The organism is Pseudomonadota bacterium, assembly GCA_039028155.1.
Lineage (GTDB): Bacteria > Pseudomonadota > Alphaproteobacteria > SP197 > SP197 > JANQGO01.
This window is the reverse complement of sequence record JBCCIS010000034.1, coordinates 1-56197: the sequence shown is the minus strand read 5'-3', so window position 1 is coordinate 56197 and position 56197 is coordinate 1. Positions and strand designations below refer to the sequence as shown.

Genomic DNA, 56197 nt, shown 5'->3' with positions numbered 1-56197 from the left:
TATGGCTTGTGGGTCGCCGACATCCGTGACGGCGAACGGTTCCGCACCGTTTTCACGGACAACGCGCCATCCATCATCGACGCGACCAACAAACCGCTGGCCTTCGCGAGCTGCATCCCGAACGGCATCGTGCATGAGACGACGCGGCGCCTGCGTCTTGCCGGCATGCCGCTTATCGACGGTCTTGGACCGGCGATCAGCGCCATCGCCCACGGGTTTGCGTGGCGCAGCGGACAAGAGCGTCGCTTTCTGCCGCCACCCGATGCGCCAGACGCCGACGTCATCGAGGCCTGGCGGCAGCGCCTGACCTCCGGCCAGCCGCTCGATGAGGCCGACGGTCTCGATCTGCTGTCGGCCTTCGCCATACCGGTGATCGATCATCGGATTGTCGAGACGGTTGACGAAGCCGTCGCCACCGCTTCGGCCTTTGGTTACCCGGTGGTCATGAAAACGGCCATGGCCGGCATCGCACACAAGTCGGATGTCGGCGGCGTGGCACTTCATCTAAGCGACGAAGCTGCCGTACAAACGGCCTGGGACGATCTTACCGCGCGCCTGGGCCCGCGCTGCCTGATCGCACCGATGGCGCCCGGCGGGGTCGAGATGGTGCTCGGCCTGATCCGCGATGCCCAGTTCGGGCCCCTGGTGATGATCGGGACAGGCGGTATCTTCGTTGAGGTGCTGCGCGATCGCCTGCTCGCCGTACCACCCTTCGGCGTCGATGTCGCGCGCGGGTTGATCGACCGCTTGCAGGCGAGGTCAATGCTTGACGGTCTGCGCGGCCGGCCAGCCGCCGATATCGACAGTCTGGCCGATGCGCTCGCCCGATTCTCCGTCCTGGCCGCCTCGCTCGGCGACCTGATCGCCGAGGCCGACGTCAATCCCATTCTGGCCGGGCCCGATGGCGTCATTGCCGTCGACGCCCTGGTGATCGCCGACCTACCATCGGACCATCAAGACAAGGAGGAAGCACCGTGACCGACGAAGTCCTCTACGAGGTGAACGACAAGATCGCCCGCATCACCATCAACCGGGCGAACAAGATGAACTCCATCAATCCGCCGTTCATGGCCGAGCTGTCGGCCGCCATCCGCAAGGCCGATGACGACGACAATGTCTCGGTCGTCATCCTGACCGGGGCCGGCGATCACTTCGGCGCTGGCTATGACCTCAAGTACGAATGGGGCAACGAGTACGGCCGTGGCCCCATGGGTACCCGCAAGATGCTGACCGACTGTGCGGCGTTCGAGTTCTCACCCTGGGATTGCTCGAAGCCTGTGATCGCCATGGTGCGCGGCTACTGCCTGGCCGGCAGCTGCGAACTCGCCATGATGTGCTGCATTACTTTCGCCGCCCAGTCCGCCCAGTTCGGCGAACCGGAGATCCGGTTTTCGACGGCGCCGCCGGCGGTCATCATGCCCTGGCTGGTCGGCCTGAAGAAGGCGCGCGAACTGCTCTATACCGGCGACATGATCAGCGCCGAGGAGGCCGAACGCTGCGGCATGGTCAATCGGGTGTTTCCCGATGACGAGCTCGAGGCCGAGACCCTCCGTTATGCCAAGCGCGCCACGGCCATTTCCCTTGAAGGCCTACAGACCACCAAGGCATCGATCAACCGCGGCGCCGAGATCGCCGGCCTGCGCCAGGCGATCGCCTATGGCGTCGAAGTCGGTGGCATCTTGGATGCCTCGGAAACCGAGCAGTACAAACAGTTCGAGGCGGTGCGCTCCAAGGAAGGTCTGTCGGCCGCCATCCGTTGGCGCGAAACCCAGTTCGAATAGGCAGACAAGGCATGAACCCGGGTGCCACCGGGGTGTCGCATGCAGCTTGCCTGCGCGACTCCCTGGCGGCATAGTCCGGCTGTGCAAACCCGAGCCGAAACCCATCCGACAGATCTGAACGAGGCCGTGCGCCGGTACCAAGCCGGCGAACGCGGCGCCGCGATCGAGTTATGCCGCGATCTCGTGGCGCGGCAGCCGGGCGATCTACGGGCACGCTATACGCTCGCCGTCATGCTGCTGGAGAGTGGCCGACTTCGCGATGGCATCGTTGAGCTCGACCAGTTGTTGAACCAACGCCCGGACGATGCCGACGCACTCCACAGCCGCGGCATGGCGCACGACCGGCTCGGCAACTCCGAGGCTGCCATCGCCGATCTTGAGAAGGCCATCGCGCTGGCGCCCGGCAAGGTTGAGGCATGGTTGGTCCTGGCCGGCGTCCACCGGCGCGCCGGTGACATCGACAAGGCGATCATCGTGCTGCGGGACGCCCAAAAGGCGTCACCGGAACACGCCGGATTGACCAACAATCTGGCATCCCTGCTCGCCGAAACCGGCGCGCTGGACGAAAGCCGAGGGCTGCTTGAGGCCTTGCTTGCCCGCGACCCCGCGTCGACCGCCGGCCACTACAATCTGGGCAACACGCTGAAGGCCATGGGCGACGCGGAGGCTGCCGTCGGGCACCTTCGCCAGGCGGCAGAACTTGATCCCGGCTTCTATAGCGCGTGGCACAACCTGGGTAACACGCTGCTGGACCTGGGCCGCGTCGATGAGGCGGCCGGCGCCTACGATCATGCGACCGGCATCAAACGCCGGCCCGGCGGACCCACGGTTCCGGCAAACAACTTCAATCAGACCAGCCGCACCAAGCTGGAGCACGACATCGAGCAGCTCGACTATCTTCTGGAGCGCGGCGTGCTCGACGCGGCCCATCAACAGACTGCCGCAGCCTACCGCGCGGCGCTGAGTTCGTTGGAGACACCCGACGCCGACAGTCACATGGTCGACCTGCCGGCGGCCGCAGCGGCGATGTTGAAACCGACCTACAACCGCATGATCCACAAGGACGCCGGTGCCGCGCTTGATGGCCCAGCGGTCAACCCCGAGCTGGACATCGCGGCAATCGAGGCCGACTACAAGAAGAATGCGCCCGGCATAACCTTCTTCGACGATTTTCTGACGGCCGACGCCGTCCGGGGCCTCAGGCGCTTCTGTCTGGAATCAACGATCTGGTACGAGTTCCGCTACGCCAACGGTTATCTCGGCGCGTTTATGGAAGACGGCTTTTGCTGTCCGCTGCTGCTGCAGGTCGCTGAAGAGATGCGCACGGCCCTGCCCGCCATCTTCAAGCACCATAGCTTGCGGAAATTGTGGGCGTTTAAGTACGACAGCCGGCTGAGCGGTATTCCTATGCATGCCGATTTCGCCGCGGTGAACGTGAATTTCTGGATTGCACCCGATGAGGCCAATCTTGATCCCGATGGCGGCGGGTTGGAGGTATGGGATGTCGAAGCGCCGCTCGACTGGGACTTCGCGGCCTACAACCGCGACGGGCCGCGCATGCGGAACTTCTTGGCCGAGAACAACGCCAAGTCGATCAATGTGCCGCACCGGCAGAACCGGGTCGTGATGTTCAACTCCGACCTGTTTCACGAGACCGGCCGTTTGACCTTCAAGCCGGGTTACGAAAACAGGCGCATCAACATCACCATGCTCTACGGCAAACGCGGCGACTCGGCTTAAGCCATGAGTATCGTCGATTCCATGCTGAAGGCCTCGATGCAGAATCTGCGCGCCGGTCGGCGCGACGAGGCCGCCAAACTGTGCCGCGACATCTGCCGCATGGAGCCGGAACACGCGCGCGCCCACAGCCTGCTGGGTATGATCGAGTTTCAGAATGGCGAGACCGACCGCGCGCTCGGACTCTTGGCGCGCGCGCAGCAGCTGAACCCCAATCTCCCCGACGTGCCGCGTGCGCTGGCCGAGATTTATCTGGGCATGGACGACCTGGATAAGGCGCTGGAGGCACAGAAACAGGCGATCAGTTTCAATCCCCGCGACCCGAGCGGACATCTGCAGGCGGCGGTGATCCTGCAGCGGCTAGGACGACCCGACGAAGCCGAGGTCGAGGCGCGCGACGCACTTGCGCATAATCCCAACATGATCGGCGCCCACCAACTGCTCGGCACCATCACCTATCTCGACGGACGTCTTACCGAGGCGGTTGACGCCATGGGCAAGGCGCGCGCCAGCGAAACGCCCGTGCCAGATCCCAACCACACCTTGGCGCTTGGATTGCTGGCCACAGGTGAAGCCGACAAGATCGAAGCGTTAAGTCCCGCGTTCACGGCGAACCAGACATTCGGTGAAACAGTCGTCCGGGCGATCAGCGCATGGATCGACAACCAACCCGACCGGTGCAGCGACCTCTTGGCCCAAGCCCGCCCTCTTATTCCCAGCCTGCCGACCGACGCGCCCAACCGCTCGGTCTTTGTGACCTATCTCAACATCCTCGATGAGTTGGTGTCGTGGCGGGCAAGCCATGAAGCGCACTACAACGGCGCCGCTGAACGAACTCTCTTTGTCGTTGGCGACAGCCACACACTGACCCCGGCCAATGTGGTCCTGCCGGTCGACGGCGTGCCGACAAGACTGCAGACGCGTTTGGTGTTCGGCTGCAAGGCTTGGCATCTGATACGCGAGGCGCCGAGCCCCTACCGTGGCGGCTTCGATCTGGCGATGACGCGCATACCCGAAGGGGAAACAGTCGTCGCGGTCTTTGGCGAGCTCGATTGCCGATTGAAAGAAGGCATCGTTCGCGTGCTGCGAAAGGACCCCGGTCTCGATCGCGACACCCTGATCGACGACCTGGTCGAACGTTATGTCGACCGTCTGCTCGCGAAAGGAGCCGAGCGCGGCCAAACCGTTTGGTTCCAAAGCCCGCCTATGAGCAACATCAACATGAGCCTGGTCGAGGACGAGGTTCGCGATCTCTTCCTTCACGTCATCAAGCGCTTCAACGATCGGCTTCGCGACGTGACCCGCGAAAGAGGCGCGCGCCTGATCGACGTGAACGCCGTGACAACAGCGGACGACGGACAAGCGGTCCGTGGCCACTACATCGACACCAACCACATTCGCCCGACAGCACTGATCGAAGCTTACAACAGCTAGGTCTCTTCCCCGTTTACGCGGAACCTGCGCCAGCCCTTACCTCCTCGCGCACCGGGCTTGACCCGGGGCCCATGAACACGGACAGCGGCCGGTATGCCGGTTCACGTGTTCTTGGATGCTGGATCTGCGCTACGCTTGTCCGGCATGGGAGGACTAGAGTGGGGCGAGACCGGTACCACGTAACGCGGGTCTGCTCTCGGGTGGCGTGGTCTGCCGGGGCTTACAGCGTTCGCTCGTAGACGCGCGGAAAGGCCGGCGCATCGAGCGGTTCGCCAGGCTTGAGGCCGCGATCGGAGAAGTCCGGCTCCATCTCGCCCGGGCGTTCGATATAGACGGCGTCGTCGCCGACCCACGTGGTCGAAACGACACGTCGGCTTCGTCCGGCTTGGCTATTGCCCGGCGCGCCATGCATGCACATGCCGTGAAACACCAAGAGGTCGCCCGGCTCCATGGCGGGCGCCAGAATGGCATCGGCGTGATCGCGGTCGATATCCGGCGGCTCGGCGTAACCGTCGGCGCCGTTCCGACCATAATCGCCGAGATCCTTGAAACGCAGAGGCTTGAACGCCTTGCCCCAACGATGAGATCCCCGCACGCAGCGCAGCACGACATCTTCCGGCACCGGGTCGACTGGCGCCCAGACAATACAGATCTGCCTGCCGTCGACCGCGTAGTAAGGCTGGTCCTGATGCCAGGCGCTCGGTTTGGCCGTACCCGGCTCCTTCACCCAAACGGCGTCATAGAGAAAGTTCGAGCGCTTCGAGCAAAGCAGCGTCGCCGCGATCTCGCCAACCGGCGAGTGTAGGGCGTAATCCATCAGGTCGGGCACGCGGGCGGACGCGCCGTAATCGCTGAAGAAAAGGCCGGGATCATCGCCATCGGACTGACGGCGCGTATAGCGCCCCGCCGACGCCATGGCACCGGCAATGCCCTGTTCCAAGACACCCACCCAATGCTGCGGCAGAACGCCCTTTAAACAGACAACGCCATCGTCGTCGAACTGCGTGACTTCGTCCGTCGTTACGGCGCGGGCCGGTGCGTCAGGCATGGCGATGTCCCCTCGCTATTTGACCACCAGATCATGCGGCATGGTCGAGACCGGCTCAAATCGATCCGCATGCACAATACCGGTTTCGCCAAGCGACATGGTAAGCCGGTTAGCGCTGTCGACCAAGATCATGTGCATGAAGATGACCATGCCTGGTTCAATCACCGTCGGGTTGGCCGGATAGATCATCGGTTCTTCCATCCACGATGGCGAATAGTTTGCCGAGAGCGAATAGCCGCAGGCGTTAAGGCGGCAGTCTTCCAGCCCGTGCGCGTCAACGACGCGCGCGTGGGCGTCGTAGATTTCACCGAACAGGGCGCCAGGCTTGGCAACGTCCTGGCAGGCAGCAAGCGCCTCGACACAGGCCGCGCGCATGGCCTGATGCCGTGCACTGACGTTGCCGGTCAGGACCGTGCGCATGATACAGGCGTGGTAGTGGCGATAGGCCGCGCCGAACTCCAGCTGCACCTGATCGTTCGCGCCGACCTTCGCGCGTCCGGTGAAGTAACGCACCAGAAGCGCGCCCTCGCCCGAACCGATGATGCCGCGACTGGCCGAATAGTCACCGCCGCCCTCGAAGATCGCGTTGTTCATGACGGCATAGAGGTGGCCCTCGTCGACGCCCGGCTCGATCGCGTCGTTCAAGGCGCCGAGTGCCGCATCCGCCAGGGTGCCGGCCTTTCGCACATAGGTAAGCTCGCTCTCGCTCTTGACGATGCGCTGAGATTGGACGAGGTCGGTGGCGTCTTCCCAGGAACAGAACCCCTGAAGCGCGCCCTCGACCATGACCCAGCGTTGGCCGGTCAGACACCAGGCGTGCAGCTCAACACCGACCTTGCCACCGGCGATACCTTTCTCCTCCAACACCGCCTTGACGTCATCGGCCGGGTTGGCACCGCCGCGGTCGACCCAGATGCGGACATCCGGGATCACCGAAGTATAGGCTGCCTGCTCGCGGTCGGCGGAGCGCGTCACCAGCGTCATCGACCCGTCGGCGAACAGCATGAAACACTGGAACAGAGAGTAGCCGGCGGTGTCGTATCCGGTCAGGTAGTACATGCTCTCCTGCTTGAACAGCAGCAGCGCGTCGAAGCCGCGTTGATTCATCGCCGCAACGGTCTTCGCGCGGCGTGCCGCCAGTTCGTCTTCGGAAAAGTGCAGGTAAGGCATGCTGGTACTCCGGCCAGTGGTGACAGGCGCCATGATGGCAAGCCCGGCCCGGTGCCGCCAGCCATTGTCGCGGCCGAGCGGGTCGGCTATGACAACGCCCGCCCCGCCAACCACCACCCGCCAGCGGAGAAGCCATGACCGACGACCTCTTGACCTACGACTCCGTCGTCCGCCCTGAATGGATCGACGAGTTCGGTCATCTCAACATGGCCTACTACGTGCTGATCTGCGACAGCGCGACCTTCAACTTCTGGGACATCGTCAACGGCGACAGGAAGCTGGAGGACCGCGGCGGCAGCGAGTACGCGGTGGTTGAGGCCCACGTGAACTATCTGGACGAGGTGCGCGAAGGTGATCCTCTGCGCATCACGACCCAGCTCTTGGCCGCCGACGCCAAGCGTTTTCGCCTGTTCCACACGATGTATCACGCGGAAAGAGATTACATCGCGGCGACCAACGAAGTCATGGCGCTGGGTTTCAATCTCAACGAGCGCGGCCTTGAGATCTTCAAGGACGACGTCCAGGAAAGACTCCAGGAGATCCTGGACCGCCACGGCAATCTGGAGCGGCACGACAACGCGGGCCGCGCGATCGGCCAGCCTCGAAAACGTTGAGGTGCTTGGACGACGCGCTCGCTCAGGCCCAGGGCTTGTAGCCGACGACCTGTATCGCGGCCGCCGCGCTGACGATGAAGTCCTTGCCGGGGGCCTGAGCCGCCGCAAGAACCGCATCGATCTCAGCGTCTGTCGCCACGCCCAATGCAACCAGGTTCGGTCTCATCTCGTTCGACAACGCGAGCCGAAGCATGGCAACGACTTCCTCTTGATCCTGCATTGGCCAAAACCCGTTGACGTGCAGGTTCTCAAAGCCGGCCGTGATCATGTCCGAGGGAAGCTGTTCAAGACCATAGTTGGGGTGTCCGCCGCCGTGTTCGATCAAAGCGGTAAACCACGCTTCTAGTTTCTCGATCCAGTCGGACTTGCCGTGCTTGACGTAGCTCTGGGCGACCTCCTCGCCCAGGAACATACCTTTCGGTTTCAGCGCACCGAGAATACTGGCGACGATGCTTGCTGCGTCCGGCGAATAGGACAGGACGTAGCGCGAATGCGCGAAGTCGAAGCGATCAAGCCCGTAGTCGAAGTCCTGGGCGTGGGCGCAGATGAACGTGATATTGCTGATGCCGGCATCGCGCGCTTCTTTTTCGGCGATCTTGACGATGTCACTTGCTTGATCGAAGGCCGTGACGTGGCCGTCCGGCACCACGTTCTGGGCGAAGTAGCGCGCGGTATCACCAATGCCGCAGCCGACTTCCAGAATGTGCATGTCCGGTGTCAGCGGCAGATCGGCGAGACGACTTGCGGTCCCCGGCATGTTGATCTCGTTGAACATTCGGTAGCGCCGAAACGCATCCTTGTGCACACCGAGGTAGTAGTGGTCGGAGTCGTCGTCGGCCGTCATCGCTCGCCCCCGTGGCGTGCTCGCCCCATCAACCTCTAACTAGAGCAGACCCGCGTTTGTCCATGTGCCGCGCAGCTGGTCGCGGCGGGCAGTGCACTGGTCCTCAATAACGAGGAACTCCACTGAGTTGGCGAGCACGTTGAAGTTATAGATGCCCTTGACGCCTGGACACATCTGACTGCCAAAGGCGTTCTCGAAGGTCACCGACTGGCCGGAGACCGTGTAGTCGCCCTCGTACGACGTCTGGTTCTGCAGGTCCAGAGTGTAGGTCCCCATGGTGCTGTCGAATTTCAGCGTCATGCCGCCAAGGCCGCTGTTCCACGTGCCTGATAGAGAGTCCTGGGCGACGACCGGCGCCGTCACCAACAGCACGGCTACCACGATTCCCACTGCTTTCATGGTCGATTCTCCCGACGCTGCGGACGTTGCGTGTATCTTGGCGCATAGGCGGCAATCGCGCTAGGTTCGGCGCAACCCAGGAGAAGCCATGCCTAGCGACGGTTCGCCGGAAATTCACTTCAGCGTCTGCCCGCACGATTGCCCGAGCACCTGCGCCCTGGAGGTCGAGAAGATCGACGACCACACCATCGGCCGTGTCCATGGCGCGCGTGACAACACCTATACGGCGGGCGTCGTCTGCGCCAAGGTCGCGCGGTATGCCGAGCGTATCCATCACCCCGACCGGCTGCTGCAACCGCTGCGCCGGACCGGCGCCAAGGGCAGCGGCGACTATGCCGAAATCTCCTGGGACGATGCGCTTGACGAGATAGCCGAGCGCTTCACGAAGGCTGAGCAGGCATCCGGCACCGAATCGGTGTGGCCCTACTACTACGCCGGCACCATGGGGATGGTGATGCGCGACGGCATCAATCGTCTGCGCCACGTCAAGAAGTACTCCGGCCAGCACAACACGATCTGCACGACTCTTGCCTGGTCCGGTTTCATCGCAGCGACCGGCCGGCTCGCCGGACCCGACCCGCGTGAAATGGCGAAGAGCGACCTGGTGGTGATCTGGGGCACTAACCCGGTGAATACCCAGGTCAACGTGATGACCCACGTGACCCAGGCCCGCAAACAGCGGGGCGCCAAGATTGTTGTCGTCGATACCTACGAAAACGCAACGGCGCAGCAGGCCGATCTTTTTGTTTGCGTCAAGCCGGGCACCGATGCGGCGCTGGCCTGTGCGGTCATGCATGTGCTGTTCCGCGACGGCCATGCCGACCGCGACTATATGGCGCGCTACACCGACGAACCGGACGCGCTGGAAGACCACCTTCAGACGCGCACGCCCGCATGGGCCGAAACGATCTGCGGCGTCCCCGCCGGCACGATCGAAGATTTCGCCACGTTAGTTGGCACAACCAAGCGCACGTATCTGCGACTGGGCTACGGTTTCTGTCGCGGGCGCAATGGTTCGGTCGCCATGCATGCGGCCACCTGCATCGCCAGTGTCACCGGTGCCTGGCAGTACGAGGGTGGCGGCGCGTTCCACAACAACGGCGCGATCTACCACTGGGACCGCACCATGATCGAAGGGCTCGATGCGCGCGACCCGGCGATCCGCGTGCTCGACCAGTCACGCATCGGTCCGATCCTGACCGGCGACACGGCGGCGCTGAAAGACGGCCCACCGGTCAACGCCATGCTGATTCAGAACACCAATCCGATGATGGTGGCGCCCGACCTTGCCAAGGTCCATGCCGGCTTCGCGCGCGACGATTTGTTTGTCGCCGTCCACGAACAGTTCCTGACAGAGACCGCCAAGATGGCCGATATCGTCCTGCCGGCGACCATGTTTCTGGAACACGATGACCTCTACCAGGGCGGCGGCCACCAGCACATCATGTTCGGTCCCAGGGTCGTCGAGGCACCGGGCACCTGCCGCTCCAACCACCAGGTGATCCAAGCACTGGCAGAACGGCTTGGCGTCGCTGACGCCCACCCGGGCCTGACGATGACGCCAGAAGAGCTGATCGACCACACCTTGACCGTCTCCGGCTGGGCGGACCTGGCAACCCTGAAGGAAGCGCACTGGATCGACGTCCAGCCCGACTTCGACACCGCCCACTACATCGATGGTTTTGGCCACGCCGATGGGCGCTTTCATTTTCGCGCCCACTGGTCGCATGCCCAAAACGCCTTCGGGCCTCAAGGCACGCCCGCCTTCATGCCTGGCCTGCCGGATCACTGGGAGGTCATCGATAGCGCGACGGAGGATCGTCCGTTTCGGCTGGTCACCGCGCCGGCGCGCAACTTCCTGAATTCCAGCTTTACCGAGACACCGACATCCATCGCCCGCGAAGACCGACCGACCGTGAAGATCCATCCCGATGACGCTCAGCCGCTGGGTATCGATGATCGCGCGCGCGTGCGCATCGGCAACGACAAGGGCAGTGTCGTCCTGCATGCCGAGCTCTTCGGAGGGCTCAGGCGCGGCACACTCATTGTCGAAAGCATATGGCCCAATCACGCCTTCGAGGAAGGCATTGGCATCAATCTGCTGATCTCATCGGATCCCGGCGCCCCGATTGGCGGTGGCTTGTTCCACGACACCTCGGTGTGGCTGAAGACAGCCTGAGGCCTCAGCGCCAGGCGAAGACCGGCTGTTCCAGGTGGGCGACGCGGGTGTCGCGCCCGCACAGGCCGACCTCGCGGAACTGGTAGATGAAGGCGGCGGTCGGCGCGTGGATCTTCGTGCCGGCGATCGGCATGCGAATGACCGGGCGATCGCTCTCCGGGATGGTGACGAACTCCGGCGAATCCGGGCGGAAGAGGTCGCGAAAGGCGATCCGGTAGATCGTCTCGACCTCGTCGGGGTTGGGTGTCATCGATGCTGCCTTGCCCGCCCACACCACGACCGGCGTGATCAGATAACCGGACCGGGTGGGATAATCGTCGAGCATCCCGAGGACCGAGTCGGCGGTCAGTTCGAGTTCAACCTCCTCCGACAGCTCCCGTAGCGCCGCGACGACAGGGGTCTCGCCGGGATCCAATCGGCCGCCGGGCAGCGCCCATTGGCCTTTGTGACGTTTAAGCCGGCTTGAACGCCTGGTCAGAACGAAGGCGCCCTCGTCGCGTTCGCCCTCGACCACCACGAAAGCGACAGCCGCGCGCTTCAGCGCGTCGTCGTCGTGCTGCATGCGCTCGAGCCTCTCGAGGTTGGCCGTGATCATGGTTTTGAGCGACGGGCCGAAATGAAGGTCGGGGTTTTCGGTCATGGCCATCCTGACCTAGAGCAGATCTTGCCCTGATGGAACCGTTTCACGGTTCCACTTCGCCATGATCCGGTCGAGACGCCAGCGCGGCGAGGGCAAGGCGGCGGTCGTTCACGGATCGTCCGATCGGCGCTACAGTCGCCCGTCAAAATCAGGAGGATCAGATGGAGTACCGCACCATGGGCCGCTCGGGCCTGCATGTCTCGTTGGCCGGGATCGGCTGCAACACGCTGGGCTGGTGGATCGAAGAGCCCGAAGCCAAGAAGGTGGTCCATGCCGCTCTCGATTCCGGCGTTACGCTGTTCGATACCGCCGACATGTACGACGACGGCCGGTCCGAGACGTTCCTGGGCAAGGCGCTGGGCAGGAAGCGTCATGATGCGGTGATCGTGACCAAGTGCGGCATGAAACGCGGCGACGATCAGCGCAACATACCGCGGGGTGCCCGCGGCTACATCATCAAGTCGTGCGAGGCCAGCCTTAAGCGCCTGGGCACCGACCACATCGACGTCTATCTGCACCACGAGCCTGATCCCCACACGCCGATCGAGGAGACGCTCGATACGTTTGGCACCCTGATCGACCAGGGCAAGATCCGTTATGCCGGATGCTCAAACTACGCCGGCTGGCAGGTCGCCCACGCCCACTGGCTGGCGCGCGAGGCGCGCTCGCATCATTTCATCGTCGCGCAGAACGAATGGAACCTTCTGGAGCGCGAGATCGAGACCGAGGTGGTGCCCGCATGCGATCACTACGGCATGGGCATCATGCCCTATTTCCCTCTGGCGATGGGTTTGTTGTCGGGCAAGTACAAGCGCGGCAAAAAGGCCGCGAAGAGCAACCGTCTGGGCGGTGATGATGCGCGCTATGCCGCCATGCTGTCGGACACCAACTTTGATCGCATCGACAAGCTGACGGCATTCGCCGCCGATCACGGCCACTCATTGCTGGAGCTCGCCATCGGTTGGCTGGCCAGTCAATCGGTTGTCTCGACGGTGATTTGCGGTGCGACCAAGCCGGCCCAGGTCAAGGCGAACGCCGCCGCCGTGACAGCCTGGCGGTTGACGCCCGACGAGATGGCGGACGTCGACGGCTTGTTGGCTGGCTGAGCGCTCTTGTCAGGCAAGGGCCGGCGATGCACGCTGGCCCACAATCCACGTTCGACGATGGTAAACTATGCAGCAGTCTTTTCTCGTTATCGACGACTTCTTCGGCAACCCGGAACAGGCGCGTCAAACCGCCTTGTCCATGACCTATCCGGAGCCGCCGCCTGAAGTTCACTACCCCGGCCGCAACTCCAAGGAATCGATGGCATGGCCGGGTCATGAGGATATGTTCAGCCGCATCCTGGGCCATCAGGTGGTGCCAAAGTCGCAGGCCCATGGCAGGGCCCGCGTAACCCTGGCCGAGGACAAGCGCCATGGCAATGTACACGTGGACCCCGGATGCTGCTGGGCTGCCATCATCTATCTGACCCTTAACGAGCATGCATCGGGCGGTACGGACTTCTTCATCAACCGGCGCTACGGTACCGACCGCGCGCCGCTGACCGATCAGGAAGCCCAGGAAATCTATGGCAAGCCAACACCGCGCGATGCGTTGATCGACATTCTGAGCCTTGAAAACTCGAGCGACCCCGACGCGTGGGCGTTGAACTTCTCGCTGCCGATGAAGTTCAATCGCTGCATCTTGTTTCGGCCCTGGTTCTGGCATTCCAGCGGCGACGGTTTTGGCGACAGCCTCGAGAACGGCAGGCTGGTCCAGCTTCTCTTCTTTGCGCCCGGTCCTAACGCGCCCAATGTCCCCCAGGTACCGCCAATCTAGAGCGTTTTCCGTTCACACGGCATCACCAGCCCGCTCCCCTCCCGGCCACCCATGGCAGGATCCTAGGGGTGGCCGGGAGGGGGAGCGGGCCGGCACCGATTTCGTGAAAACGGAAAATGCTCTAGAGGACGGGCCAGAAGCCGCCATATGTGCCATCGCCGCGCGCAATGGGTTATGCTGGCGCCATGTTGATACGGAGCTTAGTCGCGCTGGCAGCGCGCCGTGTGGCGAACGACCCCAAGGTCAGAGCCAAGGCGCGCGAACTCGCGGAGACGCATGCCAAGCCGGTGGTCGAGGAAAAGATCGCCGAGGTGCGCGAAGTCGCGCGAGACGCCGAGCCCGGCACCCATCCGGCACGTGTCGCCGGCCGTGCGTTCAAGAAACTTCTCGACGGCTGACGGGAATAAAACGGCGGCAAAAACGTCCTCTCTCCGCCGTCACGATTGAGCCAAATTGTCGCAACACTGTCTGACCCGAGCGCGCCTTAACTTGTAGAAGGCTCGATGGTGCCCAGCGACCGTTCCCGTCGACATCATGGCAGCACCGTCGGGTGACAGGTTGCTCATGCTCTCAAGAATTCGAACGATGCGTGGTCGTGCAGCAGCACCGTTGGCCGCGATCGCGTTTGTCTTTCTGACAGTCCCGTCGGCGGCGCCGGCGCTTGCCTATGTCGGGCCAGGCGCCGGCCTCACGGCGATCGGCACGGTGCTAGCCCTGGTCGCCGCCTTGCTCTTGGCGATCGTCGGCTTCGTCTGGTACCCGATCCGCCGCCTGCGCCGCCGCCGTCACGAAAATCAGCCGCCCAGGCTGGAGAACGATACGCGCGAAACGCCATGACCTATCTGGTTCTGGCGCTTGCGCTCGCCCTCTTTGTCGCCGTGCTCAAACTCGGCCGCGTGGTCGAACGATCATTCACCGTGGTGACCACCATGCGCGAAGCGACCGGTGTCATGACGTCGACCTCGCTTAGCGACGATGAGAAGGAGGCGCGGATCCAGCGCGACGCGCTTGCCATGCTGCGTGCTTTTGCCATCCTGTTGTTCTGGTCGGTTGGCGCGGTCGCACTATCGATCCTGTTTGTCGCGACCGGTGGCGCGCTGAACTTCTATGACACGGCCAGCATCATCGCGGCGGCGGAAAGCTGGGAAGTCATTGTGGTCGCCGGCATCGCCATGACAGCGCTGTTCGTGGTGCGCTGACCATGAGGCAGGACATTCCCTATGACCGCTTCGACCGCGCGCTCTACAGCCTGGCGTTCGCCAATGTCGACCTGCAGGTCGCGCTAAATGGCGTGGAATGCCGCCTGTTCCGCGACCGCTTGGAACAAACGCCCTGCGAACGGCCGGTCTTCGTGGCGGCGCTGCCGCGTGCGGGCACCACGTTGCTGCTGGATGTGCTCAACATGCTGCCGGAATTCGCCGCCGCGACCTACCGCCACATGCCGTTCGCGCTTTGCCCGCTGCTGTGGCCCAAGATCGCCGCGCCTTTTCTGAGGCGCAGCGAGAACAAGGAACGCGCCCATGGTGACGGCATGGAAGTCGGCTTCGACAGCCCCGAGGCGTTCGAGGAGATCATCTGGCAGGCCTTCTGGCGTCATCACTATCAGGCCGATCGTATCGAGCCATGGTCGGACGCCGACAGGCAGCCGGTGTTCGAGGCGTTCTTGCAGGACTACATGCGCAAGATCATCGCGGCAGGCGGCCGACCGGCGTCGCGTTATCTTTCGAAGAACAACGCCAACATCGCGCGCCTCGATCTCTTGTCGACGCTGTTCCCCGATGGCACGATCATTGTGCCGGTGCGCCATCCCTGGTCCCAGGCGGCGTCGCTTTTGCGTCAGCACCGCCATTTCTGCCGCATCCATCATGACGACCCGTTCGCCCGGCGCTACATGAATTGGCTTGGCCATTTCGAGTTCGGCACAGGTCTGCGCCCAATCGGTTTCCTGACGTGGCAGAACGAACCCCACATCACGCCGGACCAGCCGGCCTTTTGGTTAAGCTGTTGGGCGGCCTGTTATGAAGCGGTACTGGCGGCGGCACCGGAACGACTCGTCCTGGTCAACTATGACGGTCTATGCGCATCACCCTTGGAACATTTAGAGAGCCTGGCTGATGCACTGGCGATCGACGAGCCCGCGGCCCTGATCGCCAAGGCCTACCGGTTCCGCGACGCGACGCCAGCAACTGAACCCGACATTGCCGGACCGCTCAAGGCGCGGTGCAATGACATCTATCAGGCGCTTCTGGCCCGCTGCCTGGCGCCCGGCCGGCCGATGAGCATCGCGGCGGTGGGCATGCGCTGATGACAGGCGATCGCCTTTTACGATCGGCCTTCGTCGTCTCGTTCGGTGTCTTGTGCATCACGTTCGGCGTCTTTGCCGTCATCTACCGCGTCTTTCCCGCGCCGCAAATCATCGAGGCGCGCGCGACGGTGATGGATCTGGCCGAACACTGGCGCAACGATCTGGCACTGGAGCCGACCCGCCACCTGGTGCCCGCCGCCGATCCCCAGCGCGTCGCCTTTTATGTCGAGCAACCGGCCAGCGTCCCGGCTGGCTCCGTCATCATTGGCGGCTTAGCGCCCGACCGCGGACTGCTGCAAGGCGCCACGCTCTATGACGAACAAGGAAACGAGCTTCATCACTGGGCAATCGACTATGAAGCGCTCGATCCCGAAGGCGAAAAGCAGGAAAACGTCATGCTGCACGGCATGCTGGCGTTTCCCGATGGCTCGATCGCCGTCGCCTTCGACAACGGCAACGTCATCGCGCGGATCGATGCCTGCGGCGAACCGCTCTGGGTGACCCCCGGCCGCTACCATCACGTGGTCGCGAACGGCGATGACGACGTTATCTGGTCCTGGGTCAACGACATCCTGATGAAGTTGGATGCCGATACCGGCAAGGTACTGACGAGCATCCACCTCAAACGCGATATCATCGGCGCGCAGAACCAGTACGGCGTCTTTTCCATTCGCACCAAAGAAGACCCCGATCAGATCATCTATCAGGGCAGTGCGTTTCATTCGAACGACGTCGAACCCTTGACCGAAGCGCTCGCGCCTGCGTTTCCCATGTTCGATGCCGGCGACCTTCTGATCAGTCTGCGCGAACTCAACCTGGTCGCCGTGATCGATCCGGAGACCGGTCTTCTCAAATGGTGGAAGCACGGCCCCTGGTTCCGTCAGCATGACCCGGACTTTTTACCCGACGGCCGGATTTCCGTGTTCGACAACCAGATGGGGCTCGGCTCGTCGCGCATCATCGCCATCGATCCGGCGACCGATGCGTGGGACGTCAGCTTCGAGGGTGGCAGCGACATCTCGTTTTATACATGGCAACGCGGCACCCATCAGGTGCTCGACAACGGCGCGATCCTGATGACCGAGCCGGAGCGGGGCCGCGTCCTGCTGGCCGATGCCGATGGCGATCAGATCTGGCGGCGCGAGATGATCTTCGACGACACCCAGAACCATATCGTCACAGCGGCCGCCCACTATTCACCCGGCTTTTTCGAGCCCGGCGCTTTCGACTGCCCGCATCGAGCGGATCATGACTAGGTGGAACCGTCAGGCGGTCCCACCTTGCCATGTGAATCCGCTCTCTATCTATGAGTAGAGCAGATTCACCTGCTCTAGCCCCTAGGTCCTTACCGGACGGGTGACGCCGGCAGCCGATTTCGGGCAGGATGCGCACCCCTCGGTCGCCCGGAGTCGCAATTGAACCTTTATGCCGGCATGCGCGCACGCGAAACCCCGGTTGGCGTCGCGCTGATCGGCGCCGGCAAGTTCGGCGCCATGTTCCTGAATCGCGCCCGCCATACACCCGGCCTACGGTTGATCGGCATTGCCGATCTAAACGTGGACCAGGCCGGGCGGACGATGGCTCAGGCCGGCTGGGATGATGCGAAGACACCCGTCACCGACGACGCGGAAGACCTGATCGCGCGCGACGGTGTCGAGATCGTCATCGAGGCGACAGGCCACCCGGCTGCTGGCCTGCGCCATGCTGCGACCGCCATCCGCGAGGGCCGCCATCTCATCATGGTGAATGTCGAGGCAGACGTTCTGGCCGGGCCCCTGCTTGCCCGCGACGCACGGGCAGCCGGTCTGGTCTATTCGCTCGCCTATGGCGACCAGCCGGCGCTTATCGCCGAACTCGTCGACTGGGGCCGCGCGGCCGGTTTCAAGATCGTCTGTGCCGGCAAGGGCACCAAGTATCTGCCCGCCTTTCACCAATCGACGCCGGAGACCGTCTGGTCGCACTACGGCGTGACGCCGGAGGAAGCGAAGGCCGGCGGCATGAACCCGAAGATGTTCAACTCGTTCCTGGACGGCACCAAGTCAGGAATCGAGATGGCGGCCGTCGCGAACGCCACCGGCCTGACGCCACCCGACGACGGCCTCGGTTTCCCGCCGGTCGGTTGCCATGAACTCTCGGAGGTTCTGAAGCCGCAATCCGACGGCGGCCAACTGCCGGCGCCGGGCATGGTCGAGGTCGTCAGCAGCCTGGCGCGCGACGGTTCCCCGGTCGCCGATGACCTGCGCTGGGGCGTCTACGTCACGATGACGGTGGGCGACGACTACGCCGCCCGTTGTTTCCGCGAGTACGGCATGGCGACAGACGCCAGCGGACGCTACACCGCGATGTGGAAGCCTTATCATCTGATCGGCCTGGAACTCGGCATCTCCGTCGCCAGTATCGCGGTGCGCGGCGAGCCAACCGGCTCGCCTCAGGCCTTTCGTGGCGATGCTGTCGCCGTCGCCAAGCGTGATCTCAAGGTCGGCGAGCTGCTCGACGGTGAGGGTGGCGCGACGGTATGGGGCAAGCTGGTGCCCGCGCAACGATCGCTCGGTGAGAGCCTGCTGCCCATCGGTCTGGCCCAGGATATCGCGCTTCGCCATGACGTTGGTGCCGGCCAGGCGCTGCGCTGGGCCGACGTCGTCATTGATGATAACGATCCGGCGGTACGAACCCGCCGCGCAATGGAAAACACCATCGGCCCCCAAGGCCAACGGGAGACCGCAGCATGAGAACCGAAGAACCGCGCACGATCCGCCTGGAGGACTACCGCCCGCCGGCCTACCGGATCACCGACGTCAGCCTTGAGTTCGACCTCGATCCCTCGAAGACGCGGATCCGCGCAACAATGTCGGTTGTCGACAACGGCCAGGGCGGCGGTCCGTTCAAGCTCGACGGCGACAACCTGCCACTTCTCTCGATTGCCTTAGATGGCCAGCCGCTCGACGATGACGCTTACAGTCACGACGACAACGGCCTCACTCTGCATGAGGTGCCGGATACCTTCACACTTGTCACCGAAACCGAAATCGCGCCGGACGCGAACACGGCGCTGGAAGGCCTTTATGTCTCCAGCGGGATGTTCTGCACCCAGTGCGAGGCCGAGGGGTTCCGGCGCATCACGTTCTTCCAGGACCGGCCGGACGTGCTGGCGACCTACCGCGTCACAATGACCGCCGATAAGACGCAGTACCCGGTGCTGCTTTCGAATGGGAACCCGGTCTCGTCGGAAGATTTCGATGACGGCCACCATCGCGCGGTGTGGCACGATCCCTTCCCCAAACCGTCCTATCTGTTCGCCCTGGTCGCCGGCGACCTCGGCTGCCTGGAAGACAGCTTCACCACGGCGTCGGGCCGCGAGGTCGCCCTGCGTATCTGGTCGGAACACGGCAACGAGCCGCGCTGCACCTATGCGATGGATTCGCTCAAACGTTCCATGCGCTGGGACGAGGAACGTTTCGGGCTGGAGTACGACCTCGACATCTTCAACATCGTCGCGGTCGGCGACTTCAACATGGGGGCGATGGAGAACAAGAGCCTCAACATCTTCAATTCGAAGCTGGTGCTGGCGAGCCCGGAGACCGCGACCGATGCCGACTATGCCTTTATCGAATCGGTCATCGCGCACGAGTACTTTCACAATTGGACCGGCAACCGCGTGACCTGCCGCGACTGGTTCCAGCTGTCGTTGAAGGAAGGCCTGACCGTGTTTCGCGATCAGGAGTTTTCCTCCGACATGCGGAGCCGCCCGGTTAAACGCATCGAAGACGTGCGCGCCCTGCGCGCCGCGCAGTTCCCCGAAGACGCCAGCCCGCTTGCCCATCCGATACGCCCGGCAAGCTATATCGAGATCAACAACTTCTATACGCCGACCGTCTACGAGAAGGGCGCTGAAGTCATCCGCATGATCGAGCGCATCGTCGGACGAGACGGGTTCCGACGCGGCCTCGACCTCTACTTCGAACGTCATGACGGCGAGGCCGCGACCTGCGACGACTTTGTCGCCGCCATGGCGGACGCCAACGATGTCGACTTCACCCACTTCAAACTCTGGTACTCCCAGGCTGGCACGCCGGAACTCTCGGTCGTCGGCCATTGGGACGAAGCGGCAAAACGCTATTCCGTCGGCATCAGTCAGGTGACGCCGCCGACACCCGGCCAACCCGACAAGAAGCCGCTCTTTATGCCGATCGATGTCGCCTTGATCGGCCCCGACGGCGCGCCGCTTGAGATGACCTATGATGGCGCCTCAGGCAAAAGCCATGTCGTCCACCTGCAGGAAGCCGAGCAGACCTTCGTGTTCGAGGGGGTTGCCGAAAATCCTGTGCTCTCCATCAACCGCGCGTTCTCCGCGCCGGTCCGGATCAGGAGCGATGCCGGCGACACGGCTGATGCGTTTTTGATGGCCCATGACAGCGATCCCTTCAACCGTTGGGAGTCCGGCCAGCAATACGGCACGCGGCTCCTATTGCGCGGTGTTGCCGAGATCCAGAACGGGCGGGACATGGCGATAGACGGCGCGTTCATCGGCGCGATCAAAAGCATCATTGACGATGGGGCGCTGGACCCTGCCTTCGCCGCCCAGGCCATTCTGCTACCCGGCGAAGGCTATCTCGCCGATCAGATGGAGGTGGTCGATGTCGAAGCCATCCACACCGCGCGCGAAACACTGCGCGAGGCCATCGCCGGCGAACTGGACGGTCTGCTGCAGGACACTTACCGCGCGTGCCTGAGCAACGTTCCCTATAGTCCGGACGCTGCGGAAGCGGGGCGCCGCGCGCTGAAGAACACCGCGCTTGGTTACCTGGCGGCCGGCGGCCATGTCGACATGGTGGCGACGCAGTACCGCAACGGCGACAACATGACCGACCGCATGGCGGCCTTGGGCTTGCTTAGCGAGCTCAAGACACCCGAACGTCAGTCGGCGCTGGACGATTTCCACGAGCGCTTCAAGGACGACGCCCTGGTCGTCGACAAATGGTATTCGGTGCAGGCGCGGTCGAGCCGCGACGATACGCTGGATCAGGTGACGGCGTTGATGGAACGCGACGACTTCACCCTGCGCAACCCCAACCGGGTTCGCGCGCTGGTCGGCGCCTTCGCCATGGGCAATCCCTTGAACTTCCACCGCGCCGACGGCGCGGGTTATGGCTTTGTCGCCGACCGCATCATCGAGATCGATGCCCTGAACCCGCAGCTCGCTGCGCGTCTGATCGATCCCCTGGGCCGCTGGCGCCGGTTCGACAGCGCGCGCAAGCAGCTCATGAAGAGCGCTCTGGACCGCATTCTGGGCACGCCCAATCTGTCGCGTGATGTCTTTGAGAAGGCCAGCAAGTCGCTGGACGACAGCACCTCGTGAGCACGGTTTCCAACGACACTCTGACATTGACGCCTCAGGCGCCGCCGGACGGGCCAGGATTGGCATTCGACTTTCCAGGTGTGGAGATCGGCGTCGCGGAGTATGCCGAGGGGCCGACCGGCTGCACGGTCATTCGGTTCGCCCAGACCGCCAATCTGGATATCGACAAGCGGGGCGGGGCGATCGGCATGGTCGGCGACTACGGTTCCGTCGACGCGATCTGTCTGGCCGGCGGTTCGATCCTGGGCCTTGAGGCAAGCGCCGGCGTCACCGCGGCGTTGTCGGCCTCACGGGGACACGACACGGGCTTTGACACGCTGCCGCTGGTCTCAGGCGCCATCATCTATGACTTCGGCTATCGCGAGAACGCGATCTATCCGGACAAGGCGTTGGGCGAAGCGGCGCTCGGCGCGGCACAGCCCGGCTGGTTTCCGGTGGGTGCCCGCGGCGCCGGCATGTCGGCCACGGTTGGCAACGCAGCGCCGCTGACGCCCTTTGGATGGGAGACATCCGGTCAGGGTGCGGCGTTTCGGCAGATCGGCGAAACGAAGATCTTGGCGATCTCCGTGGTCAACGCACTGGGCGGCATCTTCAATCGCAGCGGCCAGATCGTGCGCGGCTTCCAGAACCGCGAGACCGGCGAGCGCAAACCGATGGCCGATATCATGGCCGACGATCTGGCGTCAGATGAAGCGGGACCCGGCAACACAACGCTGACCGTCGTCATCACCAACCAGAACCTGGAGGGTTATGTCCGCCAGCAGATGAGCCGGCAAATCCACAACGCCATGGGCCGCATGATCCGGCCGTTTCACACGATCTATGATGGCGATGTCCTGTTTCTCGTCTCGACCGGCGAGGTTGATAACCCCAGGCTCGGTCCGATCACGCTGGGCGAGATGGCCGCCGAGACTCTGTGGGACGCCGTGCTCGCCGCCATACCGCAGGATTGACGGGCGCGAATTCGGGCCCGCTGGTTCACCTCGCCAGCGGCCTGCGCGCCAACTCGGGCATGCGCAGGGCTGCGATGAGCGCAATGATGGCGGCCAGGATGACGTAGTAGGCCGGCGCGAAGTCGTCGGACGTGCGCGATACCAGATAGGTCGCGACCCAAGGCGTAATGCCGCCGAAGATGCCTAAGCACAAGTTGTAGCTGATGCCGGCGCCGCTGCAGCGTACGCGCGGCGGCAAGAGCTCGACCATCACGGGGACAGTCATGCCCCAGCCGATGCCGTTGATCAGGGCAAAGGCGAGCTGCGCGAACAGGATCCAGGCGAGGCTGTGCTGGTGCAGCGCCCACCAGAGCGGCCAGGTCAGAAGAATGCTGGCAATCGCGAACGTGAGGATAACTGGCCGGCGGCCGACGCGGTCGGATACCAAGCCCGCGACCGGTGGTATGACCACCAGGAAAACGAGCGCCAGCGTCGAGATATCGAGCGCTTCGGCGGTCGAATAGTGCATCTCTTCGGTGAGGTAGGAGGCACCGTAGACGAAGACGACGAAGTACATCACACCGGTCGGCAGGACCAGACAGACGATGCGGATCATGCTGCGCCAGCTGGTTCTGATCGCCTCCAGTGCCGGAATCCGGCTGACGTCCTCTATCGACACCATCACCGGCGACTCCTCGAGGCCGCGACGCAGGAAAAGCGCATAGATCGCGACAGCAGCGCCCAGGAAAAACGGGACACGCCAGCCCCACGCCGCCAGTTGCGCTTCGCCCAGCAGATTGCTGACGCCCGCGCCGACGGCCGCGCCGAGCAGAAAGCCAAGATTGCAGCCGGACACAAGCCAGCCCCCTATGATGCCTCGCCTACCCGGTGGCGCCTTCTCGACCAGCAAAACCGACGAACAGCTGTATTCGCCGGCAACGGATATGCCCTGTATGGCCCGCAGCAGGATCAGCAGTGCCGCGGCGGTCACGCCAAGCTCGGCGTAACCCGGTAAGACCGCAACGCCCAACGTGGCGCAACCCATCATTGCGACCGAGAGCATCAGCGCCGGCTTGCGGCCCATACGGTCGCCCAGATGGCCGAAGACGATACTGCCAATGGGGCGCGCGGCATACCCGACGGCCAACGCACCAAAGGCCGCCAGCAGCGAGGCGACGGGATCATCGGCCGGGAAGAACACCTTTCCGATGATTGGCGCGAGGAAGCCATAGGCGGCGAAGTCGTACCACTCCAGCGCCGTGCCCACGATGGTGGCCGCGTTTTGCTTGCGCGTTCCGAGTGGGCTTGAGGCACGCCTGTCGGTTGATGACGCTTCGGTCAAACTCGGTACGCCGCCCCTCGGAATGACGATACGCGGAAGGCTCGGCCGCGTGAGAACGCGACGGTAAACCCTTGGTCCATTGGGTTGCCCCTCGCCGAGCTTACCGGCTGAGACCGCCGAGAGCCAGCGGACGCCAGGTGCGGCGCCGGGCGAGGCAGGACTTGCGACCGGCGCTTCAGGGGTCGACGATGCCCCCGTCACACACCCGAGCCACCAGCCCAGGAAAACAAGCTGCCATGCCGCATATCAAGACATCAGGCGCCAACCTCTATTACGAACAGTCTGGCGACGGGTCGGACATCGTCTGGATTCCCGGCGGCGATCAGCGTGGCCGTGAGATGCGCTGGCAGGTCGAGGGTTTTCCCGAGTTCCGCAACACCATCCATGACCCGCGCGGCGTTGGCGAGACCGGCATCATCGACCAGCCACCGTGGACGATTAAGGACATGGCGCGCGACTGCGCCGAACTGATCGAGGCGGTGTGCAATCCGCCGGTCATCGTCGCCGGGCTTTCCATGGGATCGATGATCACCCAGGAAGTGGCAATCAACTGGCCTGAGCTGGTGAAGGTCGCGATACCCATGGGTACGGAAGCCTATGCCAGCGGCTTCTCGCGCGAGTGGATGGAGTCGGAGATCCGATACCGCCGCGAGCACGGCGACCTGCCGCCCGACTTCGCCATGACCCACTATGGCGCCTTCATGTACCCGTCGGAGGTGCTGGGCGACGAGGCGCTCTGGAACAAACTGAAGCAGGTAACATCGGAAGCCTACGAACACCGTGACGGCGCCATGCTGGACGCGCAATGGCAGGCCTGCTGCGAGTTCGATACGCGCGACCGCCTGCCCGGATGCAAGGTGCCGATGCATGTCATTGGCTTCAGCCAGGATATGCAGGCACCGCCGCAGCTGGGCCGCGAGGCCGCCGAGTTGGCAGGCGACGGCTACTTTCATATGCTGGAGGGACTCGGCCACCTCTCGCTGTGCGGCCATAAGCCGGAGGTGGTGAACGCCAAGATCAGGGAGATCATCGCGGCCTATGCCTGACATTCTGGCCGACATTGTCGACCTCGACCGATATCCAATTGCCGACCTCGCCACGCCCGAGGCCCAGGCGTTGGTCGCTGACGCGAAGGCGGGGCTGGACGACCCCGGCTACTTCACCATGCCCGGCTTCATTCGTTCTGATGCGGTCCGCGCGATGGCCGAAGAAGCCGAACGCCAGCTTGCCAACGGACACTGGCACGAACGTATCCGTGACGCCGACCATGGCGAGGAAACCGGCCTCTACCCCTGGCACCGCCCGACGCGCGCGGCCGTGTGCAGCGCTGGCGGCGACCGAATGCCCGAGACGTCGGCGCTTAGACAAATCCATGTCTGGCAACCCCTGACCGACTTTCTGGGCACGGTCTTCGGCGTCACGCCCTACTATCCCTGCGCCACCGACCCGATGGTCGGCTGCATGCTGACAGGCTACGCGCCGTCGGACGAACTCGGCTGGCACTTCGACCCCAATGACGGCGTCGTCACCTTAATGCTGCAGAAAGCAGGGCGTGGTGGCGTCTTCGAATTCGCACCCGCCGTGCGCCAATCCGACAAGGCCCGCGCGCTTGACGTCTACGACGAAGTGATGGACGGCGCGTGGCCGGGCTTGCAGAGCGAAGACCAGGAAGCCGGCACGCTCGCCCTCTTCAACGGCCATCGTTCGCTCCACCGCGTGACGCCGGTTGAGGCGAGCCCTGACCGCATCGTGCTCGTGCTGTCCTACGACTCCCAGCCGGACACGATCTTCAGCGACGACATTCGCATCAACTTCTTCGGCCGGACGTCCTGAAGATCAACCGGCCAACCGCGCCCTGGCGTCGACCGCGGTGACGCCCTGACCAGACGCGCGGACGAATAGCGGGTTGATGTCGAGTTCCTTGAGACGTTCGCCCGCGTCGACGGCAAGCCAGGAAAGGCGCGCAGTGGCATCGGCGATCGCGTCGACGTCGAGCTGCGGGCGGCCGCGCGCGCCATCGAAGACGGGCCAAAGGCGAAGACCTTTCATCAGCGCCTTGACGTTCTCGGGCGCGACGGGCGCGGGCAGCAGGACGACGTCGTCGATGATCTCGGCCAGTACGCCGCCCAGGCCGACCAGCACCATAGGACCGAACTGATCGTCGTGTTTGATGCCCAGGATGACTTCCTCGATGCCGTTGGCCATCTCAGCGACGAGGAAGCCGTCAAGGCGCGCGCCAAGGCCTTTGGTCATGGCTTGCCAGGCCGTTTCGAGGGCGGCCCGATCAGCCAGATTGAGCGCAACCGCACCCTCGTCAGACTTGTGGATGAGGTCGGGACCGAAACCCTTCAGCGCGACCGGAAAGCCGATGGCCTCGGCAGCTGTCATGGCGTCTTCGAGGCTTTCGCCCGGCGCTTCGCGGGTCACCGGGACGCCGTACCGCGACAAGACCTGCTTGACCGTGTGTTCATCGACCATGCCGTCAGCAATACCGGCAAACGGGTCGCCTTGCGGAAGATCGTCTGGGCGGACGGGCTCGGGACCCGCTGCGGTCGGCGTCATCCAGCCCTGCAGCACGCGCAGCGCCTCGTCGATCGTCTCGTAGCCGAGGACGCCCATGTCACGAACAATGTGCCGGCCCTCGTCGCTGGCGTTACCGGGGACGAAAACGACGACCGTGGGTTTACCTGACGCCTTCCCGCTTTTCGCCAGGATCTCCGTCGACTTCGTCAGCTGTGGCGCGGTCGCGATGACCAGCAGATTGGCGCTGACATCCGGATCGGCGGCGGCGACCGACAGCCCGCTGTCGTCGACGATAACGAAGTCCTTCGCCCGTGTCGCACCGATGTCCAGGGGGTTGCCCAGTTGCACGGGCTCGTAAATCTCCTCAAGCGCCGTGCGCGTCTGGGCTGAGAACGCCGCGAGCCTCAGGCCGCGGTCGGCGAAGAGATCGCTGGTGATGGCCGCCGCGCCGCCGGACCCGGACATGACGAGAATGCCGTCGCCCATGGGCGCACCATGGCGTGAGAACATTTCCGCCGTCTGCATCATCGCGACCGTGTCGTCGACGGGAATGACACCGGCGTCGCGGCAGACGGCCTGGAGTACGCGCCACGAACCGGCGAGGCTCGCAGTGTGGCTCATGGCGACGCGCGCACCCTCCTCCGACCGGCCGGCCTTCACCATCAAGACCGGTTTGCCGGCATCGCGGCAGCGTTTGGCGGCGGCAACAAACCGGCCGGGGTCTTTGAACCCTTCGACATAGAGCGTGACGACGCGGGTTGCTGGATCGTCCGCCATCCATTCCATGAAGTCGGCGAGCTCAAGGTCGGCCTGGTTACCGACCGATATGGTGCTGGAGAAGCGCGCGCCGTCGCAGACGCCGCGGTTATAGACCGTCGCCATCAGCGCGCCAGACTGGCTGATGAAGCCGATGCCGCCGGGTTCGTGCGCCGTCAGCTCCATTGAGGGCGACGAGTTCATGATCAGTTTGGCGTGCGTGTTGGTCAGGCCCAGACAATTGGGGCCAATCAGCCGCATGCCCGCAGCGCGCGCGACGCTATTGATCTCCTCCTGCACGCGTGCGCCGTCGTCGCCGGTCTCGGTGAAGCCCGCGGTGATCAGCACGCAACAACCAACGCCGGAATCCGCGCAGTCCCTGAGCTGGTCGAGCACCAGGGCGCGCGGCACGGCGATCACCGCGACATCCACCGGTTCATCCAGCGCGGAGACCTTGGGTACGGCGGTCAGGCCAAAGACGGTCTCACGCTTCGGATTGACTGGCACGATGCGGCCTGGAAAACCCCCCTGGATGGTATTGTTCAGAACGCGGGCACCGAACTTCCGCAAGTCTTCCGAGCCGCCGATGACCGCGACCGAACGGGGATTCATGATCTCGGCGATCGAGAGGCGCGGCGCGAGGACATTGCTCATGCGGGGTTACTCGGTCAGAAGGCGGGCGCCATCAGTGAACGGGGGCATACGGCTCCCGTCAATAGCGCTTGGGCACGAAACGCGCGTAGTACGCCATGGCCGCCATGCCGACACCGCCCGCAACGAACACCGCCGGCAAGGCGAAGACCTTGAGCAGGACAGAGAAGACGGCCGGCGGCCCGATCTGCGAGGTATCGCGGAAGGTCGCGAAGACCGAGGTCATCTCCGGGCGCTCATGGGGGTGGACGGCGCGCAGGAAGAGCATGTTGCCGGCGCCATCGATCAGCGAGGTCACGACTGCGGCTGCCATCAAAAGGCCGACGCCGAGCCATGGCGAGCCGGCGAACACCGCGACGATGACGCTGACTACGGCACTGGCCGCGTAGCCCGCAAGCATCAATGCGCGGATGCCATAGCGGCGGCCGATCTTTGCCCACAAAGGCACCAGCAACACCGAGGCAGATCCGGCGGACGCCATCATGCCGGCGACATCGTCACCCAACCCCGATTCGACGCAGTAGATGGGCGCGTAGATGAAGAACATTGCCCACCACGCCGAACGACCGACCGCCAAGAGCCAGGCAAGACGCAGCCGTGGCTGACGAAAGAATCTCACGAAGAAACGCAGCGGATTGGGCGGCGGCGTTTTGGCCGCCTGGATGGCTGGGTTGTCCGACAGTCTGAGGTAAAGGAACAGCACCAGCAGAGAGAGGCTGAAGCCGATCGTGAGCAGCGACGGCAGCCAATAGGCGACGTTGGTCCAAAGCCAGACGCCGAGGTAGGGACCGATGATGAAGGCGACGCCCATGAACCAGATGCGCACCGGCTCGAACCGCGCGAACTCCCGGCGCGGGATCGTGTCCATCAGATAGAGGTTCAGGCTGACATCGATCGCGATCGAGCCGGCGACATAAAAGAACATGCCGAGCGCGTAGACGAAGAGATTGTCGCTGAGCAGCAACACCGCCGCGACCATCATGGCGAGCGTACCGACGACAACGACCCGGCGCCGCCGGATCAGATGTACCATCAGCGGAATGGTGAGACTGACCGCAAGCCCGCAGGCGCTGACCGCCAGGTAGAGCACGCTGACTTCCTGGGCGGTGCCGAGCAGCTCGAGAGCGCGAAGCGGGATGATGGTCATCAGGACGGTGCGGGCCATGCCCTGGGTCGCGTAAAGCCACGCGAAGGGTATCGCCTTGGGCAAGTCGGCGACCCCGAACCAGACGGGAAGATGAATACCCCGCACGTTGCTGCGCCCCCGGCAGCTTGGATGAACTTATGCGGAGTCTATCCGACGGCCTTTCTCAGCATCGCACAAGCGCTAACCACGCATAGCTGGGTTGCCTCAGGCGGGCGCGGGCTCGATTTGCCCGTTCCTTCCGCTGTTACCGTTGTCGGCGCCTTCCTGCTGACGCCGCCACATCTCGGCGTAACGGCCGTCGGCGGCAATCAGGTCGGCATGGTTGCCGCGTTCAATAATCTGCCCCTGGTCCAACACGATAATCTCGTCGGCATCGACGACGGTCGATAGCCGGTGGGCGATGATCAGCGTCGTGCGGCCCTCAGACAGGTCGCGCAGGTTGGCCTGGATCTCCTGTTCCGTCTGGGTATCGAGCGCGCTGGTCGCCTCGTCGAACAGCAGAATGCAGGGGTCCTTGATGATCGTGCGCGCGATCGCGACGCGCTGCTTTTCGCCGCCGGAGAGCTTCAGGCCGCGTTCGCCGACCATGGACTGGTAGCCGTCCGGCAAGGCCATAATGAAATCATGGACGTGTGCCAGCCGTGCCGCGCTCTCCACCTCGGCCGGCGACGCGTCGGGCCGGCCATAGGCGATGTTGTAATAGATGGTGTCGTTAAACAGCACGGTGTCCTGAGGCACGATGCCGGTGGCGCGCCGCACCGAGGCCTGGCCGACGTCGCGGATATCCTGGCCATCGATCGTGATGCGCCCGTTGCCGACATCATAAAACCGGTAGAGCAGGCGACTGATGGTCGACTTGCCGGCGCCGGACGGCCCAACGATCGCGACCGAATGGCCGGGCGGCACCCGGAAGCTAATCCCCTTCAGGATCGGCCGGCGGGGATCATAGCCGAAGTCGACATCCTCGAACCGTACCTCGCCGCCGGCCAGCTTCAGATCCGGTGCGTCCGCCTTGTCGGCGATCTCCGTGTCGACAGCGAGAAGCTGGAACATCGTTTCGATGTCGATCAACGCCTGCTTGATCTCGCGATAGACGAAGCCGAAGAAGTTGAGCGGCTGGTAAAGCTGCATGAGATAGGTGTTGGCCAGGACAAAATCGCCGACCGTCAGACTGCCGTCGACGATGCCTTGTCCTGACATAATCATGACCATGGTCAAACCGATCGAGATGATGATCGCCTGACCGATGTTGAGGACCGAAAGCGACGTCGTGTTGCGCACGGCGGCGGTCTCATAGCGCTGGAGCGCCTTGTCGTAGCGCTGGGCCTCATGTTCTTCGTTGCCGAAGTACTTGACGGTCTCATAGTTCAGCAGGCTATCGATCGCCTTGGTATTGGCGCTTGAATCCTGCTCGTTCATCTGGCGGCGGAACTTGATGCGCCATTCCGTCACCACCATGGTGTAGACGATATAGACAATAACCGTCACCGCCGTAACGGCAGCGATCGCGAAGTCCAGCATGATCCACAGGATCACGAAGACCATCGTGATTTCGATCAGTGTCGGAATGATGTTGAACAGGCTGAAGCGCAGCAAGAGTTCGATCGCCTTGGTGCCGCGTTCGATGGCGCGCGATAGGCCGCCGGTCTGGCGTTCCAAATGGAATCGCAGCGACAGCTTGTGCAGGTGACGGAAGACGTTGAGCGCGACGCTTCGGATGGCGCGCTGGCCGACCTTGGCGAAGATCGCGTCGCGCAGCTCGCCGAAGGCCAGCGATAGGACGCGCGCCGCGCCATAGGCGAGAATCAGGCCCAACGGCAGCGCGACGGCCATACCGACATCGGCCGGCGCCAGGACATCGATCGCATCCTTGTAATAGATGGGGACGTAGATGATCGCGACCTTGGCGGCGATCAGGAAAACCATGGCCGCGACCACGCGCAGCCGCATGCCGGGCTGATTGCTGGGCCACAGATAAGGCAGTAGGCGCGCAAGTGTCCGCCAACCGCTCGTCGTCTCCGCGGCCTTGGCCGCTAGTTCGGCCTGCGGTGCCGTCGCCGGATCGGTTGTGTTCGCCAAAGGCGGTCCCCGCGTGGATAAAATCGCGCGTCTATGGTACGCGCGAAACACCGAAACAGGTCATATGGGGATGATAGTGGCCAAGACAAAGATGAAGGCCGTGGTTGCGGCCGGCAAAGGCGGTACGGAGGTCCTGGAGGTGGCGGAGGTGCCGCTTGACTGGCCACGGGGACCCCACGATGTCCTGGTCCGCTTGAAGGCGGCCGGCCTGAATCCCTTCGACGTTCATCTGCGCCGGTCCGGACCTTTGATCAAGGACGATCAACCGATCATCCTGGGCAGCGACGGCGCCGGCATTGTCGAGGCGGTCGGCGACAAGGTCCGCGGAATTCTGCAGGGCGAAGAGGTTGCGTTCTGCTACGGCGGCATCGGCGGCGACCCCGGTACCTATGCTGAGTTCGCCGTGGTTCCGGCGCACAGCCTGGCACGCAAACCGGAGAACGTGAGTTTCGCGGAAGCGGCCGCCGCACCGCTGGTCACCATCACCTGTTGGGAGGCACTATACCAGCGCGCTCAGCTCGCATCTGACGAACACTGCCTGATCCATGGTGGTGCCGGCGGCACCGGCCACGTCGCGATCCAGCTGGCCAAGCTCAGGGGCGCCAGGGTGGCGGCGACCGTTGGGGATGATGACAAGGCGGCGTTCGTAAAGGACCTGGGCGCCGACCATACGTTTAACTACCGCCGCGAAGACGTCGCCGCCGCCGCGCTTGTCTGGACGGACGGCCGGGGCATTGATGTCGCCCTCGACAATGTCGGTGGCGACGTCATGCACGCGACCTTTCACGCCATGGCGCCGTTCGGGCGGGTCGTCGGCCTGACCGGTCTGACAAGCGACAACGACAGCAGTGATGCCTTCAACCGCAACATTACGGTCCACAACGTGATGATGCTGATGGCCATGTGGATCGGCGATACCGCACATGCCGCCCAGCAAGGCGGTATTGTGAACCAGGCGATGGGGTTGATGGCCGACGGCAAGCTCAGACTGCATGTCGCCGAGACATTTCCGCTGGTAGAGGCCGCGGCGGCACAGCAGCGCCTCGAACAGGGCGGCATGACGGGCAAGATGGTTCTCTTGATGGATTGATCACCATGGCTTTGGATTTGAAACGTCTTCGCGATGACACGCCGGCAACAGCTGACCTCGCCTATTTCTACAACTCCGGTGCCAGCCTGATGCCGAACCCGGTGATCGACGCGGTGAAGGCTCATCTGGATCTGGAAGCGCGGATCGGCGGTTACGAGGCCGCAGGAAAGGCCGCCGGCCCGCTTCAAAACACCTATGACGCGATTGCCGGCATGCTGAACTGCGGCGCCGACGAAATCGCCGTCGTCGAAAACGCGACTGTCGCCTGGTGTCAGGCCTTCTACGGCCTGGCCCAGGATATGAAGCCTGGCGACCGGGTGCTGACGGTGATCGCCGAGTACGCCTCCAACTACATCGCCTTCCTACAGACCGCCAAGCGGCGCGGCATCGTCATCGACATCATTCCCAACACGCCCGACGGCGAGGCCGATGTCGAGGCACTGGGAAAGATGATCGACGACCGGGTCAAGCTGATCGCCGTGACTCACGTCCCGACCTCCGGCGGGCTGGTCAACCCGGCGGCGGAGATCGGCAAGGTGGCGCGTCGTCATGGCATTCCTTATCTGCTCGACGCCTGTCAATCGGTCGGTCAGATGCCGCTGGATGTCGATACGATCGGTTGCGACTTCCTCTCGGCGACCGGTCGCAAGTTCCTGCGTGGACCGCGAGGCACGGGATTTCTCTACGCGCGAAACACCATGCTGACGCGCTGCGAGCCGCCGGTACTCGACCTGCTGAGCGCGACGTGGACGGCGCCGGATGACTACACCGTCCGTGGCGATGCCCGCCGTTACGAGAACTGGGAAAACTACGTCGCCGGTAAGATCGGCCTGGGCGTCGCCGTCGACTACACCTGCGCCATAGGCCTCGATGCCATATGGCAGCGAATCCAAGACTTGGCAGGGCCGCTACGCGAGCGCCTCGACGCCCTGCCCGATGTCCGTGTCCACGATGCCGGCAAGACGCGCTGCGCCATCGTCACCTTCAGCCATGACCGGCTGAAGCCGAAAGAGGTGCAACAGCGTCTTGCGGCCCAGAACATGGCCGTCGGTACGTCGAGGCCGACATCGACTCTGCTTGACTTCGAGGCGCGCCATTTGCCGCCGTTGGTGCGCGCCGCGCCGCACTACTACAACAGCGAAGACGAGATCGATCGGCTGGTTGCCGCCGTCGCCGCGTTATAGAGCGGTACCGCCTCACGCACGCGCCGGAATCTCCTTATCAAGGCCGCGCGGGATCCGCTTTTCTTTGTCGTAGTAGGGCAGTTCGACGATTTCCGCAGCATAGGTCTTGCCGTCGACACCGACGACTTCGATGGCGTCACCCGGACCATGCTCAGTATCGTCCAGGCGGACGTAGCCGATCCCGCAAGAGAGAAAAGGCGACCACGCAGCCGCCGAAAGATGGCCGACAGCCTTTCCGGATTTTGCAACCGGTCCCGAGGTCAGCGGTTCGGCATCGGCGCAGCGGACGCCGTAGAGCAACGGTCTCTGGTCTGCCTCGAGCAACGCGGCCTTGCCGAAGAAATCCGCTTTCTTCAGATCAACCATGGGACCGAGACCCGCCTGGAAAGGATTCATTGTGTGATCGAAGTCCGAGCCCGCGTTCAAGATAGCCGCCTCGATGCGTCGGATGTCCATGGAATCGAGACCGATATGGACCATGCCCGCGCTCTCGCCGGCCCTCATGATGTCACGCCATAGCTTGTGGCAGTCGGTCTCGGGGAAACTGTAGTACTCCCAGCCAACCTCACCGGTCCAACCCGTGCGCGTTACGATGACACGCTGGCCGCCGATCGTGATATCCGCGATCGCAAAGTAGCCGAACGGATCCGGCAACCCGTTGTCAGCCGCTTTGGCGAGCACGTCCAACGCAAGCGGACCTTGGACCTGATTGACCCAGACATTGGGATCCCGAACCTCGACATCCAGACCCTGCGCGTGGGCGATGAACCAGGAATGAATGTCGCCGTCCGCCTGGACGTACCAGAAACGGTCCGCCTCCAGGCGCATCAGGATTCCGTCGACGATCAGGCCGCCGTCGGGATAGCACGCGATGCCGTAAGCGCAGCGGCCGGGCTTCAGCTTTGTTATGTCCTTTGTGAAGACCATGTCGCACAGGCGCTCGGCATCCGGGCCCTTGATCTCAAGCGGCAGTTCGCCTGTCGGCAGCATCGTGGCCGCGCGGCGCAGCGCCCAATAGTCCTCGAACCGATCATCGTCGTCGAACGCGATCGGCATGAGCCGGCGGTTGTAAACGACGAAGCTCGCGCCGCGGGCGTGGTCAAACGCGAAGTAGGGCGAGTTCTGATAGCCGTAGTTCCAGCCGGGCTCGTTGTGTGACGTCACGACATTGCGGATCGGCTCTGCTGCTGGCGCGGTCATGATGAGAAAACTCCTTGGACCTGGTTCGATAGAGGCTGGCGCAGGACCGGATCAGCCTTCCGGTATCCGGCTGTCCTTCATTTAGCAAACCTTCAACATCGCTTGCCTCATGCCGGTTGGTACCGTGCTCTTGATATCATATCTAAAGTCAAATCATGGATGGAAACGAATCATTTGAACTGATCGCTCGTTTAAGTTTATCTAAATAGTGATATGAGCACTTGGTTACCTTCGCTGAACGCGCTCAGGGCCTTTGAGGCAGCGGCCCGTCATCTGAGCTATAGCGCCGCCGCCGACGAACTGAATGTGACGCCGGCGGCTGTGAAACAGCTGGTTGGCAAACTCGAGGCGTCGGTGGGATCGCGCCTTTTGCTGCGGAAGGGTCGCGCGCTCACCTTGACGGCGAACGGAGAAGCGGGCCTGAACGATTTGGCCGCCGCCATGCAGCACCTCACCGCATCGGTCCGCCAGATGCGCGCGCCCCAAGACGAACGTCGCCTTATCGTCTCGGTCGAGACGTCGATCGCAACGACGTGGCTTGTTCCAAAGCTCGCCGGATTCAGAGAGGCGCATCCGGACGTCAACGTCTTGATCGAGTCGACACCACGTATTGTCGATCTGCAACGTGGTGAAACTGATGTGGCGCTTCGTTACGCGGTCGACAGCGACGAGGGGCTCGTCATCCACCGGCTGTTCGATGACCAGATTTTCCCTGCCTGCAGTCCGTCCCTCGCCAAAGGGCCGCCTCGGCTTCGGCATCTCAGCGACCTCAACGCTCGGCCGCTGATCCACTGGGATCTCTCGACGATGGACTGGGCGCGCTCGACGCGGCAATGGTTCGTCTGGGAGAACTGGTTGGCGCATGTCGGGGCCGAAAGGATCGATACCGCCGGCGGCCTCCACTTCAGCGATTACGGCTTGGCCGTCCAAGCGGCCATCGCTGGGCACGGCGTGGTGCTGGCGAGTGGGCCGATTCTTCGTGAGCCCCTGGAAGCCAACCTTCTGGTGCAGCCCTTTGCCGAACTGGCGGCGCCGGGCATCGGCTATGACGTCGTAACGACAGCCGAGCGCCAAGACAGGCCGGAAGTCCGCGCATTCATCGCCTGGCTCTTGGAGGCCGCCCAGACCGCTTAACACCGGGACACGACGTCAGACAGACACGCTCGCAGGCAGGCCGCCGTCCTGATCGTACTGTTCGTCTCCGACAAGCGGCGGACAGACGATGCTTAAGAGATGCATGTCGGTGTCGACGCGAAGATGATGCCGGTCTTCAGGCCCTACGTTGTAGGACATGTTGGGACCAAGGACCCAGGTCTGCCCGGTCGTCATATCCGTCACATCGCCGGAACCAGAGAGAATGTGGTTCGCTTGGCGATGGTGCTTGTACCAGTGCGTGAGCTCGGCGCCGGCGTCGAGGCGCACATCGGAGAAACCGAAGCCGACGCCATCGGCCTTGGTCAGCATGCGTTGGATACGCACAAGGCCATCAGCCACGACCATCTCCCCTTCGGCCTGGCGCATCTCGTCGACACGTTTGACGAACATGCGCCGGTCGGTCTTTTCTATCGGACCGCTGGCCTCATAGGATCCGTCACTGTCGAACCGCTCATTGCCGGTCAGCGGCGGACAGAAGATGCTGACGTGGCATTCGTCTTCGGTGAAGTAAAGTCGATGCCGGTCATTGGGGCCGACAACATAGAGGACACCCGCCTCAAGCGGCCACGCCTCGCCCCGCGTTAAATCCGTAACCTCGCCTCGGCCGGAAACGATGTAGTTGGCTTCCCAGTGATGCTTGAGCCAGACATTCAAGTCGGTGCCGCCCTTGACCCGGTTCTCGTTATAGGAAAACCCCATGCCGTCAGCGGCAGTCAGGAACCGGGCCGAACGAAACGAAGCATCAGATGGGAACTTGATGCGCCCTAGTCTTTCAAGGTCGTCAAGGGTGCTGACAAACACGTCGACTATCTCCTCTCGCAGCACAACTAAGGCGACGAGACCCAATGACGGGTCAGGCCAAACAAATCCAGGCGCAGACCGTCATCAACCGCACGCATCGAAGACGGACGTTGAGCGTGATGGCGGCTAGTCATCCACGCGGCCGTGGATACGCACGAAAACATAGGTTGCGTCCATGGCCACCTTGTCTTTGATCGCGACACTCACGTCCGCTTCTTCCGTTTGAAAACGTCGAACGTCATAGGTGTCCGGGTGGTTGACGCTCTGACCACTTTGAGCGGTCGCTCCAGCGCCGACGCAATCCCCGATATCTCGAGCAAGGCGGTCGAACGTCTCGCCAGCAAGCTCGGCGCGGTAGGGAAACGCCCAAGCGCAGTAGTAGGCGCTGCTCAGCGACGACTGGTTGACACGGCAGTAGGTGGCGCCGGGCAAGACGCGCGTGACGAGGCGATCGCTGGTTTCGTCGTTCGCTTCTGTTGCCACATCGACGAAATGGGTTCCCGCGTCGTCGATCAATTCGTCGAGATCTGAACATAGATCCTGCGCCTGCGTTGCGTTCAGAACCGAAAAGACCGCCAGTCCGGGAATCGTCGATTCCCAGAACCGTCGCTTCATACGTCCGGCACTGTGCCTCCATCGTCCCGTCATTCTGTCATCCACCGACGGTGAGTCGCCGGATAAGCTAGGGGCTGGCGACAAGATGGTCCAGCCCACCTGCTTGGTGTTGCCGGCGGGAGTGTTATGCTGCTCAAAGGTAGGGAGAGGTCGGGGGCTGCCCGTGATGAGCGCCGCGTCGGATATCTTCGCGCCGGATTACAAGCAGGCGCCTTATTGGTGGGACGCGGTTCCACGGCCTCGGCTTGGCGTCGAACCCCTGCCCCAACGCGCCGATGTCGTCATTGTCGGTTCGGGCGTCACCGGCTTGAACGCCGCCCGCGAACTCGCGCGCGGCGGCCGCCACGTCGTCGTCCTGGACGCTGAAGACGCCGGCCATGGCGCCAGCACCCGCAACATGGGTTTTGTCGGAAGCGCGCTGAAACGCAGTTTCAGCGATTTGATCAAGCGCCACGGCCTGGCGAGGGCCAAGGCCTACTACACCGAAGCGCGCGAGGCGTTCGAGAGCGTGAGCCGAACGGTTCAGGCCGAAAAGATCGACTGCCATTACCGCCCGTGCGGCAGGGTCTTCCTCGCCCGCTCGCGGCGCCAGCTCGAGACCATCGTAGACGAATACACGTTGAAGCAGGAACACCTCGATCAACGTTTCGAGGTCCTGGACCGCGGCGCGTTGGCAGACGAGTTCAACGGGTCCGAGGATTTTGTCGGCGCCGTCTACATACCGGACCTCGGCAGCTTCCATCCCGGCATGTATCACGCGGGTTTGCTTGACCGCGCCATGGAAAGCGGCGCCGAGGTGCATCCCCACACCAAGGTCGACGCGATCGGCAAACCGGATGGCGACGGTTGGCTTGACATCGAGACATCGCGCGGGCGGATACGCGCACGCAACGCGGTTGTGGCGACAAACGGCTACACGCGCGCGGACCTCAACTGGCTTCGCCCGCGCCTGATCCCGTTTCACGCTTTCGCGATGGCGACGGAGGAACTGAGCGAGAATCAACTCGATACGCTAATGCCCAATCGGCGCACTTATTTGGATTCGAACTTCAATACCACGGCGATCCAGGTCGCGCCCGATGGCCGGCGCATCTTGATGTCAGGCTTGACCGGTACGGAAGAAAGGACCGCGGAAGCCAAGGCGCGAAAGCTGCGCCAGACGTTCATCGATGTGTTTCCGCAGCTCGGCGATATCCAGCTTGGCCGTTTCTGGAGCGGATGGTGCTCGGCACCTGTCGATCGCCTGCCGAAGCTGATCCATCACCAGGGCGTCTACTACGCGACCGGCTATTCCTTTGTCGGCATGCCCATGGGAACCTATCTGGGCCATAAAGCCGCTTGGCAAATCCTGAGGCTGGAGAAGGGCCAGACGATATTTGGCGACCGCACCTTCCCGAACCTCTCCGTCTTCACCAACAACAACTGGTTTGTGCCGATTGCCATGTCCATGTACGACCTTCACGACCGCTGGTTAAACCGTTAGACAGACAAACAGGCCGCCCAGGGCATGCTGAGAGGGGCCGCCGCAGTGACGTTCCAGGAGTGGAGGCCTCGTAACGGACCAATGCCGCAGTCCCCCGCAACACAACCGCACGGCGCCTAAGCGACGCGGATGCAAGAAACCAGGGAAAAATCGCAGCAGGGATTGCCCTGGCCGGAAGCCTTCGCCGCGATTCAAACGGTGATTCGCGACCAGTGGCAGGTCGGCGACGAAATCTACCTGACACGCCAGTTGAGCAATGACATCGCCACGTGGACCCTGTTTCTGGCCGATGTGACGACCCCCGCGTTTTCGGGCCAGGCTGTCTTGAAGCTCGGTCGTGTCGGTGACCCCGTGGCACATTTGGAGAGCGAGACCGAACGCTTTCGCCTGGCCAGTCAGACGGCACCGGACTATGCCGCAACGCACCTGCCGCAGATCATCAACGTGGCCCACACCGACGACAGCGTCGCCATCCTGTCGTCGATTCCCGGGCGGTCTCTGGACTTCGCCTTGCCCTGGTCGGACTGCAGCCACGAACAGCAGAAGAGGGTCTTGCGCCAAGTTTCGCGCGCGCTGCTTGAAGACTGGAACGCGGCCGCTGAACTGGCGCCGGGTCTGCTGTCGCCCCATGACCTGCTGCGCGGTTGGCTCGGTGACCGGCTCGAACCCGACGTCGGCAACCTGCAAAGCCTCATGGCGGAAGGCTGTGGGGTGCCGGCCGATGAGCCCAGCATGTCGTTCGAAGGGCAATGGTATCCCAATCCTCTGGCTTTCGCCGTCGGTGCCGCGAAGACCGTCGATCATTTGAGGCTCCGCGCCGTACGCGGCAACGTCCACGGCCATCTAAGCGGCTACAACGTCCTAGTCAGCAAGACCGGTGATGCACGGGACCACTATTATCTCATCGACCTGTCGCACTATGAGAACAGTCAGTTCCTGTTTTTCGACCACGGCTACTTCGCACTGAGTCATCTATTGGCGAAGCGACGGAACGCCAACAGCCTTCATTGGCAAGCGATTCTTGATCAGCTGTGCCCCTTTGATCACATGCGCACAGGCAGCAGTCCCCGCAGCGAGGATATCGGTCTGCTCGACATTCTCAGGTCTCTGCGCCAGGAGGTTTTCGATTGGGTCGATCGAAACCACGCGCATCGTTTGTCCAACATGGAGTCCCAGTTCCAGCTTGCCCAGGTCGCCGTCGGCTTGACCATGGCGAACAGACAAGTCGCCGAACGTGACAGGCGGTTGGCGGTGCTCTACGCCGCCGCCATCCTCAAAGACTACCTCGTTCTGAACGACGTTGTCTGGCCCAAACACGGACCCGACTTCAGTCTCGACGAGAAAGCGCCATCTTCGCCGACACCAAGCCTGGCCGCATCTCCAGTCACGGAGCCGTCCGGCGTATGGTCGGTAGATCATCCGACAAAGCCGGAAAAGCCGTCGGTTGCGGTTCTCGCTTTTGAGAATCACAGCGGCGACCCGCAACTGGTCTATGTCGCCGACGGCATAGCCGAACAGATCATCGAAGAGCTGGTGCGCATCGACTGGCTGATGGTCGTCGCGCGCGCATCGACGTTCGCCTACAAGGGGCAGACCATCGACGCAAGGACGGTCGGCAAGGAGTTGGGCGTCAACTATGTGGTCGACGGTGTCATTCGCAGGTCCGGCGACCAAATCAAAGTGACGGTCGAATTGATCGATACGCGTGACGGAAGACAGCTCTGGACCGAGCACTACTACAGTCAACTGGACGAGTCGCCCTCGGTCCAGGACGACATGGTCGCAGCCATTGTCGGCAAGATCGATGCGAAGCTGAAGTCATGCGAGAGAGAGCGTGCCGAGCGCAAACGCGGCGCCGTCGGTCTTTGGGATATGTTTCAAAGGGGCATGTGGCATTTCCACCGAATTACGGAGGACAACTCCCAAATCGCGCGACAGCACCTATCGAACGTTGTCAAGCTGGCGCCGACCTTTGCCGGCGCGCATGCGGCCCTGGCGCTTCTGGAAACGCGAAGGATCTATTTCGCCGAACCCGACGAGCTCGAGCGTCATTTGGCGTTTGCCTTCAAGCACGCCGTCAAGGCCGTGGAGCTTGACGGGAACAGCAGCATCGCGCGCATGGCGCTTAGCCGTGCCTACGCGTTCCAAGGCAATCAGGAGCAGGCGATTGAAGAGGCGGAAATGGCGACCGCGCTCAATCCAAGCTCCAGCAATGCCTGCTTGAATCTTGCCGGGACGTTGCTTTGGACAGGACACGCGGAGGAAGCGTTGCCGGCCATCAACAAGGCGATCCGACTTAGTCCGCTTGATCCCCTGATGCAGGTAAAGATCTTCGTCAAGGGTTTCATCCTTTATCTCCTCAATGACGACAGCGAAGCTGAGAAAACAGTCGGCGAGGCCGAGATCTCCGCCTCGTTGGCGCCCTTTGTCCATCTGATCTTGAGCGCCATTCTGGTTCGGCAAGAGAAATTCGACGAAGCCCGTGCCGCAATCGCGACCGTTAGCGAACTGAAACCTCAGCTCACGCTGGCTCAACTCAGGAGTTCGTGGCACACGCTAGCGCCGCGCTATCGCGACAAGCTTCTGTCGGATATCGAAGCGGCTGGTTTGACAGACTAGGCGATACGCTGAGGCCGGTGGCAGCCCGCACGCCGATGACTTAGCCAGCGTCGCCGGTTACCAGACCGTCGCGCCGGTCGGCGTCGCGCAACGCCATGTCGCGCTTGGCGGGATCACCGTAACCGCCGCCACCCGGGGTCTTGATAATGAGACGATCGCCGGCGGGAATTTCCTTCTCGCCCTTCGCCGGCAGCGCCGCGCCGGACGCCAGCCAAAGCTCGCCCGCCGCACCGTCCCGGCCACCATGGCGGCCACGTGGCGGATAGGTGGCGCGCTCGACCGCGGATGACAGCATGAAGGGCGCGCCGGCACTGTGCTCGACCTCCAGGATTTGGCCTAGACCGCCGCGATACTCGCCATCGCCGGCGGAGTCCGGGCGCAACTCACGACGACGTATGATCAAAGGACCGGTGCTTTCGGTCAGCTCTACCTGGCTTCCCATAACGCCCGATGGATAGGCGGTCGCCGACAGACCGTCGCTCGATGGCCGCCCACCGGTGCCGCCGTTGTGCACAGCCTCGATCATGAAGGCCGGCGCATTGCCATCGGATTGGCTGCCGATCGTGCTGTGCATGATCATGCTCCAAAGACAGCCCGTGCCTTCCGCCGGCACACGACCAGGAATCGCCTGGTCCAGGCAACCGAACACAGTATCGGGCAAGAGTTGGCCGATAACATGACGCTGGGATACCGGCGCCGGTTTAAGCGGGTTGAGGATCGAACCTTCCGGTGCCGTGACGCTGAATGGTGCAAGCGCTCCGGCGTTGTTCGGAATGTCCGGCGCGATGATGCACTTCAACCCAAAGACCGTATAGGCCTGGGCATAGGTGATCGGCACGTTGATGCCGAAGCGCGAGGCCGGTGATGTGCCGGTATAGTCGACGCAGAGCGTATCACCGTCGATTGTCAGCCGTGCCTTCAGCGCGATCTCGAAATCGTACCCGTCGAGCTTCAGCTCGTGGTCCCAGTTGCCGTCGGGCAACTCCGAGATACGCGCCCGCGTCGCGTGCTCCGACGTTTCCAGGATGTGGCGGCCAAGGTCGTCCAGGCTGTCGATGGCGAACTCGCGCATCATGGCGATCAGGCGTTCTTCACCGACCTCGGCACAGGCGATCAGCGCATAGATATCGCCTTCATTCTGGACCGGCATGCGGCTGTTGGCGCGCACGATCTCGATCAACGTCTCGTTGATTTCGCCCTGATCGACCAGTTTCAGCAGCGGAATGTAGAGCCCCTCCTCGTGCACGTCGCGGCCTTCAGGTCCGACGCCGCGTCCGCCCAGATCAATCAGATGCGAGGTGCAGGAGTTGTAGCCAATCAGTTCGCCGTCAAGAAAGCAGGGACGCACAAGGACGAAGTCGTTCAGGTGTCCCGATCCCATCCAAGGATCGTTGGTCATGTAGATATCGCCGGGCTGCATGGACGCCGGCGGAAAGTGTTTGATGAAGTGACCGACCGAGGCCGCCATGGTGTTGACATGGCCGGGGGTGCCGGTCACGGCCTGGGCCAGCATCAGCCCGCCAAGATCGAAGATGCCGGCCGAGATATCGCCGCATTCCCTGACAATCGGACTGAACGCCGCGCGGGTCAGGGTCTGGCCCTGCTCCTCGACCACCGCCTGCAGACGGTCCCACATGATCTGCCGGTTAATCCGGTCAAGCGCGTCGCTCATTCGGCGGCCTCCTGGATTTGTTCCAGCACGATATGGCGGTGTCCGTCGATACGACCCGCGAAGCATGATGTCACGACGGTCGAGGTCTGGCCTTCGGTCACCACGCAGGGACCACGGAACCGCGCGCCCGGTCGAAGTGTCGCGCGATCGAAGACTGGCGCCTCAACAAAGTCGCCGGCGGGGCCATCGAAAAGCCGTCTTGATCCCGCCGCGACCGCGTCGTGCTCGGCGATCTCGTCGACAGGCGCTTCCGGCGTCTCAGCCTTGGCGGACAAGGTTAGGGTCCAGCTCAATACCTCGATATCCATCGCCGGCACCGTGCGGCCATACATGCGGGTATAGGTCTCGTCATAGGCCGCGCGGATCGCGTCACGATCGTCGATGGTCAGCGGTCTCGTCGGCAGTTCGACCTCGATCTCGTGACCCTGGCCAAGGTAGCGCATGAAACACGTGCGCCGCTCGTCGAGCGGCACACCCTTGACCGCTTGGCCAACAACGTCGTGGGCTTCCGCGGCAAGGTCGTCAAACAGCGCGGTCACCATGCCGGCATCGAAACCGTCGAGCGTCATGTAGTGGCTGCGAACGACCTCATACGCGACCGGCGCCATTAGAAATCCGACCGCCGACCCGACGCCCGGGCTTTCCGGCACGACAATGCGGGCGAGATCGAGTTTTTCGGCCAGCCGGGCCGCATGAAGCGGTCCGGCGCCACCGAACGCGATCAAGGTGCGCTGGCGCAACTCCTTGCCGCGCTCGACCGCGTGCACACGCGCCGCGTTCGCCATGCTTTCGTCGACGACTTCGGAAAGACCGTGCGCTGCAAGCGACGCATCAAGTCCCAGTGGCCCGCCGACATCGCGCCCCAGCGCATCTTGAGCGAGCGCGGTATCGAGTTTCATGCGCCCGTCGGCGAATCGATCGGCGTCAAGGCGACCCAGCAGCAGGTCGCCATCGGTCACCGTCGGCTGCGTGCCGCCCCTAGTGTAGCAGGCGGGCCCCGGTTCGGACCCTGCGCTTTCCGGCCCGACGGCAATGCGCTGCAGTTCGTCGACATGAGCGATCGAACCGCCGCCGGCGCCAATCTCGATCATCTCGATCACAGGGATCCGCACCGGCGTGCCGCTGCCCTTGATAAACCGCGCGGCGCGCGCGATCTCGAAACGGCGCGCGGTCTGGGGCGTGTAGTCGTCGATCAGGCAAATCTTCGCGGTCGTGCCGCCCATGTCATAGGACAAAACCTCCCGATCACCGCGTTGCGCAGCCACGGTGGCCGACAGGATAGCGCCGCCGCTGGGCCCGGACTCGACCAGCCGGATCGGAAACCGCGTCGCCGTCTGCAGCGCGCACAGACCTCCGCCCGACGTCATCAGCAAAAGCGGCGCGTCGAAACCGGCCTCGGTCAAGGCGTCGTTGAGGGCGCCGAGGTAGCGAGCCATCAACGGCTGGACGTAGGCGTTGCACGCTGCCGTCGACAACCGTTCATACTCTCGCATCTCCGGGCAGACTTCCGATGATAACGTCAGGTAAACATCGGGCCTCGCCTCGCGCAGCAGATCGGCGAAACGTTGCTCGTGCACCGGATTGGCGTAGGCATGGAGGAAGCCGATTGCGACTGCTTCGACCTGGTGTTCATCGATCGCCTGGAGCACGCCATCCAGCGCGCCTTCGTCGAGTGGATCTAGAACATCGCCGTGAATGTTGAGGCGTTCGCCGACCGGCAAGGTCAGGTAACGCGGCACGACCGGCTCCGGCTTCTGAAGAAAAACGTCGTACTGATCGTACCGGCCCTCATAGGCGATCGCCAGGGTATCGCGAAATCCTTTGGTTACGACAAGCGCGGTCACCGCGCCCTTGCGTTCAATCAGCGCGTTGGTGGCTAACGTCGTGCCGTGAATGACATGGTCGATGGCGTCCGGTTTCAGACCGGCGTCAGCCAGCGCCAGCAGCACGCCATCCATCACGCCGGCCTCGGGCGCCGATGGCGTTGTCGGCACCTTGGCGGTTATCAGACCGCCGTCATTTTTTTCGATCGCAACATCGGTAAACGTGCCGCCGATATCGACCGCCATGCGCGCCATAAGAACCTCGCCTGATGAAACGGGCAAGAACTTGCCAGCGCGCGCGCGCACTGCCAATCAATTTCTGGTTTAACTGGGCGACGCTCGAACGATCGTGGTGAGGTGGAACCGATTAACGGCTCTACCTCATCACATGACTCCGCACGCTATCCTTTTAGTAGAAGAGACGCACCCACAGTGATCGGACCGCAAAGCGACCTTACCAATGAGAGAGCTGCTCCAAGTCGCTGCCGCTTACCACGCCGGGCGGCTGATCCGAACGGCCGGCTCCGCCGACGGCGCGTCGTCGCGCCTGCGGTGCGTCACCATACGATGATGAAGGTCGGCAATCGCCGTGCTGCCGGTCTTCACGAAAAGGAAGGGAAAGATGCCATGCAACAGGCAGGCGCATCCCGCGACCACCATCTTCAAACCGAAGCCGGAGGCCACGCCCATGTGCTCAAAGTAGGTCTCGCCGACCGATTCGGGATGCTTCGTAAAAAGGGAAATCATGGAACCACGCTCACCGTTGTTGACGCCAGCCTCACCCCGTCCATGACCCGTTTCAGGGCCTTAAAGGACGGGTAAAAGCGTAAACGCGAGCAGGAGAAAAAAGCTTGCCAATGTTCGGGTCATTGGTAGAGCTTTGAGCAATCTATTCCAGAAGAGTCATAATTCATGGAAAAATCTTCTCTTAACGGCACGGATATTAAGATTCTTGAGCTGTTGCAGGCGGATGCCAGCCTGTCGCTGGCGCAGGTCGCCGAGGCCGTCAATCTGTCGACCACGCCCTGCTGGCGCCGCATTCAGCGTCTGGAGCGCGACGGCTTCATCACCGGGCGGGTGGCGCTTCTGGATCCCAACAAGGTCAATGTCGGCATCACGGTCTTCGTCGCCATCAAGACCGACCAGCACAACGCGGAGTGGCTGACGGATTTCGCCCGCGAGGTCCAGGACGTGCCGGAGGTTGTGGAGATCTACCGCATGGCGGGCGACATCGACTATCTATTGAAGGTCGTCGTGCCAGACATTCAGGGTTACGACCGCGTCTACAAAGCCTTGATCGCCAAGATCCGGTTCTTCGACGTCAGCTCCATGTTCGCCATGGAGCGCATAAAGTATACGACCGCCCTGCCGCTCGGCTACGCCAGCCCCTGAAGCGCCTCTTTCTGGGCGTTCTTGAAGCCGACCAATCGGCGGTCGCCAAGGTCAAAGACCGGTCGTTTCATCAGTGCCGGATGGGCCAGGATAAGCGCCGCCGCCTTGGCGTCGTCCAAATCCGCCTTGTCGGTCTCGTCAAGACCGCGCCAGGTGGTACCGCGCGTGTTGATCAAAACGTCGCTGCCCAACTCGCCGACCCAGGCTTTCACGTCGCCGGCATCCAGACCGTCGGCACGGACATCGTGAAACTCGTGCGCGATCCCTTCAGCCTTCAGCCACGCCAGCGCTTTCTTGCAGGTATCGCAATTCTTCAATCCGTAGACGGTGATCAAGGCACCCTCCCATGGCATCCGTCAGAGAACCTAACGCGGATTGTCCTGTTTTAGCGCGGCGGACCCGCCGGACAAAGCACCGATGGCGCCGGCGCGCCAGTTGCGGCTAGACTTGGCGGCGCAAGCGCCAACAACGCCTGAGGGAGGCGATCGCGTGGGACAGGCATACCTCGAACCGGTCGATCATCCGGCGGCCTGGAAGGCCAGTGATTTTACGAGCCTGGATGACATCACGGTCACATTTGACCAACGCCATATCGACGCTTTCGAGGCGGCCTGGCAGGCGATTGACCGCGCCGGCCTGACCCTCGATCAGGTTGAACGCGAGCATTTCGAGGTACCGGCGATCGCCGACGACCTCGCCGACATCTATCGCGAGATCATCGACGGGCGCGGCCTGGTGCTGATTGACCGGCTGCCTATCGAAGACTGGCCACTGGCCAAGACAGAGATCATCTATTGGGGTATCGGCACCCATTTCGGCACCGGGGTCTCACAGTCGGTCATGGGCGACCGTCTTGGCCATGTCGTCAACATCGGCGGCAAGGATCCGAAAGAACGCGCCTACCGCAACAGCATGCCGCTGACATTGCACACCGACGGCTGCGGTATCCTTGGCATGCTGTCGATACGCCCGGCCGACGAAGGCGGGTTGTCGCAATACGCCAGCGCGCTTGCCGTCCACAACGAGATCCTGAAGGCCCGGCCCGATCTGTTGGAACCACTCTATCGCGGTTTTCGCTATCACCGCTTCGGCGAGCAAGGGCCCGGCGAAGATCCGGTAACGCCGCATGAGGTACCGGTGCTGTGTCAGTGCGAAGGCGTCGTCAGCACCCGCTATATCGCTGGCTATATCTATATGGCCTACGAAGAGCTCGGCGAGGAAATCGGCGCATTCGAGCGCGAAGCTCTGGAGTTCTTCGACGAGACCGCGCAGCGCGACGACATGAAGCTTGAGTTCATGATGCCGCCCGGTCAGATCTGCTTCGCCAACAACTATACCGTTCTGCACGCGCGCACCGGGTTCGAGGACCGGCCGGGCCCCGACACCGGCCGCATGCTGTTGCGCCTTTGGCTCACCGCCCACGACCGGCGGCCGATCGATCCCAGGATTGAGATCTATCGAAGCCAGGGCATCAAGAAACAAGAGAGCCGCGAGAACACCCGCTATGCCGGCGACGCGACCGATGTCCTCGAGCGGGGTGTTCTGCGCTATTGAGGGATGAGAGACCTATCGCAAGCATAAGAAACAGCACGACCAAGCTCGTGGGGCGCGATGCGATAATGACGACATGGGGGAGTTGACCGGAACGTGACCGTCAGACAAGGCTTTTACATCGTTTCCATTGTGCTGTTCGTCGCGGTCGCGCTATTGGCGATCGTGTGGCCGAACGTGCTCTGGGCTTTGCTCGTGCTGGTCCCGTTGTTTCTGGTCGGCGTCTACGACGCGACCCACGGCGTTCACAACGTGCTGCGCAACTATCCGGTGATCGGCCATATCCGATACTTCGCGGAGTTCATCCGGCCTGAAATCCAGCAGTACTTCGTTGCCACCAATCTGTCTGGCCGGCCCTATCCAAGGGAGACCCGAGAACTTGTCGGCGCGCGCTCCCATGGCGGCGACGGCATTCAGCCCTTTGGCACACAGCACGATCTCCTGACCTCCGGGACCGAGTTTGCCATGCACTCAATGGCGCCGAAGGAACCGCCCCCGGAGGCGGCGCGTGTTGTCTTCGGTCCCGATTGCGCTCAGCCGTACAGCGCGTCGCGTCTCAACGTCTCGGCGATGAGTTATGGCGCGCTGTCACGCAACGCGGTCATCGCCATGAACCGCGGCGCGGCACTGGGTGGGTTTTATCAAGACACCGGCGAAGGCGGTCTGACGCCGCACCATATCGCAGGTGGCGGCGATATCGTCTGGGAGCTTGGCACCGGCTATTTCGGGTGCCGCACCGCCGACGGCAATTTCGACCCTGAGAAGTTCCGCGAGAAGGCCGCCCACGACCACGTCAAGATGGTCGAAATCAAGGTCAGCCAGGGTGCCAAGCCATCCCATGGCGGCGTTCTGCCCGCGGCCAAGATCTCCGAGGAAATCTCAAGGATTCGCGGCGTGCCGATGGGCCAAGACTGCATTTCACCGCCGGCCCACACGGCCTATTCGAACCCCTGCGAGATGATGGAGTTTGTCGCCCAGCTGCGCGAGCTTTCCGGCGGTAAGCCGGCCGGCTTCAAGCTTTGCATCGGGCAACGCAGCGAGTTCCTCGGCATCGTGAAGGGCATGCTGAAGACCGGCATCACACCCGACTTCATCGTCGTCGACGGTTCAGAAGGCGGCACCGGGGCCGCGCCCCTGGAGTTCTCGCGGTCGCTCGGCTTGCCAGTCAACGAAGGACTGGCGTTCGTTCACGCCAGTCTTGTCGGCGCCGGTTTGCGCGACAAGGTCCGCATCGGTGCCAGCGGCAAAATCGCATCCGGTTTCGACATGGTGATCAAGATGGCGCTGGGAGCGGATATCTGCAACGTCGCGCGCCCCTTCATGTTCACCGTCGGCTGTATCCAGGCGCTGCGCTGCCATACCAACCGATGCCCGACGGGCGTCGCGACACAGGATCCTGAGCGCTACAAGGCGATCGACATCGAGAGAAAGCACCTTCAGGTCGCGAAATATCACGAAAAAACGATAGAGAGTTTTTTGGCTCTGATAGGTGCCATGGGCGTAGACGATCCGAAGAATTTGACCCCGCAACACATCTTCCTGCGTGGTGATGATGGTACCGCCCGCTCCTATGCCGAGGTCTATTCGTGGCTGGACCAAGACGCGCTGTTGGGCGGCGCGCTGCCAGTGCCGTTCGACCGCTATTGGTCCCACGCAAGCGCGGAGCATTTTTAGCCTGAACCATCGAGAGATCTGACGACCCATGTGTGAGTTGTTCGCCAAGTCCAGCCGCCAGCCGGCAAACGTCAACCTGTCGCTGGATACCTTCGCCGATCATGGCGGACGGACGGGACCGCATCGCGACGGCTGGGGAATCGCCTATTACGAGGAAGGCGATATCCGGCTGATCAAGGACACACATCAGGCCAGCAGCAGCGTCTGGGTCCGCTTTGTCGAGGAGCAGGGACTGGTCAGCGCCACGGTGATCAGCCACATCCGTTATGCGACCACCGGCCACGTCGCGCTCTACAACACCCATCCGTTCAGCCGCGAGCTGGGCGGACGCATGCATGTCTTCGCCCATAACGGAGTCGTCGATGGCGCCATGGGTGATTCGCGTTTCCCGCTGGATGCCTATCATCCCGTGGGCAGCACCGATTCGGAGTATGTCTTCTGCTCCCTTCTGGCGCGCCTGAGCCCATTGTGGAACGAAGCCGACGGCGTGCCTGACTTGGAAGAGCGCATGGACGAAGTCGCCAGGTTCGCCGGCGAGTTGCGCGGCGTCGGCCGTGCCAACTTTCTTTACGCCGACGGCGACGTGCTGTTTGCGCACAGCCATATCCGCCACCAGGATGACGGCTCGACCGGCATCGGCCTGCACATGCTGTCGCGCACCTGCGGCAACGAGGGCATCGCGCTCTCGGGCGGCGGCGTCAATGTCAGCACCGGCGATGACAACCAGGCGGTGACACTTCTGGCGAGCGTGCCGTTAACCGCCGAGGACTGGATGCCGGTTGACGAAGGGACGGTGCTGGCGCTGCGCGACGGCGCAGTTGTGGCTCAGGCGACGGCCTGAGTCTCAGCAAACACGGGCCGGTCACCAGCCGCTGTCGTGCGGTGCATCAGACGCGGCATGGTGTCGTCGTAGTCGTGGACCGCATAGTGCATGGCGCACCGGTTATCCCACATCAAGACGTCGCCCGGGCTCCACGCATGTCGGAACACGTTCTCCGGCCGGGTCGCATGGTCGTAGAGGAAGGCCAGAAGCGGCGCGCTTTCCTCGCGACTCATGCCTTCGAACGCGATCGTGAAGCTGGGATTGACGAACAATGCGTGGCGCCCGGTCACAGGATGGCGGCGCACCACGGGATGAACGGCCGGTGGCGGCATCTCGCGGATCGGCAACGCATCGGTCCCCGGCTCATTGTTGCGCGCCACCAGGGACTCCGCGCTGTGCAACGCATTAAGCCGGTCAAGCATGGTGCGCATGCCATCCGACAGTGTCTCAAAGGCGCGGTACATGTTGCAGAACATGGTGGCGCCGCGTCCTTCGGTCACGGTCAGCGCTTGCAGAACGGAGAGTGCCGGGGGCTGCTCTGAACAGGTGATGTCGCTGTGCCATTCGTCGTTGCGCGCGCCGGGCTTGCCGGGCTTGTTCTCGATGACCAGCACTTCCGGAAATCCATCGACCCCACGGCGCGAGCGCAGCGGATGGGGCTCGACCGGTCCGAAGCGCTCGGTAAAGGCGACCTGCTCGGCAGGCGACAAGGACTGATTGGGGAACAACAACACCAGATGATCGCCGAATGCATTCAGTACGGCACCGAACACGTCATCATCCATGGGTTTGGCAAGGTCGACACCGTCGACCCGCGCACCCAGCGCACCTGTCAGCGTCGTGACGTCCATCGCGGCCTCCGTCAGAACGGCTGTTACCGAACTATGTCATGGGCTGGGGTGGCTGTGAATGTGATTTCAGGCCAAACTGATACAAACCGCTGGGAGGTAGATCATGTCGGGGGCAGGTTCGATCGACGTAACGGAGCGCGGCAGCACGCTGCTTTTCAATCCGCTGCTCAACAAGGCGACCGCGTTCAGCTACGAAGAGCGCGACGAGCTCGGCCTGTTCGGCCTCTTGCCGCCGCATATCGAAGACCTTGAAAGCCAGCTCCAGCGCGCCTATCAGGCCGTCGGCACCAAAAACACGCCGATGGGCAAGCATATCTACCTGCGCCAACTGCAGGACACGAATGAGACGCTGTTCTACGCGCTGATCGGACGCTACATCACCGAAATGCTGCCGCTGGTCTATACACCGACCGTCGGCCAGGCGTGCCAGCAGTTCAGCGAGATCTACCGGCGCCCGCGCGGCTTGTTCGTGCCCTATCCACGGCGCAACGTCATGCACAAGATCATGGAGAACGCGCCGCTCGACAATGTCGAGGCCATCGTGGTCACCGATGGCGAACGTATCCTTGGCCTGGGCGACCAGGGCGCCGGCGGGTTGGGCATCCCGATCGGCAAGCTGTCACTGTACACCGCCTGCGGCGGTATCGATCCGGCGACCACGTTGCCGATCGTGCTGGATGTCGGCACCAACAACGAGGAACGCCTCAACGATCCTCTCTATATCGGCTGGCGCAACGAACGCATCAGCGGCCAGGATTATGACGATTTTGTCGACCTGTTCGTCCAGAGCATCGAGGCGCGCTATCCCGAGGTTCTCCTGCAATGGGAGGATTTCGCGCAACAGCACGCCGCGCCGATCCTGGAGCGCTACCGTGACCGACTGCTGACCTTCAACGACGATATTCAAGGCACCGCAGCGGTCGCCTACGGCACGTTGCTCGCGGCTGCCGAAGCAGCCGGCACCAAAGTCACCGACATGCGCGTCGCCTTTCTGGGCGCCGGATCCGCGGGCTGCGGCATCGCCATGCAGATCCGCCGTGGCATGGTGAGGAATGGGCTTTCGGAAGCCGAGGCCGCCGAGCGCTTCTTCATGATCGACCGCCAGGGCCTTTTGCATGACGGCATGACCGGTCTGTTGGACATCCAGACACCATTGGTGCAACCGAAGGACAAGGTCGCCGGGTGGGCGTCCGAGGGCGAGACGATTTCGCTGGAGGATGTGGTCGACAAGGCCAAACCCACGGTGCTGGTCGGTGTCAGCGGCCAGCCCAACACATTCACCGAGGCGATCATCCGCAAGATGGCCAAACACACCGAGCGGCCGATCATCTTTCCGCTGTCGAACCCGACATCACGCTGCGAGGCAACGCCCGAGGACATCATCAACTGGACCGACGGCAAGGCGCTGGTGGCAACCGGCAGTCCGTTCGACCCGGTCAAGCACAAGGAAAAGACGTTCGAAATCGCCCAGTCGAATAACGTCTATATCTTCCCGGGCCTGGGTCTGGGCGTATTGGCCAGCGGCGCCAGACGGATCAGCAACGAAATGATGATGGCCGCCGCCGAGGCGCTTGCCGCCGACGCGCCGATCATGTCCGATCCCAACGGTTCGCTGCTGGCGCACCTGGAGGATATCCAAAAAGTCAGCCGCGACATCGCGTTCGCCGTCGCGCGCGAGGCGCAGGAGCAAGGCCACGCGCCGGAGTCGAGCGCCGACGAACTTGAAGCGAAGATCAAGGCTAAGATCTGGGAACCCGTCTACAAACCCTATCGCCCAGCCTGACCAGCTTCGACGGGATACTCAGCTCCCGTCGCGCCGCGTCAGCAACGCCGCCAACGCGATGAAGTGATAATCGTGGCGGCGCGGGTCGTCGCGAATCAATCGTTCCGCGCGGACGTAGACGTCATCGATCAGATTGTCGACGTCGTCGAGATTGGCAAGGCAGAGTCGCAGTGGCGATTCGCTGAAGACCCGGAAGAATGCGGTGAACTCGCGAGCGAACCGTTCGGCGTCATCGGTCTCCCTGAAGGTTTCGACAAACGGCACGGGTATCTCATAGGTTTCCGATCGTTCCAGCGAGAAGAGGCCGGCGCACGAGGCTTGTGCCTCTGCGACCGGCGCGACCAGTTCATCGAGCGTGCGGAAATAGGTGGGGTGATAGTAGACCTCGTAGTGATCGCGATCGATCAGCTTGTCGTCCACCATTTCCAGCAGCGCATCATTCAAAGCGTCGGCAAACCCGTCACAGGTCGCGTGCCCAAGTCCGGTGCCGAAGACCTGCATCAAAAGTTTGCCGCCCGGAACCAACTCGTCCGCCCTCGCCTGTAAGAACGCCTCCAAATCGCTCGATGACTGCGCGGCGAGTGCAGCGTGTTCCTCGCCCGTTACCCAGCCGATTCCGCTGCCAAGGCCGCTTGGACCATTGCCGACGATGTGACCGGGCAGACGGTCTAGCGGCCGCCGACTGAAGAACGCAATGGCGTTGAAGGTCGTTGCCAGGTGCAGGGAACGCGGCGGCAGGAGCCGGTCGAACATGGACCCGCCGACGACCGATGAGAAGACCGCGTCGTCACCAAAGACGGAATGGCCATCCGGGCGCAATCCGGTTAGTAGCGCGGTAAAATCGTTGGTTGGCAGGTCGCTATGGATCGTCTGGATGGGCCGGGCCGTGCGGGCGCGCAGCGTGTCGACAGCGCGCTGCATGACGGCGATGGAGTTGCGCCCTTCCGAACAGCCGAAATCGGCCAAACCCAAATCGGGCAGGGAGTCATCCAAGGGCATCGCGGAAAGCGCGTCGTCGAGCCAGGGCATCACATGGTCGATGGCGACCATCTGCGGCGCGGAGTTACGATTGTACTCGCCGTGGCCGATCATGCCGGTCGTTACGCCTGTTGATGTCACATCCTTGATCCCGGCCCCTGGTTCCACCTGTCGCCAGAACTTTATCACGGCCGCGCCACGGCCGCCGCACTTCGCGTTTGGCGGACGGAGCACGAGAGAGTAGGCTTCGTTCTTAACCCGCCGGTCGTATGAATGTCTGATCCCCGCCGTTATCGTTGGTATGTGCTGGCCGCGTCCGTACTGATGCTGCTGATGGCCAATGGCGCGATGTTCCTGATCATCGTCGCGATGGCGGATATCTCGGAAACCTTCAACTGGCCGCGCGGCGTTCCCTCGACGGCCTATGCCATGCAGTTTGTCGGCGGCGGTCTGGGTTGTATCGCCATGGGTTGGTGGCTCGACCGCGCCGGTATGGGCAAACCAGCGCTGCTCGGCGCCATCATGATCGGATCGGGCGCCATTCTAACGGGCATGATCTCAAGCCGCTGGGAACTATGGGCGATCTACGGCGTGATGATCGGCCTTCTGGGCACGGCCGCCATGTTCGCGCCCTTGATGGCGAACATCACACGCTGGTTCGACCGCAACCGGGGTATGGCCGTCGGCCTGGTCGCCAGCGGCCAGAGCCTGGCTGGGTTCATCTGGCCACCGATTTTTGAACTGGGTCTGACCGAGATTGGCTGGCGCGCGACCTACGTCTACTACGGTATCGCGACCATTCTGGTGATGGTGCCGTTGAGTCTGGTGCTCAGGCGCAGTCCGCCGCCAATCGACCACCACACGGTGTCCGGCGGTTCGGCCGCGCCGGGACGTAGCGCCACGATCTATCGTCTCAGGCCCAACAGCCTGCTGGCACTACTGTGTTGCGCCATTGTCGGCTGCTGTATCGCCATGTCGCTGCCGCTGGCGCATTTGAAGGTCTACGCCACCGATGTCGGCATCGCGCCGATGCAGGCAGCGACGCTGCTCTCTGTCATGCTGCTCGCCAGCTTCGTCGCCCGCGCCGTCTTTGCCGGCTTGTTGATCGGCCGCTTCGGTGCCTTGAAGGCGCTCTTCCTGTTCTCGGTGATCCAGGTCGCGATGCTGACCGTGCTGCCCTTCATTCAGGGGCTGATGGCATTCTACGTCGTCGCGGCCGTGTTCGGCTTCGGCTATGGCGGCATCGGCCCGTGCTATCCGGTCATCGTGCGTGAGTATCTGCCTGAGCGGCGCGCTGGTCGCTATACGGGCATTGTCGTCATGTTCGGCACGTTCGGCATGGCCATCGGCGGCTGGCTGGGCGGCTTCGGTTACGACATGACCGGCAGCTACACCTCGGCCTTCCTGGCCGGCACGGCCTTCAACGTGGCCAACCTGCTGATCATCGGTTTCCTTATCGGGCTGACCCGCACGCCGTCTTTGCGTCACGCGCCCGCTTGACGCCGCAAACCGGCCTTAGCCAGCCCACGCGCCGGCTTGACGTCACGGCGTCCTTGGCCGATGACAGGTCAGGGGCAACGGGAACGATCCCGGCAAAAGACCAGACGGGGGCGGCTGATGAAACCACAGGACGTCGACACATTCCTTGACGAGAACGCGATCCGAACGGTGATCGTCGCCGGCACCGATCCCATGGGTGTGCTGCGCGGAAAACGGCTGACCGTCCCCTACTTCAAGAACGCCATCGACACGGGCCTCACCTTTGCCTGGTTCATCATGCGCACGACCACGGTCGACGATGTGTTGCCGGACATGCTGGGCACCGGCGTTCCCGATGTAAAAGGCGTGCCTGACCTCTCGACATTGCAGTTGGCGCCGTGGGAGCCCGACACCGCCATCGTGCTGATCGACTGGGTCTGGCCCGATGGCAGCACTTGCCCCTATTGCCCGCGTAGCGAACTCAAACGCCAAGTCGCGGCAATGCGCAAACAGAACGTCGTCGAACGCGCCGCACTGGAGTTCGAGTTCTATCTGATGCCCAAGCCGATCGCCGACGTGCGGCGCGGTGACTTCTCCGGCCTCGGTCCGGCCTCCCAGGATATCCACTGTTACTCCATCTACGAAGGCAGCTTCTTTGAGCCGGTCGTCGCGCGAGTCCGCGAGTGTTTCGAGGATATTATCGAAGGCTGCACACCCGAATGGGGCCAGGGTCAGTTCGAGATCAACCTCGCCGCCACCGACGCGCTCTCGATGGCCGATCAGGTCATGCTGTTCAAGACGGCGGTCAAACAGATTGCCGCCGAAGCCGGTCTGTCCGCCACCTTCATGGCCAAGTGGCACCAGGACTTCTCCGGCAACTCCGGCCACATCCATCAAAGCTTCAGCGAAGCCAAGACCGGCAAGTCCCTGTGCTACGACGCCAAGGCCAAGGACAACCTGACGCCGTGGTTCCGCCGTTTCATCGCCGGCCAACTCGACCTCATGTGCGAGACAACGCTGTTCATCGCGCCCTTCGTCAACTCATACAAACGCTTCCAGGACGACAGCTTCGCCGGCGTGACGCGATGCTGGAGCATCGATAACCGTACATCCGGCTTGCGCGTCATCAATGTCAGCGCCAAGAAGGCGCGGCTGGAACACCGTGTCGGCGGCGCCGACCTTAACCCCTATACCGCCTTCGCCGTTCTGTTCGGCACCGGCATGCGTGGCGTCGAGAAGAAGCTGCGCCTGCCCGCGCCGGTCGAC

General features: G+C 62.9%; 48 protein-coding genes. 30 read left to right on the top strand and 18 right to left on the bottom strand.

The features are described from left to right. The 4 genes from AAF563_17155 to AAF563_17140 form a co-directional block, all read left to right on the top strand. On the top strand, positions 1 to 978 hold a 978-nt coding region (locus AAF563_17155; protein MEM7123012.1), incomplete at its 5' end, for an acetate--CoA ligase family protein. After that, on the top strand, positions 975 to 1781 hold the full coding sequence (locus tag AAF563_17150; protein MEM7123011.1) for an enoyl-CoA hydratase/isomerase family protein: 807 nt from the start codon (positions 975 to 977) through the stop codon (positions 1779 to 1781). The genes AAF563_17155 and AAF563_17150, both read left to right, overlap by 4 nt. 81 nt (positions 1782 to 1862) lie before the next feature. Further along, complete coding sequence (locus AAF563_17145) at positions 1863 to 3521, top strand: tetratricopeptide repeat protein (GenBank protein MEM7123010.1); 1659 nt, start codon at positions 1863 to 1865, stop codon at positions 3519 to 3521. A gap of 3 nt (positions 3522 to 3524) precedes the next feature. Then, positions 3525 to 4952: a tetratricopeptide repeat protein gene (locus tag AAF563_17140; GenBank protein ID MEM7123009.1), complete on the top strand. Its 1428-nt coding sequence runs from the start codon at positions 3525 to 3527 to the stop codon at positions 4950 to 4952. 220 nt (positions 4953 to 5172) lie between these two features. Here the strand turns inward: AAF563_17140 and AAF563_17135 are convergent, their stop codons facing one another. Together AAF563_17135 and AAF563_17130 are read right to left on the bottom strand one after the other, a co-directional pair. Beyond that, positions 5173 to 6000 carry a phytanoyl-CoA dioxygenase family protein gene (locus tag AAF563_17135; protein MEM7123008.1) on the bottom strand — a complete coding sequence of 276 codons (828 nt, stop codon included), beginning with the start codon at positions 5998 to 6000 and terminating at the stop codon, positions 5173 to 5175. 15 nt (positions 6001 to 6015) lie between these two features. Continuing rightward, positions 6016 to 7170 (bottom strand): Xaa-Pro peptidase family protein, encoded by a 1155-nt coding sequence (locus AAF563_17130; protein MEM7123007.1) that lies wholly within the window; start codon positions 7168 to 7170, stop codon positions 6016 to 6018. Positions 7171 to 7304: 134 nt separating this feature from the next. On the opposite strand from AAF563_17130, the gene AAF563_17125 reads away from it, so the two are divergent. Continuing rightward, positions 7305 to 7784, top strand: a complete 480-nt coding sequence (locus AAF563_17125; GenBank protein MEM7123006.1) for a thioesterase family protein — start codon at positions 7305 to 7307, stop codon at positions 7782 to 7784. Between the two features lie 22 nt (positions 7785 to 7806). Here AAF563_17125 and AAF563_17120 read toward each other — a convergent pair whose 3' ends face one another. Then, positions 7807 to 8628, bottom strand: coding sequence for a class I SAM-dependent methyltransferase (locus tag AAF563_17120; protein ID MEM7123005.1), 822 nt, complete (start codon positions 8626 to 8628; stop codon positions 7807 to 7809). A 39-nt stretch (positions 8629 to 8667) separates the two neighbouring features. Next, positions 8668 to 9027 (bottom strand): hypothetical protein, encoded by a 360-nt coding sequence (locus tag AAF563_17115; protein ID MEM7123004.1) that lies wholly within the window; start codon positions 9025 to 9027, stop codon positions 8668 to 8670. Between the two features lie 88 nt (positions 9028 to 9115). Here AAF563_17115 and AAF563_17110 point away from each other — a divergent pair, with 88 nt between their 5' ends. Further along, entirely contained in the window at positions 9116 to 11206 is a 2091-nt protein-coding gene (locus AAF563_17110) for a molybdopterin oxidoreductase family protein (protein ID MEM7123003.1), read from the top strand. Between the two features lie 4 nt (positions 11207 to 11210). Here AAF563_17110 and AAF563_17105 read toward each other — a convergent pair whose 3' ends face one another. Next, on the bottom strand, positions 11211 to 11801 hold the full coding sequence (locus AAF563_17105; protein MEM7123002.1) for a CoA pyrophosphatase: 591 nt from the start codon (positions 11799 to 11801) through the stop codon (positions 11211 to 11213). Between the two features lie 206 nt (positions 11802 to 12007). On the opposite strand from AAF563_17105, the gene AAF563_17100 reads away from it, so the two are divergent. The 10 genes from AAF563_17100 (at position 12008) to AAF563_17055 (ending at position 22281) form a co-directional block, all read left to right on the top strand. Continuing rightward, a complete protein-coding gene (locus tag AAF563_17100; GenBank protein ID MEM7123001.1) occupies positions 12008 to 12952 on the top strand; it encodes an aldo/keto reductase in 945 nt (314 codons plus the stop codon). A gap of 67 nt (positions 12953 to 13019) precedes the next feature. Continuing rightward, positions 13020 to 13667, top strand: coding sequence for a DUF6445 family protein (locus AAF563_17095; protein MEM7123000.1), 648 nt, complete (start codon positions 13020 to 13022; stop codon positions 13665 to 13667). A 185-nt stretch (positions 13668 to 13852) separates the two neighbouring features. Next, positions 13853 to 14065, top strand: a complete 213-nt coding sequence (locus tag AAF563_17090; GenBank protein ID MEM7122999.1) for a hypothetical protein — start codon at positions 13853 to 13855, stop codon at positions 14063 to 14065. Between the two features lie 187 nt (positions 14066 to 14252). Then, positions 14253 to 14504, top strand: a complete 252-nt coding sequence (locus tag AAF563_17085; GenBank protein MEM7122998.1) for a hypothetical protein — start codon at positions 14253 to 14255, stop codon at positions 14502 to 14504. Then, a complete protein-coding gene (locus tag AAF563_17080) occupies positions 14501 to 14866 on the top strand; it encodes a hypothetical protein (protein MEM7122997.1) in 366 nt (121 codons plus the stop codon). Before AAF563_17085 ends, AAF563_17080 begins: the two co-directional genes overlap by 4 nt. A 2-nt stretch (positions 14867 to 14868) precedes the next feature. After that, positions 14869 to 15972: a sulfotransferase gene (locus AAF563_17075; protein ID MEM7122996.1), complete on the top strand. Its 1104-nt coding sequence runs from the start codon at positions 14869 to 14871 to the stop codon at positions 15970 to 15972. Beyond that, positions 15972 to 17228, top strand: coding sequence for an arylsulfotransferase family protein (locus tag AAF563_17070; protein MEM7122995.1), 1257 nt, complete (start codon positions 15972 to 15974; stop codon positions 17226 to 17228). The genes AAF563_17075 and AAF563_17070 overlap by 1 nt, the downstream gene beginning before the upstream one ends. 159 nt (positions 17229 to 17387) lie before the next feature. After that, positions 17388 to 18701, top strand: coding sequence for a Gfo/Idh/MocA family oxidoreductase (locus tag AAF563_17065; GenBank protein MEM7122994.1), 1314 nt, complete (start codon positions 17388 to 17390; stop codon positions 18699 to 18701). Then, on the top strand, positions 18698 to 21328 hold the full coding sequence (gene pepN / locus AAF563_17060) for an aminopeptidase N (protein MEM7122993.1): 2631 nt from the start codon (positions 18698 to 18700) through the stop codon (positions 21326 to 21328). Before AAF563_17065 ends, pepN begins: the two co-directional genes overlap by 4 nt. Continuing rightward, positions 21325 to 22281, top strand: a complete 957-nt coding sequence (locus AAF563_17055) for a P1 family peptidase (protein MEM7122992.1) — start codon at positions 21325 to 21327, stop codon at positions 22279 to 22281. Before pepN ends, AAF563_17055 begins: the two co-directional genes overlap by 4 nt. Before the next feature lie 25 nt (positions 22282 to 22306). On the opposite strand, the gene AAF563_17050 is transcribed toward AAF563_17055, so the two are convergent. Next, on the bottom strand, positions 22307 to 23527 hold the full coding sequence (locus AAF563_17050; protein MEM7122991.1) for an MFS transporter: 1221 nt from the start codon (positions 23525 to 23527) through the stop codon (positions 22307 to 22309). Positions 23528 to 23838: 311 nt separating this feature from the next. Here AAF563_17050 and AAF563_17045 point away from each other — a divergent pair, with 311 nt between their 5' ends. Both AAF563_17045 and AAF563_17040 read left to right on the top strand, forming a co-directional pair. Continuing rightward, positions 23839 to 24648 (top strand): alpha/beta hydrolase, encoded by an 810-nt coding sequence (locus AAF563_17045; GenBank protein ID MEM7122990.1) that lies wholly within the window; start codon positions 23839 to 23841, stop codon positions 24646 to 24648. Further along, positions 24641 to 25435 (top strand): hypothetical protein, encoded by a 795-nt coding sequence (locus AAF563_17040; protein MEM7122989.1) that lies wholly within the window; start codon positions 24641 to 24643, stop codon positions 25433 to 25435. The genes AAF563_17045 and AAF563_17040 overlap by 8 nt, the downstream gene beginning before the upstream one ends. A gap of 3 nt (positions 25436 to 25438) precedes the next feature. Here the strand turns inward: AAF563_17040 and AAF563_17035 are convergent, their stop codons facing one another. From AAF563_17035 to AAF563_17025, 3 genes are all read right to left on the bottom strand, one after another. Beyond that, the gene (locus AAF563_17035; GenBank protein ID MEM7122988.1) at positions 25439 to 27535 is read right to left on the bottom strand and encodes an acetate--CoA ligase family protein; all 2097 of its coding nucleotides are present in this window, start codon (positions 27533 to 27535) and stop codon (positions 25439 to 25441) included. 58 nt (positions 27536 to 27593) lie between these two features. Further along, positions 27594 to 28784 carry an MFS transporter gene (locus tag AAF563_17030; protein MEM7122987.1) on the bottom strand — a complete coding sequence of 397 codons (1191 nt, stop codon included), beginning with the start codon at positions 28782 to 28784 and terminating at the stop codon, positions 27594 to 27596. 99 nt (positions 28785 to 28883) lie between these two features. Further along, positions 28884 to 30662: an ABC transporter ATP-binding protein/permease gene (locus tag AAF563_17025; protein MEM7122986.1), complete on the bottom strand. Its 1779-nt coding sequence runs from the start codon at positions 30660 to 30662 to the stop codon at positions 28884 to 28886. A gap of 172 nt (positions 30663 to 30834) precedes the next feature. Between AAF563_17025 and AAF563_17020 the strand changes: the two genes are divergently transcribed. Both AAF563_17020 and AAF563_17015 read left to right on the top strand, forming a co-directional pair. Continuing rightward, complete coding sequence (locus tag AAF563_17020; protein MEM7122985.1) at positions 30835 to 31848, top strand: zinc-binding dehydrogenase; 1014 nt, start codon at positions 30835 to 30837, stop codon at positions 31846 to 31848. 5 nt (positions 31849 to 31853) lie between these two features. After that, on the top strand, positions 31854 to 33032 hold the full coding sequence (locus tag AAF563_17015; protein ID MEM7122984.1) for an aminotransferase class V-fold PLP-dependent enzyme: 1179 nt from the start codon (positions 31854 to 31856) through the stop codon (positions 33030 to 33032). Positions 33033 to 33044: 12 nt separating this feature from the next. Here AAF563_17015 and AAF563_17010 read toward each other — a convergent pair whose 3' ends face one another. Further along, a complete protein-coding gene (locus AAF563_17010; protein ID MEM7122983.1) occupies positions 33045 to 34232 on the bottom strand; it encodes an aminomethyltransferase family protein in 1188 nt (395 codons plus the stop codon). Positions 34233 to 34445: 213 nt separating this feature from the next. Here AAF563_17010 and AAF563_17005 point away from each other — a divergent pair, with 213 nt between their 5' ends. Continuing rightward, a complete protein-coding gene (locus tag AAF563_17005; GenBank protein MEM7122982.1) occupies positions 34446 to 35366 on the top strand; it encodes a LysR substrate-binding domain-containing protein in 921 nt (306 codons plus the stop codon). 15 nt (positions 35367 to 35381) lie between these two features. Here the strand turns inward: AAF563_17005 and AAF563_17000 are convergent, their stop codons facing one another. Continuing rightward, a complete protein-coding gene (locus AAF563_17000; GenBank protein ID MEM7122981.1) occupies positions 35382 to 36188 on the bottom strand; it encodes an ectoine synthase in 807 nt (268 codons plus the stop codon). 126 nt (positions 36189 to 36314) lie between these two features. Beyond that, positions 36315 to 36803 (bottom strand): hypothetical protein, encoded by a 489-nt coding sequence (locus AAF563_16995; protein MEM7122980.1) that lies wholly within the window; start codon positions 36801 to 36803, stop codon positions 36315 to 36317. Between the two features lie 166 nt (positions 36804 to 36969). Between AAF563_16995 and AAF563_16990 the strand changes: the two genes are divergently transcribed. Beyond that, a complete protein-coding gene (locus AAF563_16990) occupies positions 36970 to 38286 on the top strand; it encodes an FAD-binding oxidoreductase (GenBank protein MEM7122979.1) in 1317 nt (438 codons plus the stop codon). Between the two features lie 129 nt (positions 38287 to 38415). Then, complete coding sequence (locus tag AAF563_16985) at positions 38416 to 40905, top strand: hypothetical protein (GenBank protein ID MEM7122978.1); 2490 nt, start codon at positions 38416 to 38418, stop codon at positions 40903 to 40905. Positions 40906 to 40945: 40 nt separating this feature from the next. Here AAF563_16985 and AAF563_16980 read toward each other — a convergent pair whose 3' ends face one another. From AAF563_16980 to AAF563_16970, 3 genes are all read right to left on the bottom strand, one after another. Continuing rightward, positions 40946 to 42577 carry a hydantoinase B/oxoprolinase family protein gene (locus AAF563_16980; GenBank protein ID MEM7122977.1) on the bottom strand — a complete coding sequence of 544 codons (1632 nt, stop codon included), beginning with the start codon at positions 42575 to 42577 and terminating at the stop codon, positions 40946 to 40948. After that, on the bottom strand, positions 42574 to 44655 hold the full coding sequence (locus tag AAF563_16975; GenBank protein MEM7122976.1) for a hydantoinase/oxoprolinase family protein: 2082 nt from the start codon (positions 44653 to 44655) through the stop codon (positions 42574 to 42576). Before AAF563_16975 ends, AAF563_16980 begins: the two co-directional genes overlap by 4 nt. 234 nt (positions 44656 to 44889) lie before the next feature. Then, positions 44890 to 45147: a DUF6356 family protein gene (locus AAF563_16970; protein ID MEM7122975.1), complete on the bottom strand. Its 258-nt coding sequence runs from the start codon at positions 45145 to 45147 to the stop codon at positions 44890 to 44892. 165 nt (positions 45148 to 45312) lie between these two features. On the opposite strand from AAF563_16970, the gene AAF563_16965 reads away from it, so the two are divergent. Then, positions 45313 to 45792 carry an Lrp/AsnC family transcriptional regulator gene (locus AAF563_16965; GenBank protein ID MEM7122974.1) on the top strand — a complete coding sequence of 160 codons (480 nt, stop codon included), beginning with the start codon at positions 45313 to 45315 and terminating at the stop codon, positions 45790 to 45792. On the opposite strand, the gene AAF563_16960 is transcribed toward AAF563_16965, so the two are convergent. Next, on the bottom strand, positions 45777 to 46127 hold the full coding sequence (locus tag AAF563_16960) for a Spx/MgsR family RNA polymerase-binding regulatory protein (protein MEM7122973.1): 351 nt from the start codon (positions 46125 to 46127) through the stop codon (positions 45777 to 45779). The genes AAF563_16965 and AAF563_16960 overlap by 16 nt on opposite strands. A gap of 154 nt (positions 46128 to 46281) precedes the next feature. Here AAF563_16960 and AAF563_16955 point away from each other — a divergent pair, with 154 nt between their 5' ends. From AAF563_16955 to AAF563_16945, 3 genes are all read left to right on the top strand, one after another. After that, complete coding sequence (locus AAF563_16955) at positions 46282 to 47346, top strand: TauD/TfdA family dioxygenase (GenBank protein ID MEM7122972.1); 1065 nt, start codon at positions 46282 to 46284, stop codon at positions 47344 to 47346. A gap of 93 nt (positions 47347 to 47439) precedes the next feature. Continuing rightward, positions 47440 to 49017, top strand: a complete 1578-nt coding sequence (locus tag AAF563_16950; protein ID MEM7122971.1) for an FMN-binding glutamate synthase family protein — start codon at positions 47440 to 47442, stop codon at positions 49015 to 49017. Between the two features lie 28 nt (positions 49018 to 49045). Next, positions 49046 to 49858: a class II glutamine amidotransferase gene (locus AAF563_16945; protein ID MEM7122970.1), complete on the top strand. Its 813-nt coding sequence runs from the start codon at positions 49046 to 49048 to the stop codon at positions 49856 to 49858. Here AAF563_16945 and AAF563_16940 read toward each other — a convergent pair. Further along, entirely contained in the window at positions 49843 to 50691 is an 849-nt protein-coding gene (locus AAF563_16940) for a TauD/TfdA family dioxygenase (protein MEM7122969.1), read from the bottom strand. The genes AAF563_16945 and AAF563_16940 overlap by 16 nt on opposite strands. 103 nt (positions 50692 to 50794) lie before the next feature. On the opposite strand from AAF563_16940, the gene AAF563_16935 reads away from it, so the two are divergent. Continuing rightward, a complete protein-coding gene (locus tag AAF563_16935; GenBank protein ID MEM7122968.1) occupies positions 50795 to 52474 on the top strand; it encodes an NAD-dependent malic enzyme in 1680 nt (559 codons plus the stop codon). 18 nt (positions 52475 to 52492) lie between these two features. On the opposite strand, the gene AAF563_16930 is transcribed toward AAF563_16935, so the two are convergent. Next, complete coding sequence (locus AAF563_16930) at positions 52493 to 53593, bottom strand: hypothetical protein (GenBank protein ID MEM7122967.1); 1101 nt, start codon at positions 53591 to 53593, stop codon at positions 52493 to 52495. 132 nt (positions 53594 to 53725) lie between these two features. Between AAF563_16930 and AAF563_16925 the strand changes: the two genes are divergently transcribed. Then, complete coding sequence (locus AAF563_16925) at positions 53726 to 54952, top strand: MFS transporter (GenBank protein MEM7122966.1); 1227 nt, start codon at positions 53726 to 53728, stop codon at positions 54950 to 54952. Between the two features lie 117 nt (positions 54953 to 55069). Next, a partial coding sequence (locus AAF563_16920) for a glutamine synthetase family protein (GenBank protein ID MEM7122965.1) occupies positions 55070 to 56197 on the top strand: 1128 nt, incomplete at its 3' end.

Bases quoted from the DNA above. Each gene is read 5' to 3' on its own strand.
- AAF563_16970 (MEM7122975.1), bottom strand. From the start codon at position 45,147: ATGATTTCCCTTTTTACGAAGCATCCCGAATCGGTCGGCGAGACCTAC.
- AAF563_16940 (MEM7122969.1), bottom strand. From the start codon at position 50,691: ATGGACGTCACGACGCTGACAGGTGCGCTGGGTGCGCGGGTCGACGGT.
- AAF563_17115 (MEM7123004.1), bottom strand. From the start codon at position 9,027: ATGAAAGCAGTGGGAATCGTGGTAGCCGTGCTGTTGGTGACGGCGCCG.
- AAF563_17100 (MEM7123001.1), top strand. From the start codon at position 12,008: ATGGAGTACCGCACCATGGGCCGCTCGGGCCTGCATGTCTCGTTGGCC.
- AAF563_16990 (MEM7122979.1), top strand. From the start codon at position 36,970: ATGAGCGCCGCGTCGGATATCTTCGCGCCGGATTACAAGCAGGCGCCT.
- AAF563_17005 (MEM7122982.1), top strand. From the start codon at position 34,446: ATGAGCACTTGGTTACCTTCGCTGAACGCGCTCAGGGCCTTTGAGGCA.
- AAF563_17110 (MEM7123003.1), top strand. From the start codon at position 9,116: ATGCCTAGCGACGGTTCGCCGGAAATTCACTTCAGCGTCTGCCCGCAC.
- AAF563_16945 (MEM7122970.1), top strand. From the start codon at position 49,046: ATGTGTGAGTTGTTCGCCAAGTCCAGCCGCCAGCCGGCAAACGTCAAC.
- AAF563_17080 (MEM7122997.1), top strand. From the start codon at position 14,501: ATGACCTATCTGGTTCTGGCGCTTGCGCTCGCCCTCTTTGTCGCCGTG.
- AAF563_17035 (MEM7122988.1), bottom strand. From the start codon at position 27,535: ATGAGCAATGTCCTCGCGCCGCGCCTCTCGATCGCCGAGATCATGAAT.
- AAF563_16975 (MEM7122976.1), bottom strand. From the start codon at position 44,655: ATGGCGCGCATGGCGGTCGATATCGGCGGCACGTTTACCGATGTTGCG.
- AAF563_17085 (MEM7122998.1), top strand. From the start codon at position 14,253: ATGCGTGGTCGTGCAGCAGCACCGTTGGCCGCGATCGCGTTTGTCTTT.
- AAF563_17105 (MEM7123002.1), bottom strand. From the start codon at position 11,801: ATGATCACGGCCAACCTCGAGAGGCTCGAGCGCATGCAGCACGACGAC.
- AAF563_17075 (MEM7122996.1), top strand. From the start codon at position 14,869: ATGAGGCAGGACATTCCCTATGACCGCTTCGACCGCGCGCTCTACAGC.
- AAF563_16995 (MEM7122980.1), bottom strand. From the start codon at position 36,803: ATGAAGCGACGGTTCTGGGAATCGACGATTCCCGGACTGGCGGTCTTT.
- AAF563_17135 (MEM7123008.1), bottom strand. From the start codon at position 6,000: ATGCCTGACGCACCGGCCCGCGCCGTAACGACGGACGAAGTCACGCAG.
- AAF563_17095 (MEM7123000.1), top strand. From the start codon at position 13,020: ATGCAGCAGTCTTTTCTCGTTATCGACGACTTCTTCGGCAACCCGGAA.
- AAF563_17140 (MEM7123009.1), top strand. From the start codon at position 3,525: ATGAGTATCGTCGATTCCATGCTGAAGGCCTCGATGCAGAATCTGCGC.
- AAF563_17070 (MEM7122995.1), top strand. From the start codon at position 15,972: ATGACAGGCGATCGCCTTTTACGATCGGCCTTCGTCGTCTCGTTCGGT.
- AAF563_16925 (MEM7122966.1), top strand. From the start codon at position 53,726: ATGTCTGATCCCCGCCGTTATCGTTGGTATGTGCTGGCCGCGTCCGTA.
- AAF563_17040 (MEM7122989.1), top strand. From the start codon at position 24,641: ATGCCTGACATTCTGGCCGACATTGTCGACCTCGACCGATATCCAATT.
- AAF563_17045 (MEM7122990.1), top strand. From the start codon at position 23,839: ATGCCGCATATCAAGACATCAGGCGCCAACCTCTATTACGAACAGTCT.
- AAF563_17010 (MEM7122983.1), bottom strand. From the start codon at position 34,232: ATGACCGCGCCAGCAGCAGAGCCGATCCGCAATGTCGTGACGTCACAC.
- AAF563_17090 (MEM7122999.1), top strand. From the start codon at position 13,853: ATGTTGATACGGAGCTTAGTCGCGCTGGCAGCGCGCCGTGTGGCGAAC.
- AAF563_16985 (MEM7122978.1), top strand. From the start codon at position 38,416: ATGCAAGAAACCAGGGAAAAATCGCAGCAGGGATTGCCCTGGCCGGAA.
- AAF563_17130 (MEM7123007.1), bottom strand. From the start codon at position 7,170: ATGCCTTACCTGCACTTTTCCGAAGACGAACTGGCGGCACGCCGCGCG.
- AAF563_17015 (MEM7122984.1), top strand. From the start codon at position 31,854: ATGGCTTTGGATTTGAAACGTCTTCGCGATGACACGCCGGCAACAGCT.
- AAF563_17120 (MEM7123005.1), bottom strand. From the start codon at position 8,628: ATGACGGCCGACGACGACTCCGACCACTACTACCTCGGTGTGCACAAG.
- pepN (MEM7122993.1), top strand. From the start codon at position 18,698: ATGAGAACCGAAGAACCGCGCACGATCCGCCTGGAGGACTACCGCCCG.
- AAF563_17125 (MEM7123006.1), top strand. From the start codon at position 7,305: ATGACCGACGACCTCTTGACCTACGACTCCGTCGTCCGCCCTGAATGG.
- AAF563_16935 (MEM7122968.1), top strand. From the start codon at position 50,795: ATGTCGGGGGCAGGTTCGATCGACGTAACGGAGCGCGGCAGCACGCTG.
- AAF563_16965 (MEM7122974.1), top strand. From the start codon at position 45,313: ATGGAAAAATCTTCTCTTAACGGCACGGATATTAAGATTCTTGAGCTG.
- AAF563_16980 (MEM7122977.1), bottom strand. From the start codon at position 42,577: ATGAGCGACGCGCTTGACCGGATTAACCGGCAGATCATGTGGGACCGT.